This window comes from Caenimonas soli (genome assembly GCF_013155545.1).
GTDB lineage: Bacteria > Pseudomonadota > Gammaproteobacteria > Burkholderiales > Burkholderiaceae_C > Ramlibacter > Ramlibacter soli.
Map to the genome: position 1 here is coordinate 447,416 of NZ_JABJVV010000001.1, position 56,238 is coordinate 503,653.

Here is a 56,238-nt window from a genome sequence, read left to right on the forward strand (position 1 = left end):
AGCGTGCGCAACGCATCGGACGTTTCCACCACGGTCTTGCCGTCGCCTTGAGCCAAGGCATCGATCAGGCGCAACACATGGCCGCGATCGACGCTGCCCAGCATCTGCCGCACGGCGGCCTCTTCCAGCTTGCCACCACCAAAGGCGATTGCCTGATCGGTGAGCGACAGCGCGTCGCGCATGGAGCCGCGAGCGGCGCGCGACAGCAGGCGCAACGCCTGGGTGTTGGCTTCGACGCCCTCCGCCTGCAAGACGTGCGCCAGGTGCTCCTGCACGGTTTCCGGCGCCATCGGCCGCAGGTTGAACTGCAGGCAGCGCGACAACACGGTCACCGGCACCTTCTGCGGATCGGTGGTGGCCAAAACGAACTTGAGGTATTCGGGCGGCTCCTCCAGCGTCTTGAGCATGGTGTTGAAGGCATGCCCCGTCAGCATGTGCACTTCGTCGATCATGAAGACCTTGAAGCGGCCCTGCACCGGCTTGTACACCGCCTGTTCCAGCAGCGACTGCATGTCGTCGACGCCGCGGTTGGACGCCGCGTCGAGCTCGGTGTAGTCCACGAAGCGGCCGCTGTCGATGTCGGTGCACGCCTGGCACACGCCGCATGGCGCGGCCGTGATACCGCCGTTGCCGTCCGGCCCCTGGCAGTTCAGAGACTTGGCCAGGATGCGCGATACGGTGGTCTTGCCGACGCCCCGCGTCCCGGTAAAAAGATAGGCATGGTGCAGGCGCTGCTGAGTCAGCGCATTGCCCAGCGCCTGCACCACGTGCTCCTGGCCGACCATTTCCGTGAAGGTCTTGGGCCGGTATTTGCGGGCGAGCACGAGATAGGACATGCGGGAATTCTACGGGCTGGCTCGCGGCCACCTTCCGAACCACCCAAAGTGCCGAAGGGGCTCTTGCCTGCGAATACAATACAGCCTGACGGGCCTCCCCGCATGGTGAAGCGGCCAACCGGGTCAGGTGGGGAACCAAGCAGCCCTAACTGTGGAGCCAGTGCCGGGGGTAAGGCTCGTCAACTTTCCCCTTCTTTCCCACTACCGTTCAGCCACGAACGGCGACCTCCTGGCGGCTGACTGTAACGCTGGGTTGCGTCCGACAAACTTCCAGGTGCTGCAGACCTAGAGTCGAGCCATAAACCGCTGGGAGGTGCCATGAACGCCGTCGTCGTGTGCCCGATGCGCCAGTCAAACGCTGTCGCCAGGTATTGGCTTTTCATGGCTGCGGCGATCGCGCTTTGCCTTTCCGGCACCGGCGCCTGGGCGCAGGATGACGAAGCTGCTGCCACCGTCGTGGCGCAACTCGCGGTGCCGGAAGTGTCAGCCACATCACTTCCCCGGTTCGAACCAGACGGCGCATCGCGCGCATCGCGCATCGACATGACCTGGCTGCCGCGGCGGCGTTCGGCCCTGGGCCTGTCCCTGGGCATGACCAGCATCGATGGCCTGGGGCTCGGGCAAAGCATGGACGTCGGCCTCCACTGGCGCTATACGATGGACACCAACTACCGGATCGACGTGACGGCATGGCGGCGGATGACGCCCATCGATGCCGCGTCGCTGGTGCAGCTGCGCGAGCCCAGCTATGGCGCCCGCGTGGAGATGAGAATCGGCCGGGCTCCGACGCAACCGGGCTTCGTGGCCGAACGCGGCTTCATCGGCTTCCAGCTGGAAAGCGGCGCCCGCATCACGGTGCGCCGCAGCGGCGGCAAGCCGATGATTTACTACCGCACAAAGTTCTAGGCGGCCGCGCGCACGCCGAGAAAGCTCAGCAGCCCCAGCGCGGCCGCGCGACCGGTGGCAAAGCTGGCCGTCAACAGGTAGCCACCGGTCGGCGCTTCCCAATCCAGCATTTCACCCGCGCAGAAAACGCCCGGCACTTCGCGCAACATGAGCCCTTTATCCAAGGCCTCGAAGCGAACGCCGCCCGCGGTGCTGATCGCTTCGTCGATGGGCCTGGCGGCAACCACTGTCAGCGGCAATGCCTTGATCGCACTTGCCAGGCGGCCCGCATCGTGCAGATCGGGCTTGGGCACCAGTTCGTGCAGCACCGCCATCTTGATGCCCTCCAGGCCCAGACGGCTCTTGAGATGGCTGGACAGCGAACGCGAGCCACGCGGATGAGCCACCTCGGCGAGGACCTGCGCCGCGCTCCGGGCAGGCAGCAAATCCAACTCGAACGTGGCGCTCCCGCGTGCCGCTATCTCGTCGCGCAGTTGCGCCGACGCCGCATAGATGAGGCTTCCTTCGACACCCGTGGCCGTGGCGACGAACTCGCCCTGGCGGTGGAACTGCTGGAAGCGGATGGCGACCGACTTGAACGGTTGTCCGGCGAAGCGGGTGGCGAAATATTCGGTCCAACCACCGCGCACGTCGAACCCGCAATTGGAGGGCAGCAAGGGCGCGATGCTCACGCCGCGCTCCTCCAGCAGCGGCACCCACGCGCCGTCGGAGCCCAGGCGAGCCCAGCTCGCGCCGCCGAGAGCCAACATCGTGGCTTCGGGCCGCACGATGCGCTCTCCCTGCGGCGCTTCGAACTGCAAGGCTCCGTCTTCGGTCCAGCCCGTGAATCGATGCCGCATGTGGAACTGCACGCCCGCACCGCGCAGCCGCTGCAACCAGGCGCGCAGCAGCGGCGCCGCTTTCATTTCAGACGGAAATACCCGGCCGGATGTGCCCACGAAGGTGGCGATGCCCAGGCCTTGCGCCCAGTCGCGCAACGCCTGCGCACCGAATTGCTCGAGCAAGGGCTCGATCTGGGCACGGCGGGCGCCGTAACGCGAGGCGAAGGGTTCGAATGGTTCCGAATGCGTGAGATTGAGGCCGCCCTTGCCTGCCAACAGGAACTTGCGCCCCACCGATGGCATGGCATCGAAGACCTCCACCTGCAAGCCGGCTTGGGACAGCACTTCCGCAGCCATCAATCCCGCAGGACCTGCGCCCACCACCGCGAGCGTCATGCCACCACCACCAGTTTGCCGCGGCCGGTCAGGAACGCGGCTTGTACCGCGGCCCCCGGGTAAGCCGCCTGAACCGCAAGGCGATAGCGGTGCATCTGCCCCAGCAGGGCCGGATCGCGCTCGGGGCGGGACGCCGATTTGAAGTCGAGCACCCACCATTCGCGGGTGTCGCTGCGGCGCACCAGCCGGTCAAGGCGCAGCAGCTCACCCTGATACACCAGTTCTACCTCGTTGGCCTGCCAGTCCACCGCCGTTTCGCTCCAGGCCCAGGCGCCCTCGCCGGCCAGGATGCGCTGCGCCATCGTCGCGGCCTCATGCACAGTGGGACCTGCCAAGCCGAACTCGCGCCCAACACGCAGCAACTGCGCCTGCGGCCAGGTGGCGGAACCCGGGATCCGAATTTCAAGCAGGCGGTGGACAGCCTCTCCGAAGAGCGAGTCCGGTGTGGACGCCGCCTTGGCGACGACCGGCTTGGCCGCCGGCAACCGTTGTGGCGCGACGGGCACCACAGGCAAGCACAGCGGCGGGGCCGGCGGCGCCGCCCCGGCTTCGATCGCCGCGCCCGCCGGCGGCGGGACTGGAATGGGTTCACACAGCGCCTGCAGCCGTTGCCACCAGCTCGCCGGAGACGGCGCATGTTCGTCCTGCGGCTCCTGCTGGGTGCCTTCGCTCGGTGCTCCGTACGGCTGCACCGACGAGATCACCAACCGATTCCGTGCCCGCGTCATCGCCACATACAGCGCGTTGAGTTCCTCGCGCTTGCGCGCCGCCAGCTCCACCGCCAGCGCATCCACGCTGCACGCGGGCGGCCGGCTTTCGCTGGCGAGGAAAGCGAAGCGCCACGGCGCCGGCGCCTCGCCCGGCCATTCGACGATCACGCCCATGGTTTCCGGCTTGGGCGCGGCCCCGTCGGTGTCCAGCATCAGCACGATGGGCGCCTCCAGGCCTTTGGCCCCGTGCACCGTGAGCAGGCGCACGGCGTCCGCCTGCGTGACTGCGGGCGCGCGCACGCCGCCGGCCTTCAAGGCACGGACCAGGGCATACGGCGTCACATAGCGGGCACCATCCACCTGCAAGGCCGCGCCCAGCAGCGCGCGCAGGTTCGCGAGCACGCCTTCGCGCAGCGGGACGGGCGCTGCCGCACCGAAGCGCGCCAGCACGTCGCCCTCGTGGTAGATGGCCTCGAGCGCATCATGCGGCGGCAGGCTGTCCACCAGGACCTTCCATTTCGCGAGTGCCTGCGCCGGTTCGCGCAGGTCCGGCGCCGGCGGCGGCGTTGCCTGCAGCAGCTCGAACCAAGTCGAGGGCGGGCCTTCAGCCTGGGCGCGGCGCGCCGCCAGCGCGATCTGGACCAGGCTCTCGTCGGACACGGCAAACAGGGGCGATTTCAGTACGCGCGCCATCGACAGGTCGTGCGTGGTCGAGACCAGCAGATCGAGCAAGGCCACGATGTCCTGGACTTCCGGGGCTTCACCCAGCTCGGTTTTCTCGGGCTGCTGCGCCGGGATGCGCAGGGCCCGCAGCTCGTCCTCCATCACGGCCAGGCGGTCGCGCTTGCGCGCCAGCACCATGATGTCGGCAGGCCGGGCGCCCTGGGCCAGTTGCGCGCCGACCCAGGCAGCCGCCTGGCGGCATTCCAGGGTCACCAGCTTTTCCTCGGGCAATTCACGGGGGGTGGTCAGGCTATCGCGCCAGGTCAGCGCGAGTTCGGCGCCCTCCTCGATCGCCGGCTTGGCCGCCCGCTCGATCACCGGGAGCCGGCCTATCGTTCCGCGCTGGCTCGACTCTGTGGTGTGCGGGCGGAATCCCTCGTACTGGCCCGCTTGCTGCGCCGTTTCCATCACCCGATTGACGACTGCGATCAGCTCGGGGGCGTTGCGGTGCGTGTGGTCGCAACTCAGCACGTCGCCACTCAAGCCCTCGACGACGAAGGCCTTGGCGGCGTGGAATACCTGCGGCTCGGCCCGGCGGAAACGATAGATGCTTTGCTTGGGATCACCCACGATGAAGACGCTGGGGCCGGAGCCTCCGGCACCAGCGTAGCTGCCCAGCCAGCCGCGCAAGGCCTGCCACTGCAGCGGATTGGTGTCCTGGAACTCGTCGATCAGCAGATGCCGGATCCGCGCGTCGAGCCGCTCCTGTACCCAGCCGGACAACACGTCGTTGGACAGCATCACCAGCGCCGCACTCTCGACGTCGTTCATGTCGATCCAGCCGCGTTCACGCTTGAGGGCACTGAATTCGGCGATGAGCACGCGCGCCAGCCGCGTGATGCGCTGGTGATGCAGCCAGGCCTGGTGCTGCGCCTGGGCCGCGCACAAAGCCTGCAGTTCCGCCTCGGCTTCCTGCGCGGCCTGGAACTTCGCCAGGTTGGCGGTCAGCCGGTCTTCGTCGGCGACAAAGAAGGCCTTGCGCAGCAGGCTGAAGCGCAGCTGCAGGTCGAACGTCTCGAACGCATCCACGACGACATGGGCGGCCTTTTGCGGCGTCTTGTTCTTTTCGATTCCCAGCGCGCGGGCGCGCGCGAGCCAGCGTATGCGAGCTGCGTCGGTCTCCAGCGCCGCCTCGGGTTCGACGTGGCCCGCGAATGCGGGATACACGGTGGCGAATGGTTCGACCGAGGCTTCCACCACGTCGTGCGCGTCCGCCAGGGTGAATTCCACACGCTTGGCCAGCGCGGCATGCAGTGCCTTCTGGGTCTGGAAGCGCCCATGCGCTTCGACCGATGCCTCGTAGTCGCGGCGCGCATTCGGTTCGGCCGCCACGGCCGTGTGGAAGCGGCGCCAGACCAGGGCGATGGCTTCGCTGTCGTCCTCCAGCAGTTCGTAGCGTGCCGGCAAGCCCAGGTTCTCGAGTACGGAGAGCGGCGCACTGCGCAGCAAGGCGGCGAACCAGCTGTGGAAGGTCCGCACTTGCACCGGCCGGCCGCCACCGAGCAGGCTCTCGTACAGGCCCTTGAGCGCGGTACGCAGCGCAGGGTCCGACTGCGGGGCGATGCCGCGTTCGAGCAGCGCCTTGTCCAGCACTTCAGGCGGTGCCGAGGCGAACTCCTCCAGCCACTCCTCCAGGCGCTGGCGCATTTCGCCGGCGGCCTTCTTCGTGAATGTGATGGCCAGTATTTCCTGCGGCTTCGCGCCGTCCAGCAAAGCGCGCAGGATCCGCGACACCAGCATCCATGTCTTGCCCGCGCCCGCGCAGGCTTCCACCGCCACGCTGCGGCGCGGGTCGCAAGCGATGGCGTAGAAGCGCTCGCGGCTGACGCGCTGGCCGTTGTGTTCATAGGCGAGGCCCGAATCCTTGTTCATACCCACCAGTCCCTGCGGCACAGGCCGCGCGCTGCACAAAACTCGCAGACCTTGCCTTCTCCGAGCGCGGGCATCGACGCCCCGCCGGCGACCTGATCCAGATCGTGCAGGATGCCCTGCACCAACAGGTCGCGCGCCTCGACGACTGACTTTTGCTCCAGCGTCTCGGCCTTGCCGCGCTCGCCGATGTTGACGTAGGCGGCGCGCAGCGTGTCGTCTTCCAGCAGCGCCGCATAAAAAGCGAGCTGGGTGTCTTCCTCCGGCTGCCGGATGCGGGCGGACGTGGTCGCGCGCGCCTCGGTCTTGTAGTCCATGACCATCACGGTGCCGTCCGGCAACCGGTCGATGCGATCGATGCGGCCGATCAGTTTGACCGGCCCCAGCGTGATCTTGTGTTCGCTCTCGGCCTGCTCGAACACCGCACCCTTGCCCTCATGCCGGGCCAACCAGGCCAGATAGCCGTCGCGCACTTGCGGCCAGGCTGCGGCAAACGGCAAGAATTCGCCCTCGTCCAATCCCTCGATGCGGGTGACTTCCTGCGCCGTGATATCGAGCAGCTGGGCGCGAGCCGGGCCGGGCGGTTCCGGGCTGGCGCGTAGTGCCTCATGGAAAGTGCTCAGCACCTTGTGCAGCCAATTGCCGAAGTCACGCTTGCCCAGTTCGGTGTCGATTTCCGCGGCTTCCTGCAATCCCAGCTGGCGCAGCGCGAAGAAGCGATAGGGACAGTGACGCAGATCGTCGTAGGCGCTGGCCGAGAGCTGCTCGATCGCCAGATGCGCGCTGGCGGGCAACGGCTTGGCCACCGGATGGGCGGCAAGCTCGCGCAGCTCACGCGGATCGGGCTCGGGCGCCAACCCGCCCAGTCGCAGCGCCTGCACCAGGCTGCTGGCGAGCACGGGCTCGCCGCTATCGTCGCTGCGGCGCCAAAGCACATCGCAGTGCGGGGTCTGCAGCGCGTTGCCCCAGCCGGCGCGCAGCTGCGCCTCCAGCGTTTCACGCGAAGGCAAGCCCAGCGCGTTGCGCTGCGCAGCCGTCCACGAACCGGGCGGCTCCGGCGACGCCGGGAGCCGCAACTCGTCGCATCCCGCCAGCACCAAGGCGCCGGCCACCCGGCCGAGCAACTGGTGGAACGGCAGGATCACGACTTCCTCTTGCGGGGGATGGATGGGTTTGAACGTCGCCGCCTCCAGGACGTCATCGGCCCAGGCGGTAAATTCCGCGAGCGAGAGGCGCCGGCCGGCATGCGGGAACTGCTCCCAATGCACCTGCATCTCCTCGCCCAGCCCCAGTTCGTCCAGCAGCTGCGCCCCGGCGGCGTCGGCTTGCAGGCGTGGCCAATGGCCACAGTGCTGGAGCAGCTCGCGCAGCGCTTGCAGCCACATGGGCAGCGCACGGGTGCGCTGCATGGCTTCACGCCAGGTGTTCGCGTGTTCGATCACCTCCGGCCAGCGTGCGCCCTCCTTGCCCTGCAACGAGGCCACCGAACGCCATTCGCGCAGGCCTTCGCGCCGCACGCGGCGCTCCAGCGCCAGCGCGGAGCGCGGGGCCACGGCGGGCGCATTCTTCAGGAAATCGAGCACGGCGTCGCTGCCGGCATCCCAGGCGCAGGCGCGCAATGCGCCCATCACATGCGCCGCGGCCCGCGTGGTGGACAGCTTCCAGCCGGTCTCATCGCGAATGGCGACCTTGCGCGCGGTGAGCATGGCGCTGACGCGCCGCGTCAACACGCGATCGATGGCGGCGAGTGCGACCGGCACCCTGCCCGCTTCGATGTGGCGCACCACGCATGCCGCCGCCATCTCGGCCTCGTGCGACGGATCGCCCGCTTCGTGAAGGTGCACTTCGCCCCGTGGCACTTCCTGGTCCAGGCGCAGCGTCACGGCTTTGTCGCCCAGGATTTGCCTGAGCGCCTGGGCGAGGGGCTCGGTCTGGAAGCCTTCCAGCACCATCAGCAGGTCCATCGTGGCGGCCACTTCGGTGCGCAGCAGCGTGTCGGTGGCGTAGGCCGATGCGGCAGCCCACTCGACGGCGATCCGGCCGATGGCCGCTTCCAGCGCCAGTGCGGGTGCCTCGGCGCCGATGGCTACGGCTGCACGCGCGCGCACCGCCCACGCCTGCCGCTCCGAGGGCGGGACCGCGCCCGCAAGCGCGCCCAGTTGCCAGGCCGCCTCGACCAGCCGCCCCGCGAGCAGTTCGCCGCGGGCGCCCAACCCTGCGCGATCGAGCCACGTCCGCGACGTGAGGAGGTCGCGGCCCATGTCGAAGCTGAGGTCGTCGTTCCCCGGCGAGAAGTCGGCTCGCCCAGCCCACTCCATGGTCGTTTCGAAGCGCGGGGCAAAGCCGTCTTTCACTTCCTGGGCCCACAGGCGCTTGGCCACCGGCATCAGCTGGGCGTACGGAAGCAGCACCACGGTGCGAGCCGGATGGGCCCCGTGTTGCTGGATCAGCACCCGGATAGAGCTCATCAGCCCTTGCCAGAGCCGGAGTGCGTGATGGGTTTGTGCTATTGCATCCATAGCATGGGAGGCGTCGTCCATACCCGACGCGGGGACTTGGTTTCTGTCACAATTCCCTCACTGTACTTGCACCGGCCCCTGCGCCCGCAGCGGCACCGCCAATTGCCCAAAGGAAAATCACATGGCCAGCGACCTGATCAAGCACATTTCCGACGCCACTTTCGAGGCCGACGTCCTCAAGTCCGACAAACCCGTCCTGGTGGACTACTGGGCCGAATGGTGCGGCCCCTGCAAGATGATCGCCCCTATCCTGGATGAGGTTTCGGCCACCTACAAGGACAAGCTGCAGATCGCCAAGATGAACGTGGACGAGAACCGCGACATCCCCGCCAAGTTCGGCATCCGCGGCATCCCCACCCTGATGCTGTTCAAGGACGGCCAGCTCGCCGCCACCAAGGTCGGCGCCATGAGCAAGGCGCAGCTGACGGCCTTCATTGACCAGCAGCTCGCCTGACGCCGCCGCAGGCACACAAGCACAAGGGGCCCAACGGCCCCTTGTTTTCGTCTATACTTTGTCCAGTTCACTGATCCGCCACTTGCAGGCGGGCCAGTTCGAGTTCCCGGTTCGTGAGGCATTTTTCTCGCCTCGCTCACAACCTCCCCCAGATCACCAACAACAGCTCCGCAAGGGGTGCACTTACGCAGGATCTTTTCCATGCACCTAAACGAACTCAAGGCACTTCATGTGTCCGAAGTCCTGAAGCAAGCCGAAGAGCTTGAGATCGAAAACACCGGCCGCATGCGCAAGCAGGAGCTGATGTTCGCCATCATCAAGAAGCGCGCCCGCGCCGGCGAGCAGGTTTTTGCCGACGGCGTGCTGGAAATCCTGCCCGACGGGTTCGGTTTCCTGCGCAGCCCCGACACCAGCTTCACCGCCAGCACCGACGACATCTACATCTCGCCCAGCCAGGTGCGGCGCTTCAACCTGCACACCGGCGACATGATCGAAGGTGAAGTGCGCACGCCCAAAGACGGCGAGCGTTACTTTGCCCTCACCAAGCTGGACAAGGTCAACGACGGCCCGCCCGAGCAGAACAAGCACAAGGTGATGTTCGAGAACCTGACGCCGCTGTTCCCCAAGGAGCAGATGAAGCTCGAGCGCGAGAACTTCAAGGGCGAAGAGAACGTCACCGGCCGCATCATCGACATCATCGCGCCCATCGGCAAGGGCCAGCGCGCGCTACTGGTGGCCCCGCCCAAGAGCGGCAAGACCGTGATGATGCAGCACATGGCGCACGCCATCGCCGCCAACTATCCCGACAGCCACATGATGGTGCTGCTGGTGGACGAGCGCCCGGAAGAAGTGACCGAAATGCAGCGCTCGGTGAAAGCCGAAGTGATCGCATCGACCTTCGACGAGCCGGCCGCCCGCCACGTGCACGTGGCCGAAATGGTGATCGAGCGCGCCAAGCGCCTGGTCGAATTGAAGAAGGACGTGGTGATCCTGCTGGACTCGATCACCCGACTGGCCCGCGCCTACAACAACGTCGTGCCCTCTTCCGGCAAGGTGCTGACCGGCGGTGTCGATGCGAATGCCTTGCAGCGCCCGAAGCGCTTCCTGGGTGCAGCGCGTAACGTCGAAGAAGGCGGCTCGCTGACCATCATCGCCACGGCGCTGATCGACACCGGCAGCCGCATGGACGAAGTGATCTTCGAAGAGTTCAAGGGCACGGGCAACAGCGAAATCCACCTGGACCGCCGCCTGTACGAAAAGCGCGTGTTCCCCTCCATCCAGCTCAACCGTAGCGGCACCCGCCGCGAAGAGCTGCTGCTGGCCCCCGAGATCCTGCAAAAGACCCGCATCCTGCGCCAGTTCATGTACAACATGGACGAGATCGAAGCGATGGAAATGGTCTTGAAGAGCATGAAGGCCACCAAGTCCAACGTCGAGTTCTTCGACATGATGCGCCGCGGCGGCTGATCAAGCCAAAAAGGCTATAATCAAAGGCTTTTCTGCGGAAAGTACCCCGGAATAGTCCGGCGCGGCTCCCGCAACGATACAGAAGGAAGATCATGAAAGAAGGCATTCACCCCGGCTACCGCGACGTCCTCTTTGTGGACCTGTCGAACGGTTTCAAATTCGTTACCCGTTCCTGCGTAAGTACCAAGGAAATGGGCAAGACCGACGACGGCCGCGAGCTGCCGCTGTTCAAGCTGGACACGTCCAGCGAGTCGCATCCCTTCTACACCGGCACCCAGAAGTCCGTGAACGACATGGGCGGCCGCGTCGACAAGTTCTTCAAGAAGTTCGGCAAGCCCGCCGGCGCCAAGGCCGACAAGGCCGAAGAAGCCGAGAAGACCGACGCCAAGTAAGCAGCGTTTTTCGCCAAGCAAAGGCAGCCCGGGTGACCGCGCTGCCTTTGTTCTTTTTTAAGGCACACTCGCCCGCGTGAATCAGCCGACCCCCGCCATCGTCAGCCAGGAAGCCGTACGGCGTCTTCCTCGCCTCGCCCTCCTGCTGTTCTGCCTGGCCTATGTCGTGCCCGGCTTCGTGGGGCGCGAGCCGTGGAAGAATGCCGACATCGCCGGCTTCGGCCATATGTTCGAGTTGGCCCGCGGCACGGCGTCGTGGTTTGCGCCAACGCTGCTGGGCCAGCCGCCCGAATTCGACGCGCTGCTGCCCTACTGGCTGGGCGCCTGGGCCATGCAGGCGGCGCCGGCCTGCATGCCCGCGGACTTGGCTGCGCGCCTCCCCTTCGTCATGCTGTTGGTGCTGACCTTGGTGGCCACCTGGTATGGCGTGTACTACCTGGCGCGCAGTCCCCAGGCCCAGCCCGTCCCGTTTGCCTTTGGCGGCGAGGCCAACCCCACCGACTACGCGCGGGCGATAGCCGATGGCGGCCTGCTGGCGCTGATCGCCTGCCTGGGGCTGGCCCAGCTGTCCCACGAGACCACACCGTCTCTCGCTCAGGTGGCCTTCACGTCCCTGAGCTTCTATGCGATCGCCGCGCTGGCTTATCGCCCCCTCCTGGCGGCATTGGGTCTTGTTGCGGGCCTGGCCGGGCTGGCGCTCAGCGGAGCCCCGGCGATGGCGCTGCTGTTCGGCGGCGGCGGCCTGCTGATCAGCCTGTTGGACCGGGGTGGGAACGGGCACACCGACGCGGACCGCACCGCTGCCTGGAGGTCGGCTGCGATCCTGGCGGCAGCGCTACTCGTGGCGGCGGCGCTGGCCTGGCGGCTTGACCTCTGGCGCTGGCGCATCGGTGAAAGCGGCCTGGCGCGCGACTGGCGTTCGCTCGGCCGGCTCATGCTGTGGTTCACCTGGCCGGCCTGGCCGCTGGCGATGTGGACCTTGTGGCGCTGGCGGCGCCAGCTCATCAGCCGCCATGTCGCGCTGCCGCTCTGGTTCGCCCTGGTTGCCATCGTGACCACCTGGATGACGCCCTCCTCCGACCGGTCCTTGCTGCTGGCCCTGCCGGCCTTGGCGGCACTGGCGGCGTTCGCGCTGCCGACGTTGGAGCGCAGTGTCGGCGCTCTCATCGACTGGTTCACCCTGCTGTTTTTCAGCGGCTGCGCCTTGGTCATCTGGGTCGTTTGGATTTCCATGCAGACGGGCGTGCCCGCCAAGCCCGCCGCCAACGTGGCCAAGCTCGCGCCCGGGTTCGAGCCCAGCTTCTCCCTGCTGGCCTTCGCCCTCGCGTTGATTGCAACAGCGGCATGGGGCTGGCTGGTGCGGTGGCGCACGGGCAAGCATCGCGTCGTCATCTGGAAGAGCCTGGTCCTGCCCGCGAGCGGGGCGGCCTTGTGCTGGCTGCTGTTGATGACGCTGTGGCTGCCGGTCCTGGACTTCGCCCGCAGCTATACGCCGGTGGTGCGCGGTGTCATGCGGCACATCGACCAGCCCGGTTGCGTCGAAAGCTTCGGCCTGAACCGCGGCCAGATCACCGCCTTCCGCTATCACGGCCAGCTGGACCTGCGTCCGGCAAGCCGCGAGGGAAGCTGCCCCTGGCTGCTTGCGGCCGCCCAGCTCCAGCCTTCCATGGCAATGGCCCTGGACATGCGCCGCTGGCAGCTGGTCTCCAGCGTCCGCCGCCCGGCCGACGCCAACGACAACGTGCTCCTCTACCGAAAAGTCAGCCAGTGACCGAACTGCGCACCATTGCGCGGCATGCGGGGACGGTGCTGGTCGGCCAGCTCGCCGTCATGGCTTTCGGCGTCACGGACACCATCGTGGCCGGGCGCTATTCCGAAGCGGCGCTGGCCGCGCTTTCGGTGGGCTCGGCTGTCTACATCAGCGTCTTCGTGGCCTTGATGGGGATGCTGCAGGCCTTGCTGCCCACCTGGGCCCAATTGCACGGCGGAAAGCGCAATGAAGAATTGGGCCGCTCGGTTCGCCAAGCCTTGTACCTGGGCGCCATGGGCGTGTCGGCAGGCGGCTTGGCCCTGCTATTTCCGGGCGCGCTGCTGCGATGGACCGAAGTACCCGCGGCACTTCAAGGCGAGGTCACCCGCTATCTGGCGGTGCTGGCCCTGGCGCTGCCACCCGCCCTGCTGTTCCGGATGTACAGCACGCTCAATCAAAGCCTGGGCAAGCCGCAGCTGGTGACCTGGCTGCAGGCCCTGTCGCTGCTGGTGAAAATCCCGCTGACGATCTGGTTCGCGTTTGGCGGGCTGGGCCTGCCCGCGCTTGGCGCTGTCGGCTGCGCCTGGGCCACGGTGGTAGTGAACTACCTGTTCCTGGCCTGGGCGATCTGGCTGCTGCGCACCCAGCCCCTGTACCAGCCCTACGCCATCTGGCGTGCGCTCGAGCGTCCGGATTGGCGCGCCATCGGCGAATTTGCGCGCCTGGGCGTACCGGGCGGCTTGGCGGTGATGGTCGAAGTGACCTCGTTCACCTTGATGGCGCTGTTCATCGCACGCCAGGGCACCCTCGCATCGGCCGCGCACCAGGTTGCCGCCAACCTGGCCGCAGTGCTCTACATGGTGCCGCTGTCACTGGCAATCGCCACCAGTGCCCGCGTCAGCTACTGGCTGGGCGCGGCCGATGCGCGCCGGGCCCGCCTGGCCATTCGCACCGGCTTCAAGCTGGGGCTGGTGATGGCGCTGGTGCTGGCAGCCACCGTCGCACTCGGCCGTTGGCGCATTGCCGCCATCTACTCCAGCAACCCCGAGGTCGTGGCCGTCGCCGCCGGGCTGCTGGCCTGGCTCGCGGTCTACCATATCGGCGACGCGGCGCAGGCCCTGTGCGTGTTCGTGTTGCGTTGCTATCGCGTCGCCATCACGCCGCTGGTCGCTTATTGCCTGCTGTTGTGGGGCGTGGGACTGGCCGGCGGCTACGCACTGGCCTACAAGGACCTGGGTCCGTGGACGGCGCAGAACTCGCCCGCCGCCTTCTGGGCCGGCGGGACGATCGCACTCGCGCTGCTGGGCCTTATCCTGCCAGCGATTCTGTTGCGGGCGGTACGGTCGTACCGCGGCTGACGGCACGCAGGCGGCTGGCGGGGAACTGGATCGCGAAGGTCGAGCCCACGCCGGGCGTACTCTGGATCTTCAGCTCACCGCCGTGCCTCTGCACCACGTGCTTCACGATGGCAAGGCCCAGGCCCGTGCCCCCGGTTTCCCGCGAGCGGCTGCGGTCCACCCGGTAGAAGCGTTCCGTCAACCTGGAGATGTGCTCGGGCGCGATGCCCGGGCCGGTGTCGCGCACCGAGAACTCGCCCCGGCCGTCGGTCAGCTCGCGCCACCGCACGTGGATGGTTCCACCCGGCGGCGTGTAGCGCACCGCATTGCTCACCAGGTTGGACAACGCGCTTTGCAATTCGCTGGGTGAACCGGCGATCTCTGCTGCCGGCGCCGGCTCGAAGCGCAGCGCATGCGCCTTCCCCAGGACGGCCGACAGCGCCTGACCCTCTTGCTCGCAGTGCGCCATCAGCACACTCACGGGGGTCCATTCGCCCGCGCCCGGCAAGGGGCTGCCTTCCAGCCGCGACAGCGTCAGCAGGTCGCTGACCAGGGTTTGCATGCGATGCGCCTGCTGCGCCATCAGGCCCAGGTAGCGCTTGCGGTCGTCTTCATCCAAGGGCAGGTTCTGCAAAGTCTCGACGAAGCCCATCAGCACCGTGAGCGGCGTGCGGATTTCGTGGGACACGTTGGCCACGAAGTCGCGCCGCATGATCTCGGCCTGCTCCACGGCCGTGACGTCGCGAGAGAGGAGCAGCTTGCGCCCTTCCCCGTAAGGGTGCAGGTGGACGGACAGCTTGACCGGCCGGGAAGGCGAGCTGCGCGGACCCTGAATGACGATCTCGTGCCCGCGCCCGCCGCTGTTGTAGTAAGCCGTGAAGGCCGGGTCGCGCACCAGGTTGGCGATCTGCTGCATCATGTCGCGCTGCAGGTCGAAGCCGAACTGCTCGGCCGCGGTCTGGTTCGACCATTCGATCCGCCCCTGGGGATCGAGCAGCACCACGCCGTTGGGCGATGCCTGGATCGCCGAGAGAAATTCCTGCAGCCTGCGCCGCGAATCGACAGCCTCTTGCTCGCGCAGGCGCAGCGCGCGCCGCGCCCTATCCATCACTTCACCCCAGAGGCCGCCGATCTTGGGAGTGCCGGTGACATCGGCGCGCCGCAGCCAGGCCAGGACCCGGGCACCCCGCGCGCTGTCCACCGCGAGCCAGCCCAAAGCGCCGCCCACCAGCCCCACTTGCACGCCCCGCTGGTCACCCAACCACCACCCGAGCAGCCCGCCGGCAAGCTGCCAGCAGACAAGGGTGATCGGGCGCTTGACCATGGGGCCCGCTTAAGCGGCGGCACCGCTGGCCGCAGCGGAGTGCGCAGCCAGACGGTATCCGGCGCCGCGCACCGTTTCGATCAGGAGGCCGGCGCCCCCCAACGATTCGCGCAGGCGCTTCACGTGCACGTCCACCGTGCGTTCCTCGATAAAGACATGGTCGCCCCAGACCTTGTCGAGAAGCTGCGAACGGCTGTGCACCCGCTCCGGATGCTTCATGAGGTAGTGCAGCAGTTTGAACTCGGTCGGGCCCACCTTCAGCGGCTGGCCCTGCCAGGTCACGCGGTGCGTCGCGGCATCCAGCACCAGCGCGCCGATGGTGACGCTGTCGCTCACCTGCTCGGGCGCCCGCCGCCGCAGCACGGCGCGAATTCGGGCCAGCAGTTCCTGGGTCGAGAAGGGCTTGGTGATGTAGTCGTCGGCTCCGGCATCCAGGCCCGCCACCTTGTCGGGCTCGTCGCCGCGGGCCGTGAGCATGAGGATGGGGATGCCCTTGGTGCGGGCTTCGGCGCGCCATTTTCGCGCCAGCTGCAGACCGCTTTGCCCGGGGAGCATCCAATCCAGCAGGATCACGTCGGGCAGCACGGCATCCAGCTCGCGCTGGGCGGCGGCACCGTCCTCGGCCCAAACCGGCTGCAGGCCGTTATGGCGCAGGTTGACGGAGATCAGCTCGGCGATGGAGGGCTCGTCTTCGACAATCAGGACGCGGGGCAGATTCTTCATTTCGCGAAATAGTCAGCGAACGATCGACTCGATCTCTTCCATGGAGGCATGCCGGATGTCGGCTCCCTTGACCACGTAGATGATGAATTCGGCAATATTCTTGGCATGGTCGCCTATACGCTCGATCGCCTTGGCCAGGAACAGCAGGTCGAGGCTGGGGGAGATGGTGCGCGGGTCTTCCATCATGTAGGTGATGAGCTTGCGCACGAAGCCATCGAACTCCTTGTCGATGGCGTCGTCCTCTTTCAGGATGGCTAGCGCGACATTGACATCCAGCCGGGCGAAGCCGTCGAGGGCCTTGCGCAGCAAGCCGGAAGCCAGGTCGGACGCGATGTTCAACTCGGATGCCGGCAGGTTGCGTGCCCCGCCGCTGCTGATGATGCGCCTGACCATGCGGGCGATCTTGTTGGCCTCGTCACCGGCACGCTCGAGGTTGGCGGTGGTCTTGGATATCGCTATCAAGAGGCGCAGGTCGCGTGCCGTCGGCTGGCGCCGGGCGATGATCGAGGACAGCTCACGGTCGATCTCGACCTCCATGAGATTGACACGAGCCTCGATCTCCATCACCTGGTTAGCCGCTTCCTCGTTGAACTGCGCCAGCGCATACACCGCGGTGCGGATCTGCGACTCGACCACGCCGCCCATCTCCATGACGCGGGTGGAAACGCCGCTGAGCTCGCTGTCGAACTGGCTGGACAAATGCTTATCGGTCATAGATTAGCCAAACCTTCCCGTGATGTAGTCTTCCGTTTCCTGACGCTTGGGCTTCATGAAGATGTCGTTGGTCACACCATACTCGATGAGCTCCCCCAGGTACATGTAGGAGACGTAGTCCGACACCCGGGCGGCCTGCTGCATGTTGTGCGTGACGATCAGCACCGTGACCCGGTTCTTGATCTCGGTGATGAGCTCCTCGATGGCGCCGGTCGCGATCGGGTCCAGTGCCGAAGTGGGCTCGTCGAACAGCACGATCTCCGGGTCGGTCGCCAGGGCGCGAGCAATGCACACACGCTGCTGCTGGCCGCCCGAGAGGTTGACCGCCAACTCGTCCAGCCGGTTCTTCACCTCGTTCCAGATCGCCGCGCCCTTGAGCGCCGCCTCGACCTTGTCCTCGAGGTAGCTGGCCGATTTTTCGCCGCGCACGCGCAGGCCATAGGCCACGTTCTCGAAGATCGACTTGGGGAACGGGTTCGGCTTCTGGAACACCATGGAGATGCGCATGCGCACCTCGATCGGATCCACCGAAGGATCGAGCAGGTCCACATTGTCGGGATGCAGCTCGATCTTGCCGTCGTAGCGATGGCCGGGATACAGGTCGTGCATGCGGTTGAAGCAACGCAGGTAGGTCGACTTGCCGCAGCCGCTGGGGCCGATCAGCGCGGTCACCTTGTTCTCGTATACCGGCATGCTGATGGACTTCAGCGCCTTGAAGTCGCCGTAGTAGAAGTCCAGGTCTTTCGACTGGGCCTTGAGCACGGGCGCGTTTTCCGGCAGGGTCAGGGTGGAGGGCATGGCTTGTGGTTCTCTTTAATTACCAATTGATGTTCTTGCGCAGGCGGTAACGCAGCCAGATCGCCACGGCGTTCATGCTCAGTGTCAGCAGCACCAGCACCAGGCTGGCGGCAGCGGCGTTGGCATGGAAGGCCGGGTCGGGGCGTGAGGTCCAGTTGAAGATCTGGATCGGCATCACCGTGAACGGCGAGAACAGCCATTCGAAGGGGCCAGAAGTCTCGCCGGCGAACGGCAGCGGCGGCAGGAAGGCGATGAACGTCAGCGCGCCGATGGTGATGATGGGCGCGGTTTCGCCGATGGCGCGCGACAGGCCGATGATCACGCCGGTAAGAATGCCGGGCATGCCGTAGGGGATGAGGTGGTCGCTGCAGACCTGCCACTTGGTGGCGCCGCAGGCGTAGGCACCCTCGCGCACGGTCTGGGGTATCGCACGCAGCGCCTCGCGGGTCGCGACGATGACGATGGGCAGGATCAGCAGCGCCAGCGTCAGGCCGGCCGACAGAATGCTCTGCCCGAACCCGAAGGTGTAGACGAACAGGCCCAGGGCCAGCAGGCCATAAACGATGGACGGCACGCCGGCGAGATTGGTGATGTTGATCTCGATGATGTCGGTGAACCAGTTCTTGCGCGCGTATTCTTCCAGGTAGATCGCGCTGGCAATTCCCACGGGGATCGCGAATAGCGCTGTCACCAGCATCACGAGCAGCGAGCCCACCCAGGCCGAGAGAATGCCCGCCTGCCCTGCCCTGCGCGACGGGAAGCTGGTGAAGAACTCCGACGTGAGGCGCGGGAAACCGTCGATGGCCATCTCGACGAAGAGCGCCACCAGCGTGAGGATGCCCACGGCCATGGCAGCCAGGCCCACGATGCCGAAGATCACGTCCCAGCGTTTGTGGGACCGGATGATGGCGCGCAGCTTGGCCGTTTTCTGGGCGGGGGACAGGGATGCGTGATCCGTCATCAGTAAGCCTCGCGGAATTTGCGGCGCAGCCAGTAGCCCAGCAGGTTGAACATCAGGGTCAACAGCATCAGGGTCAGGCCGGCGGCGAAGATGGTTTGATAGCCCACGCTGCCATGCGGCAGGTCACCCAGCGCCACCTGCACGATATAGGACGTGATGGTGGCGGCGGGCTCCAGCGGGTTGAGCGTGAGATTGGGTTGCATGCCGGCGGCAACCGCCAGGATCATGGTCTCGCCCACGGCACGCGAGATCCCCAGGATATAGGCCGAGGCGATTCCCGAAAAGGCGGCGGGCACCACGACGCGGGTCGCCGTCTGGAACCGGGTGGACCCCATGGCATAGGCGCCTTCGCGCAGGCTCATGGGCACGGCCCGCATCGCGTCCTCGGACAGCGAGGAAACGTAGGGGATGATCATGATCCCCATTACGATGCCGGCGGAAAGGATGTTGAAGGTCGGCAGGTCGGGGTAGATCTTCTGGATCAGCGGCGTGACCACCAGCAGGGCGAAAAAGCCATAGATGATGGTCGGGATGCCGGAGAGCAGTTCCAGCACCGGCTTGAGCACTTCACGAGTGCGATACCCCGCGAATTCGGAGAGATAGATCGCGATGATGGTCCCAAGCGGAATGGCGATAGCCAGCGCTACGAGGGAACTGCTGAGCGTGCCCGACAGCAGCACGGCAATCCCGAAATGCGCGTCGTCGAAGAGGGGTGTCCATTGGGTGTCGCTCAGGAAGGTCCACAGCGGAACGTGGCTGAAAAAGACGACCGATTCCTTGACCAGGATATAGACGATGGCTAGCGTCGTGAAGACCGAAACGCAGGCCGCCAGCAGCAGCACGGCTTCGATTACCTTGTCTTTGCGCTTGCGGGCCGCCTTCATCTGAGCGAGCTCGGCCAGCCGGGCGTCGCCAGTCATGGGAACAGAGGACACGATGCGATCCGGAGTGGTGATGGCGCTCATTGTAGTTTTTGAAGAGAGTCCGGCCGAAAAACAGGAGGCCAGCCTGCTGGTGGTGTCCGCGCAGGCTGGCCTTCTGGGGTGCGATTACTGGGAGGCTTCGCGCTTGAGCAGTTCGGCAATCGTGATGCCGACCTCGTTCTTGCCACCGAACACGGTGCCCTTCTTGCCCTTGGCGATGTGGTCGGATGCGGTCTTGTAAGCATCGGCCGGCAGCGGCACGTACTTCACTTCCTTGGCCATCTTGGCAGCGTTGGCCATGTAGAAGTCCACGAATTTCTTGACTTCGGGCTTGGCGATCGCCTTGGCGTTCACGTAGATGAAGATCGGGCGGGCGAGCGGCTGGTAGGTGCCGTTCAGGACCGTCGCTTCGCTGGGAGCGACGGCGGGCTTGCCGTCCTTCTCGACGATCGGCAGGGCCTTGAGCTTGTTCTGGTTCTCGGCGTAGTACGCATAGCCGAAGTAGCCGATGGCGTTCACGTCGCCGGCCACACCCTGCACCAGGACGTTATCGTCTTCCGACGCGGTGAAATCGCCGCGGCTGGACTTGGCCTTGCCGACGATGGCTTCGGTGAAGTAGTCGAACGTGCCCGAATCGGAGCCGGCGCCGAACAGCTTGATCGGCTGGTCGGGCCAGGCCGGGTTGACCTGGTTCCAGCGGGTGATCTTGCCCTGGGCAGCGGGTTCCCACATCTTCTTGAGCTCGGCCACGGTGGCTTGCTTCAGCCAGGTGTTGCGCGGGTTGATGACCACGGTGAGCGCGTCGAACGCCACCGGCAGCTCGAAGTACTCGATGCCGGCCGCCTTGCAGGCGTCCATTTCCGACTTGGTGATCGGGCGCGAGGCATTGGAAATGTCGGTCTCGTTGCGGCAGAACTTCTTGAAGCCGCCGCCCGTGCCGGACACGCCAACGGTGACTTTCAGGCCCTTGTTGGCCTTCTGGAATTCCTCGGCGACCGCTTCGGTGACCGGGTAAACGGTGCTGGAACCGTCGATCTTGACGACCTGGGCCGCGGCCGGCAGCGCGGCAGCGCCGAGCAGCGCGAAGGCCGAGGTGGCCAACATCGTCTTGAGGGTGAAAGTTTGCATGGCGAAATCCTTGTAGTAAGGGTTACTGCTGATGGGGAGGACTTTATGTCCGTCTTGTGACGGTTTCGTGACAGTACTTTAGGCCGCTACCTTGCAGTTCTTGCCCTGCGGCTTGCCCTCATGCGTCAGGGAGACGCCCTCGGCGCCCTGCGTGACGAGCTTGTAGCCGTCGCCCTCGTACACGCCGTCGCCCTTACGGTCGAGTTCGGCCGAGCCTTGGTGGGCGCGCACGCGCACCGAATCACCGCCTTCGGCAGCGCGGGCGCTGAAGGTCTTGCCGTCGGCGCAGGCGAAGCTCACGAACTTGCCCGGGGCCATGCCCGTGGGAGCCGATTGGGTGGCACAGCCGGCCAGTGCGGCCACGGCGAGGGAAGCGAGGGAAGCGAGAACCAGTTTCATATCCATTCATCTCCATAGGTAACAGACAGTAGGAGTCTGGCCGGGCCCGATGACAGAATCGTGAAGGCTTTGTGACGGTTGCGTGACGCGCCGCTCAGGCTTTGAAGTGCATCCGCACCACCAGATGGGCCTCGTAGCGCTCCCAAGCCATCGGGATGACGAACGGGACGGCCGCGCCAGCCCTTCCCGTCGGTTCAGCACGCCCGGTCAGAACCTTAGGCGGCGATATCTCCATGCTCTCGCCGAAATGCCGCCGCGCGTAGCCGGACATCTGGTTGGCGATCTCGCCGACGATGTCGCGGTGGCTGGCGTCGGAATAGTCGCTCTCTCCCATCAGCAGCAGCACATGGGAGAGCAATCCGCGCGGGGCGGAGAACGCGACGCTGCCCTGGTATTTGCCGTCGAGCTCGATCAACCCCTGGTAGTCGTCCCAGACCACGACGTCTTGGGAATCTAATAAATAGGCGGTGCGAACCGAGGCCCGCTTCCTGGTCGTCTGTTCAAAGAACGAACCGGCGGCATCGGAGAAGATCTTGATGTCTTCGGCCTTGAGTCGTGCCGCGCTCATTCCATCAGCTCCCGCAAGGACTCGACCAGCTGCTCATCCGAAAAGGGCTTGAGCAGGAAGCCATGGGCGCCGCGCGTCAGCGCCTTGAGTGCCGTGGCCCGGTCGCTCAGGGCTGAGACCACCAGCACCCGCGAATCGGGGACTACCTTGCGCAGGGCCTGCAGGCAGGCAGGCCCATCCATCCTGGGCATGGTCAGGTCCATGGTGACGAAGTCGGGTTTGTGTATTTGCGCCTGCTGCACGGCCTGGAAGCCGTCGGCCGCCAGGGCCACCACGTTGACGCCTTGCAGACGCTCGTCGGTCGCCAGGCGGGCAATCCGGTTGCGGAAGATCATCGAATCGTCCACGATCATCAATCTGCGCCCCGTCATGCGGCCGTCCCGAATTGCAGGATGAACCGGGTATAGCTGCGCGGCTGGGTCATCACGCGCAGCTTGGCGCCCGCTTTCTCCACGATTTGCCGCACCAAGGCCAGGCCTACACCACGGCCGGCGTGCTCGGTGACCTCGGTGGCGGTAGAGAAATTCTGGTCGAAGATGAAGCCCAGCAGCTGCGAATCAGTCAGGCTGGCGGCGTCGGGCCTTAGTTGCGCTACCCGTTGGCGCACCGCCGGCACCTCGATGCCACGGCCGTCGTCGCTGAGCGTGACCTGCAGCCGGCCGTCGTGGCCCCGGCCGATTTCCAGCCGCAGCTCGCCCATGGCCGGCTTGCCGAAGCCCACCCGCTCAGCCGGCATCTCGATCCCGTGCACCACCGCATTGCGGATCAACTGGGGCAGCGCTTCGCGCAGCACGTGGGTGATCTCCTGCGGGATCGACGCATCGGCGATATGGGTGGTCAGGCGGACCTCCTTGCTGAGCGACTCGGCGACCCGCTGCGCCAGCGAGCGCAGGTTCTCGATCATGGCCTCGACGACACGCGGGCCCTCGATGGCCTCAGTACCGGCCAGCTTGCCCATGCGCTCGAACACGCGGTACAGGCGCTCCACCTGTTCCTGCACCCGCGAGAGCTCCAGCACCACGGGGATCAGGTCTTCGCCCGACAGGTCGGGACGGCGCAGCAGCGGTGCCAGCGTGTTTTCCATCAGGTGCGCCTGGCGCGAAACGGCCATCAGGCTGAGGGCCGCCCCTTCTCCCTTGATGCTGTGGACCAGCCTGGCCGCTTCCTGTACCAGTTCCAGGTAAGCCTGGGGCCTGCGGCCCACTTCACGCATGGCCTGGTTCAGGTCCGCGAGCCGCGCCCGCGCGCCCACCAGGAAATCCTGCAGCAGCACCGGCTCGTGCTCCAGCACGCGGATCAGGTCTTCCACGTCGCTGCGGGCCGCCTCCTGTGTAGCCACCAGTTCGCGCTCCAGCAGCACCTTCTGCGTGACGTCGAACACCGTCACCAGCAGTTCCTTCACCACGCCCTCTTCCCGCACCTGCGTCATCTGGAAGCTGAGAAACTTCCGGCTTCCCCGGCTGCCCGCCGGCGCTGTGACTTCCACGTCACGCAGCGGATCGAGCTGGCTGAGCAACGCAGGCTTGACCTTGGGGTCGAACATCAGGTCGAGGTAGCTGCGCGCCTCGCTCGCCCGATCGGGGCTAAGCATGCCATCCAGCAAGGACCGGAAATCGTCGCCGGGGCGCACCGGGCGCATGAACAGCTTGGGCACCGATGCCGAGAACTGGCCGCCCAGCTTGCCATCGGCACGCACCAGCAGCAAGCCCTCGGTCACGGTGTTGAGGATGTCCTCGGTCTCGCGGCGCGCGGATTCGGCCACCTGGTCGCTGGCGTTCAGGCGGCGCAGGAACTTGAAGACGATATAGACGAAGTTGATCAGGGCCAGCACGATCGCCAGCACCTGGATCTGGCGCATGCGATAGGTCTTGGTATTGGCGGCGGACTCGATGCCGCGGGCCAGGTCGTCGCACAGGGCCATCAGCCGGATGTTGCGCGCCACGGCTTTGTTGACCGCGATTTCGACTTCTTCCGTGCCGGGCTCGAGGGCCACGATCACCGGCCGCAGCGCCTCGTCCAGCGGACCCCACTCCTTCTCCAGCTTGCGCGTGGCTTCGCGCAGGTCATCCGGGTTCAGGCCGAAGGCGGTGAATTCGATGTCCTGGCCCATCGAACCTTTGATGGCTGCCAGTGACTTCACGAAACCGGCATGGCCTTGGCCGAGCTGTGCCATGCTGGACTGGATCGGCATCTGCGAGCCTTTCTCCATCTGCAGCGTCAGCAAAGATTTGGTGATCTGCTGGGTGAGCATTCGCAGCTCGCCCGCGGAGTTGATGCGGCTGGCATCGCGTTCGAGCTGCGTCGATGCAAAGAAATTAAAGAGCAGGATTCCGATGTCCAGGATGATGAAAAGCAGGATCGCGAACAGCAGATCCCGGTACTTTCCCATCCCCAAGGTTTTTTTCATAGCGCGGTCACATAGTTAGATCAGGCGATCGTGCCGCGGCATGATGACTTCCGTATGACACGCGCCCACTGGGACACGCGCTGGCGCAGCCGCTACATGGCCTCGAGGGCCTCATCCCAGGTCTGGACGTAGGGCGGCTTCGTCGCGAAATGGGTGTCGATAAATTCACGGGGCGGGCAAGTGACCGGCCCCTTCTTGAACTTCATCTTGACCAGCACCTCGCCATGCTGCCGGCTCCCCACGAACATCGCGTGGGAAAAATACGCGCACTTGTCGTCCGCGTAGATGATCGCCGTTTCCACGCGGACCCGCTGGAACACACCGATGGGCCGGGCGAACTTGACGAGTTGCGATGCGTTGACGAAGTGCACGCCACCGCGAAGCAGCTTCCCGAACAATCTGGTCTTGAGCAGGAAGTCCAGTTGCGCCGCCTCGGCGAGTTGAAAGTACTTGTCGCTCTTGAGGACCCTGGTGCCGCAGTCCATGGGCGTCACCCGAAAATGCGATGTGACGCGCGAATGCGGGTCGGCCTTGGCCGCGAAAAGGGCCTGAATGAGCGTGAGCAGATTTCTGATGATCCCCGACATTGCTGCAGTACCCCTGTGTTCACCGACCATGGTACTGGTGCCGGCCATGGCGTCACGGCTTGTGCGCCCGATTTCGTCGCCAGCGGGACACTATCTTCCGCGGGTCACTGGGCCGCGCGCCGCGCCTCGAGTTGTACCAAGCCCAGGGGACTGACTGCTACGAGCGCAGCTTGCCCTGGCTCGTGAATATGGTCGATGAAGCCGCGTTCATTGGCTTCTTCCCAAACCGGCAGACGCGGACAGGAAGTACGCCAGGCCTCCAAGACTTCGGCGTATGGGCGCGGATGCGGGCCGATCCATTCGAGCAGATCCAGAATCAGCGGCTCTACAGTGTCAGGCATCGAGGACCTCCGTCACTAGCGGGCGTCCTTGTCCGGCTGGACATAGGGCACCACCTGGTCTTGCTCTGCTGGATGGTTGCTCTGTTTCTTATCCATGGCTTTCCTCGCGGCGAATCTCAAGCTGCTTCTTGTTGCCTCTGAGAATTGCCATCGGAAGCACGACCGCATACGGAATCCACAACAACCAGTTGTACGGCCGGGGAAGGATCAGCAGCCCCAGGATGAACAATGAAACGGCAAGCCAGCTGATGACCGAGAAGCGGACCATGAAGGCTCGCTCCCTGGGGCCATTTGTGTTCTTGATGGAGAAATACGTGCCAACAACCCCGCCGAGGACGCCAAGCGAGGATCCAAGGATGATGCCGAGAAGAGCTTCGGAAGTCATAGGGTTCGCGCCTTCTGTTTGACACTCGACGCGTTGCGGGTGGTGGCTACATGTGCCGCGACGATCACGAATGGCAACAGCAGTTCTGGGATGAGGTAGCCGAGCCATACGGCCGCCGGCTCGGGGAGCCCGACTTGGCTGATGGACACGAGCCTGCCGATTCCTGCGAAGAGGACCCCGAGCGCAAGGAGATACACCAACGTTCCTTGTTGGCGAATGGTAATGGCCGCCCAGCAGCTTATGAGACCAGTGGAAAGGTAGACACCAGCCATGAATCGGTGGACATTATCGAGTCGCGGCGAGGTCTCCGGCTGTCCCAGGTACATCTGCAGCATGCCGCCGAATACTGCGATTGCAGCGACAAGGAACAAGCAGACTTGCACAACACGCTGACTTGTCGGCATCGATGGGTTGGAGGACATCACACGTTCCCCTTGAAGTGGCCATCACTCCTGCGACCAAGGATAGCTCAGACCCACTTAACGTTCCAGCCCGTTTGCATTGCCGAGCAGTTCTTCGGCCTCGCGCACCATGCGGCGAAGAATCTCGCCCGCAGGCGCAACATCGCGGATCAGTCCCACTGCCTCACCGGCGAACACGCACGTGTTGTCAACGTCGCCCGCCCGGTAGGCTTTCCAGAAGCGGGCCTCTTCACGCTCGTTCGTGGCAGGTTCCGCAAGTTCCTTCTCCCGCCCATGCCATTCCATGGCGAAGCGTGTCTTCAGTACGCGCGCGGTGAATGGCTGCGGCCAATCGAACCGGCGAGCGATATCGACGACCGTGGTGCGGATCGTCGCATCACCCTCGGCCGTGATGGCAGCCGCATGAAAGGCCGGCGGGACGAGCGCTTCGGCGCTGGCCCAGAAACGCGATCCCACCAGCACGCCGTCGGCGCCAAGCATCATGGCTGCCGCAAGACCGCGCCCGTCCGCGATGCCGCCGGCCGCCACAAGCACCGTACTTGGGGCCGCGCCCGCGAGATAGTCGGCGATCTCCGGGACCAGTGTGAATGTTGAGCGTTCAAGCCCGTGACCACCCGCCTCCGCGCCTTGGGCCACGATCACATCGGCGCCATTCGACACCGCCTCGCGTGCCAAGGCGAGCGTCTGCACCTGGCATATCAGGGCCGCGCCGGCTGCCTTTATCCGCTGGGCGAATGGTGCGATTTCGCCGAAAGAGAGCATCACTCCCACGGGGGCATTTGCAAGTACCAGTTCGAGCAGGTGCGGCTTCCTCGCCAGTGACCACGTGATGAATCCGCAGCCCACGCGGGCACCTGCGGCTGCCGAGAACTCGCGCGTGAGCCACTCGGCGTCCCCATAGCCGCCGCCGATGAGGCCGAGCCCACCCGCCTCCGACACGGCGGCTGCCAGCTTGCCCCCCGCCACCAGGCCCATGGGCGCGGAAATGATCGGACACTGGATGCCGAGCGTCTTTGTCAATCGCGTCTGCATACTGCCTTCCGAGTTAAGGGTGGAGTCTTGATGCCTGATGGGTCATAGAGCCCCTCCATTTCATGCACGAATGCCGAGGCAGTCAAGACCCTGCGTAGGGTCCGATGCAATCCCGGATCGAAGCCGGTGCTATGCTGATCCGCGCATGAATACCGGAACACTTCTCGCCGCCGTCGACCTCGGCTCCAACAGTTTTCGCCTGGAGATCGGCCGGCTCGACCATGGCCAGATCCGCCGCACCGAGTACATCAAGGAAACCGTCCGGCAGGGCAACGGACTGGACGAAGCGCGCAATCTCACCCCCGAAGCGATGGCGCGCGGCTGGGACTGCCTTGCCCGCTTCGCCGAACGGCTGGCCGGCTTCAAAAAGGCCCAGGTGCGGGCGGTGGCTACGCAGACGCTGCGCGAAGCGCGCAACCGCGATGAGTTCCTGCGGCGCGCTCATCAGGTGCTGGGGTTCCCCATCGACGTGATCTCCGGCCGCGAGGAAGCGCGCCTGATCTACCAGGGCGTGGCCCACCTGCTGCCGCAGTCCGACGAGCGCCGGTTGGTGGTGGACATCGGAGGCCGGTCGACCGAGCTGATCCTGGGTCAGCAGTTCAACGCCAAGGTGGTGGAAAGCTACCGGGTCGGCAGTGTCGCCTGGTCCATGAAATACTTTCCCCAGGGCCAGTTCACCGCAGCCGCGTTCGAAGCGGCCGAGGTCGCTGCGCAAGCCTTCCTTGAGGAGGCGCTCAGCGCCTATCACCGCGACGCCTGGGACGTGGCCTATGGCTCATCAGGAACCATAGGCGCGGTGGGCGACATACTGGGCGCCGCCGGCTGGACCCCCGGCACCATCACCCGCGAAGGCCTCGATTGGCTGCGCGACCAACTCCTGGCAGCCCGCAGCGCGGACAAGGTGCGCATGGACGGCCTGAAGGAAGATCGGCGCCCTGTCATCGGCGGTGGGGTCAGCGTGCTGCGCGCCGTGTTCGACCTGCTGGAGATCGACCAGATGCAGGCGGCCCAGGGTGCGCTGCGTCATGGCGTGTTGTACGACCTGCTGGATCGCGAGCATGGCGAAACCGACATCCGCTCTACCACCGTGCAGCGGCTCGCCGCCAAGTTCGAGGCCGATCCCGTGCAAGCCCAGCGCGTCGGCCGTGTCGCCTGTTCGCTGCTGCGACAGCTGCGTGCCGGCGATAGTGCCGCGGACTTGGCGCGTCACGAGCGCAAGCTGGGCTGGGCCGCACAGTTGCACGAGATCGGCAGCCTGATCTCGCACGCCGACTACCACAAGCACGGCGCCTACATCCTGGACCAGACGGATGCGCTCGGCTTTGCCGTGCCCGAGCTGCATCGCCTCGGCCTCTTGGTGCTGGGACACCGTGGCAAGTTGCGCAAGCTCGAGGCGGACCTGGAAGACGAACTGCTCGTGCATCAGCTGTTGTGCCTGCGACTGGGCGTGATCCTGTGTCATGCGCGCCGCGATCCCGACCTGAAGGGCCTGCAGTTGCGCGTGGCGGGCCGCAAGATCGCGCTGTCACTGCGTCCGGAGTGGGCCAGGGCTTATCCGCAATCGGCCCACTTGCTGCGCGAAGAGGTTGCAGCCTGGCAGAAAACCTCCTGGGCCTTGGCATTGGCATTGGACTGAAACGGTATAAACTATATATACCGTTTACTCAGAGAATCTAAAAATGGCAACTGCAAAAAAGAAAGTCGCGAAGCCCGCGGCGCCGGCCCGCAAGGCTGCGCCCGCCAAGAAGGCCGCGCCCACCGTGAAGGCCAAGCCGGCCGCAGCGGCGCCCAAGGCCGAAAAGCCGAAGAAGCCCAAGCTGGTGCGCGACAGCTTCACCATTCCCAAGCTCGAATACAAGGTGCTGCAAGACTCCAAGGACCGCGCCGCCGCGCTGGGCCGGCCGGTCAAGAAGAGCGAGGTGCTGCGCGCCGGGCTGAAGGCGCTCGCCGGCATGAATGACACGGCTTTCGTCGCCGCGCTGGGCGCCGTGCCCGCACTCAAGACCGGCCGTCCGGCCAAGACCTGAGGACTTCCGACGGGCTGCCTTTTCAGTTCCAGAACGGGCGCGTCCTGGCGAAGGCGCGCATGGTTTTCTGGCAAGACGCGGCGTTCGGTTCCGTACGGGCGCTGAGCCAGCCCACGCCGAACCAGGCGTTCGGATCGTTCGCCGTCATGCCACGGTATAGCTCAAGGGCCATCAGCTCGTCGTTGTAGCGCCCCAAGGCGTCCTGCACCGGCTTGAGCCTGGCAACAAACACTTCAGTGTCGTGCCTGCCGAACAGCGGCGCCAGGAACTCGACCAGGTAACGCAGCCGCTTGAGGCGCTTGCGCACGCGGTGCTGCCGAGCGGTGTCGAGCTTCGCGAACTTGCGGCCGTCGCGCACGCATTGCGAATACAGCTTGTCGAGGCCCCGGCGCAGCAGCTTCCTGGCCTTTCGCCCGCCTTTGTCGGCGCCCGGCAAGGGATCGCCGTGCGCCAGCCCTAACAACCCTAACAGCGCGTCCTGGAATGCGGGGGACCGAACCACGGCGCCCGGATCGGGAACATCGTCCCCCAGCTGCCGGAGATCGACGATGGGACCGCCGGCCTGTTCAATCAGGGGCTCGAGGCTGCCGGCGACGTAGTGGTGATCCCGATGACGGCCGAGCTCCCTGAAAACGTGAACCAGCGAATCCTCCCATTGCGCGCCCAGGTCCACCTTGAGGGCACTACCAAGCTCGCGCGATGCCGTGCGCCACCGCCGGATGCCTACCCGCAGCTGGTGGATATGCTCTTCATCTTTGCTGCCTGCGGCAATCTCGCTGGCATTGCCCAACACCTGCTCCAGGCAGCTATCGAACACCTTCCCAGCGACATCGCGGGTGTCCGCCTGCTTTGGAATATCGACAGCGCGTGCGTTGACGGCGGGCCCGAAGGCGCTGCCACTGGCCAGCCGCATCCCCTTCTCCGCCTTGCTCACCGTTCCCAGCCACAGGCCGTGCCGGGCGCACCACGCGCGCGCCACTTCAACGGCAGCGGCTGCCTCGCCTTCCTTCAGTTCGAACTCGACCTCGCAGAGTTCGCGCGAACGCCCGCCCGCTGTGATCCGGCCCTGGTCGAACGCGATCTCCACCTGCGACGCGCCCACCTCCTGCACGCGTATCAGCCGTTGCACGGTCGTTTCGAAACGCGGCAACAAATCCTGCGCGCGCGACCCCTTCAGCGCCCGCATGAGGAGGCGCCCAACAGGAGTCCCCTCGTGCCGCCCCAGGTCGACGGACGGCGCAGCCTCTTCATCTGCGGGCCACGGCACGGGAACCTCGTGCTCCAGGCGCTCCAGCAGCTTGTCGCCCACTCCCTTGAGGGCCTGCACCCACTGGTCGTCTTCCTTTCGCAGCCGCAAAACGAGTTGATGGCGCCGCAGAACCTCGTCGTCCGTGTCGAGATAGATCGCGCGGAGTTGCTGCGTCCGCACCGGCCCCTCCTTCAATGCGGCGCGGACCGCCGGAGCCCTCTTGCGGGGCACCTCCAGCTTGATCTCGAACTCCGCCATTGCTGCTCCTTTTGCCGTCATCATTGTCGGCGACAATCCGGGCATGTCTACGCCTCCCGAAGCGCTACCCGAAGCCAATCCCCAGAAGCTGCGCACCGGCTTCAGCCGTATCTGGCATGCGACCGGCTATTCGCTGGCCGGGCTGCGGGCCGGCTGGAGTGAAACTGCATTCAGGCAGGAGGCCATCGTCGCGATGGTTTTGCTGCCGCTGGCCTTCTGGCTGGGGCGAAGCTGGGTGGAAACGGCCCTCCTGGCCGGCTCGGTGCTGCTGGTCATGATCGTCGAGCTGCTCAACACCTGCATCGAAACGGCCATCGACCGCATCGGGCCCGAATGGCACGACCTTTCGAAGCGCGCCAAGGACATGGGCAGCGCAGCGGTGCTGCTGAGCCTGTTACTGGCGGGTGGCATCTGGGTCGCTGCCGTCGCGCACCGGCTGGCTGCCTGAGTATTACAGGATGAAGCCGCTGATGGCGACGTAGTGGCTCACCGTCCCGCCCAGCACGAAAAGGTGCCAGGTGCCATGAGCATGGCGAATGCCGCGAGGGTTGCGATAGAAGATGGTCCCCGCGGTGTAGAACATGGCCCCAGCCAGCAACCATGCAAGGCCGCCTGCGTCGATGCGCGTCGCCAGCGGAACAACCGCGAGCAACCCCAGCCAACCCATGCCCACGTACACGGCAACTGAGGGCGGCGCGCCCTGCCCCGCACGCAGTTCCCGCACGATACCGGCGATGGCGGCCAGCCACACGCCGCCGAGCAAACTCCAGCCCACCGCACCTTCCAGGGTGACGAGCGCCAGCGGCGTATAGGTGCCGGCAATCAACAGGTAGATGGCGCAGTGGTCGGCGCGCTGCCAGAACCGCTTGGCGACCCCCCGCGTGCTGTGGAACAGGGTGGACGCCCCGTACAGCGCCAGCATCGAGAGCGAGAACACCACGGCCGCTGCAGCCTTGGCGATGTCGTGGCTGCCCAGCGTCTTGTCGAGCAGGAGCACTGTGCCCAGCACGGCCAACAGCAGGCCCAGCAAATGGCTGTAGCCGTTGAAACGCTCGCCGGCATACATCGGTAACGGGCCCTAGAGTGCGTCGGGGGACTGAACGGCGACCACCACCGTCTGCTGGTGGCCGTCGCGCTCGCGCGTGCGCAGCCACCACACTGCACCCTTGCGTACCGGGCAGCTGTCGTGCTTCAAGCCGAGCAGGCGAGCGACGGCTTGGCCGAGTCCGGGCTGATGGCCGACGACCAAGGTGGGCTGACGGGCGTCCGGCCATCCGGCCGCTTCCAGCAGCAGCGAACAGTCCTGATCGGGCGCCAGTTCTTCGCGCAGTTTGTACTTGCGGCCCAGCGGCAGGACGGTTTGCTCACAGCGCAAGGCGGGGCTGCACAGGATGCGCGTGCCTTCCGGAAGATGCCGGTCCAGCCAGGCCGCCACGCGGGCCGCCTGCTTCTCGCCGCGCGAACTCAGGGCGCGCTTCAGGTCATCGCCGCTCTCATCCTCGTCTAGGGCGTCCGCGTGACGCCACAGGATCAGATCCATGTTCACTCCTGTCCTTGACCGTCGGGCGCGGCATAGCGCGCCATCAGGGCCGCCTGCGCTCCGTGGCCCTTGGGCTCGCCTGCGCCCTTGACGCGCTTGTAGTGCCCGTCGGGCATCAGGTCCCAGGCGTCGCGGTCGTCTTCCAGGTAGGCCACCAGGCATTCGTCCACGATCCGCTGGCGCAGACGGGCATCCGTTACGGGCCAGGCCAGTTCGACCCGCCGCAGCATGTTGCGGTTCATCCAGTCCGCGCTGGACAGGTAAAGCTGCTCCTCGCCGTCCAGCCGGAAGTAGAACACCCGTGAATGCTCCAGGAAGCGCCCGATCACCGACCGCACCTTGATGTTGTCCGTCACCCCGGGCAACCGGGCCGGCAGCATGCAGGCCCCGCGGACAAGGAGGTCGATCTTGACGCCCCGCTGACCGGCGCGAACCAGCGCCTGCATCAAGGGCCTGTCGGTCAGCGCGTTCATTTTCACGACGATGCGGGCCTCGCGCTTCTGCGCGGCCGCTTCACCCAGCGCATCGATGCGATCGATCAACTTGCGGTGCAGATGGAACGGTGCCAGCCAGAGGTGGTGCAATCGCGGCAGCCTGCTGTGGCTCGCCAGATGGAAAAAGACGTTCTCGATGTCCGCCGTCATCGTCGGGTCGGCGGTGAGCAGGCTCAAGTCGGTGTAGAGCTTGGCCGTGCGCGGGTTGTAGTTGCCGGTGGACAGGTGGGCATAGCGGGTGAGTTGCTTGCCTTCGCGGCGCGTCACCAGCAGCATCTTGGCGTGGGTCTTCAGACCCACCACGCCGTACACCACCTGGGCCCCTATCGCTTCCAGGCTTTCTGCCCAGTTGATATTGGCCTCCTCGTCGAAGCGGGCCTTGAGCTCGACCACGGCGGATACTTCCTTGCCGCGCCGCACCGCTTCGCGCAGCAGATCCATCAGCTCCGACTCGGCGCCGGTGCGGTAGATGGTCTGCTTGATCGCCAGCACCTTGGGGTCTTGCACCGCCTCACGCAAGAACCCCAGCACCCCTCCTTCGAAGCTCTCGAAGGGCTGGTGGATCAGGATATCCCTGCGCTTCATCTGGTCGAAGAAGGAACGCCCCGGCGCCAGTTGCGCCGGGAAGGACGGCTTGTACGGAGGGAACAGCAAACGCGGCGGATCCACGAGATCGATCAGCTGCACCAGGCGAACCAGGTTCACCGGGCCGTGTACGCGGTAGAGCGCCTGCTCGGGCAGCCGGAACTGCTGCAGCAGGAAGCTCGCCAGGTAGTCCGAGCAGCCGGCCGCAACTTCCAGCCGCACGGCCTGGCCGTAGTGCCGGTGTTGCAGGCCCAGGCGCAGCGCCGTGCGCAGGTCACGCACGTCGTCTTCGTCCACGGCCAGGTCGGAGTGACGCGTGACGCGGAACTGCGAGAACTGCCCCACCTCGCGCCCGGGGAAAAGATGCTCGAGGTGGGCGCGGATCACGCTGGACAGCGAAACGAACAGCGCCTTCTTGCTCGCGACCTTCGACGGCATGCGGATCAGCCGCGGCAGCACGCGCGGCACCTTGACGATGGCAATCTCGTTCTCGCGGCCGAAGGCGTCCTTGCCGCCCAGGCGAACGATGAAGTTCAGCGATTTATTTGCGACCTGCGGGAACGGATGGGCAGGATCCAGCCCCACGGGAATGAGCAGCGGCCGGACCTCGCGCTCGAAGTACTCGTGCACCCATTGCTTCTGCGCCGCGTTGCGGTCGCCGTGCGAGACGACTTCTATGCCTTCACGGGCGAAGGCAGGCATCAGCTCGTCGTTGTAAAGCGCGTACTGCGCGTCCACCAACTTGTGCGCGGCCGCCGCCAACGCCTCGAACGATTGGATCGTGTATTCGCCCTTGTGGTCGCCGTTCTGCAGCGCCGTGAGGTGCGGGTTCGCGCGCACCTCGAAGAACTCATCCAGATTGGAGGAAACGATACACAGGTAGCGCAAGCGCTCCAGCAGCGGCACGTCGGCGCGGTGCGCCCAGTCGAGCACCCGTTCGTTGAAAGCCAGGATGCTGTGGTCCCGATCCAGGAACGGAACGTCCGGGGCCGCCAAGGCAGCCTCGGCAACGCCGTTGGAGAACGGAATGACAACTGCGTTCATGAAGTCGATGAGGCAGAGGATACCGCCGCAGCTTGCGTCGCGTCCAGGAGCGAATGCTGGCGCGCGGGAACCAGGAAGCTGGTGAACAGCGCGGTGGCATGCGGCCAGCTGAAATCGAGCGCGCGCGCCCTGGCTTCGTGCCGGGACACGGAGATCGCGGAAAAGCAAGCCTGCTGCAGGTCCTCGTGCATGGCGCCACCGAGGCTGCGGCCTTGCGCATCGCGCCGGCCCAGCACCTCCAGCGGTCCGTCCACCGGATAGGCTGCCACAGGTGTTCCGGTGGCCATGGCTTCCACCATGACCAGGCCGAAGGTGTCGGCATGGCTGGGGAATACGAAGAGGTCGGCCGCTGCGTAGACCTTGGCCAATTCGGTGCGCGGCAACAGGCCGAGCCAGCGTACCTGGGGATGGCGCCGCTTGAGCTGCGCCTCGACCGGGCCGACGCCGCAGACCACCTTGCTTCCGGGGAAGTCCATGTTCAGGAAGGCCTCGATGTTCTTCTCGTACGAGACCCGCCCGACAAAGAGCGCGATCGGCCGCGCCAGCGATTCCATCCCCGCGCACGCCTGTGGCTGAGGCTGGAACTCGAACAGGCTGGTATCCACCCCGTGGGTCCAGGCCCGAAGATTGCGAAATCCCCGGGCTTCCAGCATCCGCAGCACGCTGTGGGTGGGGACCATGACCCCCGAAGAGGGCCGGTGGAAATGCCTGAACAGTGCATAGCCCCAGGACACCGGCACCTTCACCGCCGCATTGACGATCTCCGGGAACTTGGTGTGAAAGGCCGTGGTGAAAGCCAGCTTGCGCTTGAGGCAGTAGGCACGCCCGGCCCAGCCGAGCGGGCCTTCGGTGGCCAGATGGATGGCGTCCGGCTCGAACGCATCGAGCTTCTCGGTCAGCAGCCGCTTGGGCGAAATCGCGAGGTCGATTCCCGCATAGCCGGGGCAAGGCCGCGTCGGGAATTGCCCGGGCTCGATCACCCGCACGCTGTGCCCGGCCAGCGTCAATTCCTTGACCAGTTCCACCAGCGTCGTGACGACGCCATTGACCTGGGGTTGCCAGGCGTCCGTCACCAATGCGATCTTCATGTGTGCTCCTGCATGGCTGGCATGCTGTGACCCAGGCCGCCGGTCTCATGGGATGGCGTCCAATGCACCAGCTGCAAGCTGCCGTCGTAGTGCTCCACCAGCGCAGTGCGGCTTTCCACCCAGTCGCCGTCGTTGCAGTACAGGATGCCGTCGATGTCGCGCATCTCGGCGCGGTGGATATGGCCGCACACTACGCCTTGATAGCCGCGGCGCCGTGCTTCGCGGGCCACCGCTACCTCGAACTGCGAAACGTAGTTGAGAGCCTTCTTGACCTTCTGCTTCAGGTACGCCGAGAGCGACCAATACGGCAGGCCCAGGCGCCCACGCAAGCGGTTGAGGTGCCGATTGAGCTTGAGCGTGAACTCGTACAGGTTGTCGCCCAGATAGGCCAGCCACTTCGCGCATTGCACGACAGCGTCGAAATAATCGCCGTGGATGACCCAGAGCTGCCTGCCGTCGGCGGTCACGTGCACCGCCTCTTCCAGCACCTCGATGCCGCCGAACTGGTGGTTCACGAACTGGCGCGCGAATTCGTCGTGGTTGCCCGGCACGTAGATCACGCGGCAGCCCTTGCGCGCGCCGCGCAGGAGCTTTTGCACCACGTCGTTGTGCGCCTGCGGCCAATACCAGCGACGGCGCAGCTGCCAGCCGTCGACGATATCGCCGACCAGGTACAGGTAGTCGCTGGGATGGGACTTGAGGAAGTCGAGCAGCGCGGTGGCCTGGCATCCAGGCGTGCCCAGATGCAGGTCGGAGATGAAGATGGCACGGTAGCGGCGGGGTAATACGTCCTCTTCGAGATCGCTCGACGCCGGCCCAGCCACTCCGGAAAGAAAGGGTCCCAGGGCGTCGAAGGTGGTGCGCATCTCAGAGAATCCCATTCGTGCCACCCGGCCTCATGCGCCAAGGAAGTGCTTGCGATACCGGGGCGGCAGGTCCTGGATTCGCATCAGCATCGGCAGGTCCGCGCTGTTGAAGTCTGGGTCCCAGGCCGGGGGGCCGAGGACCTTCGCGCCCAGGCGCAGGTAGCCTTTGATCAATGCCGGCGGCTCCACTTCGAGCGTGCCGTCGAGCTCTTCGACCGGCAGCGGCAGGCGCGGGCGCACCTGGTATTCGATGGGCGCCAGGTGTGTCTGCTTCACCTGGTTCCAGATGCTGGCTGCCGCATGGCCGCTGGCGATGCCGTTGTGCAGCATCGGGATGCTCGCGCAGCCGATCATGGTGTCGAGCTGGTTGCGGGTCATGAACTCGGCCAGCGCGCCCCACAAGGCGAGGATGACGCCGCCATGGCGGTGCGCCGGGTGCACGCAGCTGCGGCCCAGTTCGACCATGCGCTCGCGCAGGCTGCGCAGGCGGGTCAGGTCGAACTCGGTGTCGCTATAGGTGCTGCCGACCCGCAGGGCCTGGGCCGGGGTCAGTACGCGGTAAGTGCCGATCACCTCCTGGCTCGCCTCGTCGCGGACCAGCAGGTGCTCGCAGTAGTCGTCGAACAAGTCGATGTCGTGGCCGGGCAGCCAGGTGTCGAGCCGGGCCCCCATTTCCCCGGCGAAGACCTGGTGCCTCAGGCGCTGCGCTTGACGGACTTCGTCCTGATGCTGGGCCCACGAAACCAAAATGCCGCGCCCCGGCGCAGCGACGACTTGATCAGGTCGGTGAAGTGACCCCCGTGGCAAAGACACCGGCGACAGCGGCATCGTGGGGTTGGGCAGTTCGTTCATGTCTGGCTCCTCAGGTCAGTCGATGGGAGTCAGTGTGGAGGGCCGCGGTGACGCGTTTGTGGCAGTTTCAAGGCAGTTTGGTGACACGGCCGCGGGCGCGCGGCTGCAGTCCGAGCCTTGGAGCTACAAAACTGATAGCAGTGGTGGTTCTTGATTCGATTCAATAATTCAACTATCATTGAATTATGAAATCGACAACCGAGCTCATCGACGAAGGCGCAGCAGTCAAGGCACTGGCCGCCCTGGCGCAGGCCCAGCGGTTGCGTGCCTTTCGCGCCCTGGTGATTGCCGGGCCGCAAGGCCTGACGCCGGGCGCGATGGCGGAGCAACTCGGCATAGCGCCCAGCGCGCTGTCGTTCCACTTGAAAGAACTGTCGAACGCGGGCTTGGCTGGCAGCGAGCCGCGCGGGCGCAACCTCATTTATCGCGCCAGCTTCGTCCACATGAATGCCCTGCTGGCTTATCTCACCGAGCATTGCTGCGGGGGCGGGGCCTGCGAGGTCAAAGCTCCTTGCACCAACTGCTGACGGAGCGCTTCCATGAACATGGCCGACTCGCTGAACCTGGGATGTCTGTGCAGCACCCTGCAGCCGCAACTGCTGCAAGGCCTGGCCGGGACACTGGAGGCCAGCCACCCGCACCTGTTCTCGGCCTCACCGGTGTTTATGTCGTCGCGCGATTTGCAGGCGATGGAACGCAGCGTATCCGCCTTGCACCGCGTCAGTGAACTAGCCGGCTACCAAGCCCTGGCGCTGGACCGGGCGCCGGCCATCGCTTCGCATGCGTTCGGGCCGCAAGGCGTTTTCATGGGCTACGACTTCCACCTTGGCGAAGACGGGCCGCGCCTCATCGAAATCAATACCAACGCGGGCGGCGCCCTGTTGCATGCAGCTGCCGCCCGGGCCCATCGCGCGTGCTGCGAACCACTGGACCCCATGTTCGGCGGTGCCACCGATCTGGGCCAACTGGATCAGGTGTTCCTCGACATGTTCCGTGCCGAGTGGCGTGCCCAGCGGGGCGACGCCGTTCTGCGCACGGTCGTCATTACCGATGACGCGCCCGGCCTGCAATACCTGGCGCCCGAGTTCGAAATGGCTCGCCAGCTGTTTCTCGCCCATGGCATCCACGCCCTCATCGCCGACCCCCTGGAACTTCAGTGGCGCAATGGCGCCCTCTGGCACCCCACCCTGCCGCCCGGCACGCCCGTGGATCTTGTCTATAACCGGCTCACCGACTTCGATCTGTCGCAACCCGGCCACGCCCTGCTGCGCCTGGCCTATACCGCCGGCGCCACGGTCGTCACGCCCCATCCGCGCGCTCACGCCCTGCATGCAGACAAACGCAACCTCGTAGCGCTCAGCGACGACGCGCTGATGGCGTCCTGCGGCGCCTCGATTGAAGATAGGGAGCTGCTGCGCCAAGTGGTCCCGCACACCCAGCCCGTGACAGCCGAAAACGCCGACGCCTTGTGGGCACAACGCCGGCAGCTTTTCTTCAAGCCTGACGGCGGTTACGGCTCCAAAGCGGCGTATCGCGGCGAGAAGCTGACGCGCCGGGTCTGGGGCGAGATCACCGCAGGCGGCTTCGTGGCCCAGGCCCTCGTCGCGCCGAGCGAGCGGATGGTGCGGGTCGGCAGCGAGGCGGCACGGCTGAAGCTCGACGTGCGGGCCTACGCCTATCGTGGCCGCATCCAGCTGCTGGCCGCACGCACCTACTCGGGCCAGACGACCAATTTCCGCACCGCCGGTGGAGGTTTCGCGCCGGTGGTAGTACTGCCCTCATCCACCGACCAGATCATTTACTGCTGAAACCATGCACGACCGTCCCATCAACGTCCTCTTCCTTTGCACGCACAACTCGGCGCGCAGCATCCTGGCCGAAGCCGCGCTCAACCATCTTGGCAAGGGGCGCTTCAAAGCATGGTCCGCGGGCAGCAGCCCGCGCGAGAACCAGCAGCCCAATCCGCTGGCGCTCAAGGCCCTGCAACTGGCGGGCATTTCCACCGAAGGGCTGCGCAGCAAGAGTTGGGACGACTTCGCCGGCCCGGACGCGCCCAAGATGGACCTGATTATCACGGTCTGCGACAACGCGGCCGGTGAAACCTGCCCTTACTGGCCGGGCCATCCCGCCACCGCCCATTGGGGCTACGCCGATCCCTCGTGGGTCGAGGGCACGGAAGAGCAGCGGCTGGCGGCCTTCCAGCACACGCTGCACGCCCTCCGGCACCGCCTCGACCTTCTGATCGCCTTGCCGACCGGCGGGGTGGATACCACCTCGGCGCTTCAGACATCGGCGCGCGACCTGTCCTCGTCATGACGTTGGCGCGCAAGACACTGGCCGAGTTCCTGGGCACGGCCGGCCTGCTGTGCGCCGTCATCGGCTCGGGCATCATGGCCGAACGGCTGGCGGGCGGCAACGTGGCCATCGCGTTGCTGGCCAACACCCTGGCGACAGTATTCGCCCTGTTCGTATTGATCGAGGTGTTCGGGCCGGTCAGCGGTGCGCATTTCAATCCCGTCGTCACACTGGTGCTCGCCGTGCGCGCCGCGCCGGTCAATCGCGACCTGGCCAAGCATGCTCCCCTGCTGATCGCCGCACAGTTGCTCGGTGCCGTGGCGGGCGCCTGGCTGGCGCACGCGATGTTCGAGATGAACCTGCTGCAAACCAGCACCAAGCTGCGTGACGGCCCGGCTCAGTGGCTGGCCGAAGCGGTCGCCACGGCCGGTCTGATCCTGGTCATCCTCCGTGCGCCGGCCGGCAAGGGCTCGGCGATGGTGGCCTGCTACATAGGCGCGGCGTACTGGTTCACGGCCAGCACTTCGTTCGCCAATCCGGCCGCGGTCCTGGGGCGCATGCTCAGTGAGAGTTTCGCCGGCATCGCGCCCTCCAGCGCACCCGGCTTTGTGCTGGCCCAGTTCGCGGGCGGCGCCGTGGGCATGGCGCTGGCGGCCTGCCTGCGCGATCCTCAACCGGGCGGCACCGCATGAGGCCGGCGCCAGCCGACGATCTGCTGCACCACCCACTCCGGGTCGTCCAGAGGCAGGTCATGGCCTGCGCTCGGATGCATGCGCAGCGGCACCTCCCACTGCGCGGCGAGCCGTGCGGAACACTGCGGCGACACCAGCCGATCTCCCGCGGACGCGAGCAGCAATAGAGGAACTGCGGGCGGCCCGGCGGGCGGAGCGTAGCGCGCCGCAGCAGCGAGCTGCCGCAGAGCGTTGGAGCGGCTCACGGGCCGCTGCGTCGCCATCGTCTCCCATTGCCTCGCGACCTCGGGATGGCGTTGCGGATCCGCGCTGGTCATGAGCAGTACCTGGTGTTCGCGCTCGTACGGCGACAGGAAAGGCAACAGGAAGCGGCAAAGGCGCGCGTAGTTGAGCGGGCGAAGCCGTTGCCAGAAGGCGCCGTGACCGCGCAGGCTGGAGTTGATCAGCACGCAGCCCGACACCTCATCGGCGTATGCATACGCGCCATGCAGCGCGACCATGCCCCCCAGCGACATGCCCACGAACGCGAAGGGCGCTTGCATGCCGCGGTCTGCCAGGTCCTGGCGGCAGGCGGCGGCCATCGCAGGGACACTGGCGGGGCTGTTGGAGGCATTGCGGGTGCCGTTGCCGGGCAAGTCCAGCGCCACCACCTTGTCCTTGGGGTCCAGCCGACCGGCGAGCCGATGGGCAAAGTCGCCCCAGTGGCCGGCTTCACGTGTCAGCCCTCGCAGCAAGACCCAGGTCGTCATGTGTACCACCGTACCAGAGCCTGCCGATGATGCCTCTCACAGGCGGCGTCGGCAGGCAGCCAGTGGCTGGCCGCAGCAGCCGCCCGCGTGACAAAGTCCAACAGGGGAAAATGCCGTCTCAGCACCCGCTGCTGGCGATGGGCAATCAGCGGATTGAAGATGCCATGGCGCGAAAAGAGCTGGCGTGGATTCTTCTTCACCCACAGCCACGACCCCATCTCCAGCGTCAGCGGCAGGAAAACCGTGTTCGGCCGCTCGCAAGCCCGCAGGTAGAGGTAGTCCCACAGGTCGCCGTGCGCCAGGTACTGGCGGCTCTGTGGCTCGAAAACATAGGGATGGTGGCTGTTGCTCTGCTGGAATATCTCGTGCAGCGCATCCAGCTGCGCCAGATGGCGGATCGGGCTGCGGCGGTGGGCGAAGGGAAACCAGATCCGGTCGCGCAGGCCGAAACCCGAATGGCAATCCAACGCCAGGCTGAACGGGCGGCCCAGCAGTTCACGCTCCACCAGCTCGCACAAGGCCGCGCTCTCGCTTTGCATGGCCTCACCGTGGGCGCCGCGATACCAGGGCAGCCCCGCGCTGATGCGTTGGCCGCCCACCAGGAAGGGCACGGGGTCTTGCGCATCCACTGGCGCGTTGCGCATCAGGTCCACACCGTGCAGGTTGGCCCGTGTGCCGCGCAGCATGCCGCCGGGATTGACGATGGGCATGAACACCAGGCGCACCCGCTCCAGCAGCGCGTGCAGCGACGCATCCCAGGGCAGGCGCATGACCAGGCTGTGCAGCCAGGTGATGACCACATCGGAGCCTATGCGTTCGAGCCCGTGCACGCCGCCGAAAAGCCCCAACGCCGCCGGTGCGTCGGGATTGCCGAGCGCCACGGTATAGACGGGCAATGTCGCCCCCTGCGCCGTGAGCCGGGCGGCCACCCGCACGTCGACCTCCTTGCCTAGCAGCCCGATGACGCGTTCCAGTTCACCGAGCTCCGGGACTGCATGCGTCAGCGCGCCCTCCGTTCGCGCAGCCGCCAGCGCTGCAGGGAGACGAATTCGGCCAGCCCGCGCAGCACGACGGCGCCAAGCGCAAGCAAGTGGATCGGGTGGGTGCGGGTATTCATCCCCGTCATCCTCGCGCATTCATATTTCAAAACGATGAAAGACCCCCAGTCCGCGGTTTAACCACCGTGTCACGAAGGATTCTTACGCTCGGCGGCTGCATTGCACAACAACCACCGAAAGGCGTAGAAAGAAATGACCGCACCCCACGACGACGAGAACTTCAACAACAGTTCCAACCCCTCTTTCAACGACGTCCTCGATGCGCGGCTGACCCGTCGCCATGCCTTGCGCGTGAGCGTGGGCACAGCCGGTGCCGCTGTGCTGGGCTCCTTCCCCCTGGCCAGCTGTGGCGGCGGCAGCGATCCCGCCGCGGCGCCGGCGCCGGCTCCGGCCCCCGCAGCTGCGACCGCCATCAGCCTGAGCTTTCCCGCCGTCGCCAAGAGCATGGCCGACGCGGTGGCTGTGCCCACCGGCTATACCGCCACGGTGCTTTACGCAATGGGCGATCCGCTCACGGCCGCCACAGCCGAATTTATGAACGACGGTACCGACACGGGCTTCGACAACCGTGCGGGCGATCATCACGATGGCATGGAGTACTTCGGTCTGAACGCGGCCGGAACGGCTCGGGACGTGGCGGGCTCGGAGCGCGGCCTGCTGGCCATGAATCACGAAGCACTGACCGACCAGTTCCTTCACGCCGCGGGAACCACGGCGAATCCGCGCCCGGCCGCCGAGGCCGATAAGGAGATTCCCGCGCATGGCGTTTCCGTCGTGGAAGTGCGCAAGGTCAACGGCAAGTTCGCCTACCAGAAAGGTTCGGCCTTCAACCGCCGCGTCACGCCCGCGACGCCGCTGCAGATCAACGGCCCGGCCCGCGGTAATGCCTTGATGAAGACGAAATTCTCGACGGCCGGTACCGATGGCCGCGGCACCATCAATAACTGCGGCACCGGCTACACGCCCTGGGGCACGTTCGTCACCGGCGAGGAAAACTGGTCAGGCTATTTCCGCCGCGGCGACGACGAACTGGTTCGGGGTGGCGTCACGTCGCGCAGCAACGTTTCGCTGGCCCGCTACGGCCGGGCCAAGAACAGCGCCAGCCGCCACGGCTGGGAAACCGCGGGCGCGGACGACAAGTACGCCCGCTGGGACATCACCCAGACCGGCGTGTCGACGGATGGCACGGACGACTACCGCAACGAACTCAACACCTTCGGCTACATCGTGGAGATCGATCCCTACGACAAGAACGTCGCGGTCCGCAAGCGCACGGCGCTGGGCCGGTTCGCGCACGAAAGCGCCGCCTTCAGCAAGCTCGTGGCGGGCAAGCCGCTGGCCGTGTACATGGGCGACGACTCGCGCGGCGAGTACATCTACAAGTTCGTGTCCACCGCCAACTGGGTTGCCGCGGACGCCAGCCCGGCCAACCGCATCACCACCGGCGACAAGTACCTGGACAGCGGCAAGCTCTATGTCGCCAAGTACAGCGCCGATGGCACGGGCCAGTGGATCGAGCTGAACATCGCCGATATCTCCATTGCCAACTACGCGACCTACGACTTCGCCGACCAGGCCGACGTGCTGGTCAACGCCCGCCTGGCTGCCGACGCGGTGGGTGCGACCAAGATGGATCGTCCCGAGTGGTGCGCCGTGCATCCGGTGACCGGCGAGGTGTACTACACGCTGACCAACAACAGCAACCGCAAGGTCGAGCCGGCCAGCTCCTCGCAGATGGCGGTGGACGCAGCCAACCCCCGCTCCTACACCGACGCACCGACCGCCGCCGCGTCCCCGGGCAACGTCAACGGCCACATCATCCGCATGAAAGAAGGTTCCGGCGACGCCGCTGCGCTGTCGTTCACGTGGGACGTGTACCTGTTCGGCGCGCAGGCCGATGCCGACCTGGCGAAGGTGAACCTGTCGGCGCTCACGGCCGACCAGGACTTCTCCAGCCCGGACGGCCTGTGGTTCAGCCCGAAGACCGGCCTGTGCTTCATCCAGACGGACGACGGCGCCTACACCGATGTCACCAACTGCATGATGCTGATCGGCAAGCCCGGCGCGGTGGGCGACGGCACCACGCCGACGCTGTCTTACACCAAGGGCGACGGCAGCACCGTGACCGTGCAGACGCGCATGGGCGCCAAGCCCACGACGGATACGCTGCGCCGCTTCCTGGTCGGCCCGAAGGATTGCGAAATCACGGGCATCTCCGAAACCCCGGACGGCAGGACGCTCTTCGTGAACGTGCAGCATCCGGGCGAAACCATCAGCAAGGCGAACGTCACCGACCCGACGAAGTACTTGAGCCATTGGCCCGGCAATGCGGGCTACGGCGCGGGTGGCGCGAATGCGCGTCCCCGTTCGGCCACGATCGTCATCACCCGCAACGATGGCGGGCTCATTGGCGGTGACGGTACCGTGGTACTCAACAGCTACTGAGTCGGCAGGGCCGGGCTAATCACCCGGCCCTGACCGCCTCGGCCAGGCGCTGCGCCGTGTCTTTTGCCTGCGTCTCGTCGCGGGCTTCCACCATGACGCGCAGCAACGGTTCGGTGCCGCTGGGGCGGATCAGGACCCGGCCGTGGCCCGCGAGCTCGGCTTCCGCGCGGAGGGTTTCCGTGGCCAGCGCCTGGTTCTTTTTCCAGTCCTGTCCCGCCTGCAGCCGCACATTGATCAGCGTCTGGGGGAACAGGCTCACGCCCTCGAGCAGCTGCGAGAGGCTGCGGCCGCTGCGAACGACGGCCGTGAGCACCTGCAAGGCGCTGATGAGGCCATCGCCCGTGGTGTGCTTGTCCAGTGCCAGCAAGTGGCCCGAGCCTTCTCCACCCAGGATCCAGCGCCGTTTTTCGAGTTCTTCCAGCACATAGCGGTCGCCCACCTTGGCGCGCACGAACTCGACGCCTCGCGCTTTCAGCGCCACCTCGACGGCCATGTTCGTCATCAGCGTCCCTACCACGCCCGGCAGCGACTCGCCCCGCTCCAGGCGATCGATGGCCATCAGATAGAGCAGTTCGTCGCCGTTGTAGAGGCGCCCGTCACCGTCCACCAGTTGCAAGCGGTCGGCATCACCGTCCAGGGCGATACCGAAGTGGGCCCCGTGGGTCTTGACCGCCTGGACCAACGCTTCCGGATGGGTGGCACCCACCTTGTTGTTGATGTTCAGGCCGTCGGGCGAACAACCGATGCTCACGACCTCGGCGCCGAGTTCATGGAAGACTTTGGGAGCGATCTGATAGGCCGCGCCATGCGCCGCATCGACCACGATGGTCATGTTGCGCAAGGTCAGGTCGTTGGCGAACGTGCTCTTGCAGAACTCGATGTAGCGGCCCGCGGCGTCGTCCAGGCGCCTGGCCTTGCCCAGCGTGGCCGAATCTGCCCACACAGGCGGTTCCTGCAGCGCGGCTTCGACCGCGATCTCCCATTCGTCGGGCAGTTTGGTGCCCTGCGCACTGAAGAACTTGATGCCGTTGTCGGGATAGGGGTTGTGGCTGGCGCTGATGACCACGCCGAGGCTGGCGCGCTGGGCCCGCGTGAGGTAGGCGACGCCCGGCGTGGGCAGCGGCCCCAGCAACACCACGTCGACGCCGGCGGAGTTGAAGCCCGACTCCAGGGCGCTTTCCAGCATGTAGCCGGAAATGCGGGTGTCCTTGCCGATCAGGACCGTCGGACGGTTTTCGGTTTTCTTCAGCACCCGGCCGACGGCGTGCGCCAGGCGCAGCACGAAGTCCGGCGTGATGGGCGGTTGGCCGACCGTGCCTCGAATGCCGTCGGTGCCGAAATAGGTTCTGCTCATGGATTGGATTCCCTGCTTTGGTTATGCGCCATCGAATGCATGGCGTGGCGCACTTTCAGTGCGGCTATTGTTTCCTTGACGTCGTGCACGCGCACGATGTGCGCTCCGCGCTCCACCGCCAGCAAGGCTGCTGCTACGCTGGGGGCCTGCCTCTCGTTGACTGGCAGCCCGGTGACGTTGCCTAGCGAAGACTTGCGCGACCAGCCGGCCAGCAAGGCGTAACCGCCCGCTAGCAGCTCATGCTGGCGCGCCAGCAGCGCGAAGTTCTGTTCCACCGTTTTGCCGAAGCCGATGCCCGGGTCCCAGGCGATGCGCGCCGGGTCGACCCCCATCTCGCGCAGGCCCTTGGAGGCCTCTTGCAGGAACGCGAAGACCTGGGGCACGGCGTCGCCCTCCATGGGCGAGCGCTGCATGGTCTGGGGTTCGCCGTGCATGTGCATCAGGCAGATGCCGCATTGGGGATGCGACACGACCGTTTCGCGCGCGCCCGGTTGCCGCAGCGCCCAGATGTCGTTGATGATGTCGGCCCCGATGTCGAGTGCCTGGCGCATGACCTCGGGCTTGTAGGTATCGATCGAGACCGGAATCCCCAGCGTCACGGCGTCGCGCAGCACGGGCAGTACCCGCGCCAGTTCCTCATCCAAGGGCACGGGCGGCGTTCCCGGCCGGCTGGACTCGCCGCCTATGTCCAGGATGTGCGCGCCCTCGACCAGCAGCTTCTCGCAGTGCGCCAGGGCCGAGCGGGTGCTGGCATAGCGCCCGCCATCCGAAAAGGAATCGGGCGTGACGTTCACGATCCCCATGACCCGGGGACGCGACAGATCGATCACGTAGCGGGAGGTTTGCCAGTGCAATTGCATGGGTCCGATTTTCGCTCAACGCAAGTACAAGGGGGCCGCGAGGCCCCCTTGTTTGCTCCTTGGCTCCGCAGCGTTACGCTGCGGTCGGCGCCGGATCGGCCCCCACCGGGGAACCGCCCGAGCCGCCGCCGCTGCCCGAGGGAGGCGTGCGTGGCGTCCAGTCCTTGGGCGGACGCGGCTCCTTGCCGGCCATGATGTCGTCCAGCTGCTCGGAATCGATGGTTTCCCATTCCAGCAAGGCCTTGGCCATGGCGTGCATCTTGTCCTTGTTGTCCTCGATCAGCTTGCGAGCCAACGCGTATTGCTCGTCGATGATGCGGCGCACCTCGCCGTCGACCTTCTGCATGGTCGATTCGCTGATGTTGGTGGTCTTGGTCACCGAGCGGCCCAGGAAAACCTCGCCCTCGTTCTCGGCATAGACCATCGGCCCCAGGGCGTCGCTCATGCCGTAGCGCATCACCATGTCGCGCGCCAGATGGGTCGCGCGCTCGAAGTCATTCGACGCGCCGGTGGTCATCTGGTTCATGAACACCTCTTCCGCGATCCGCCCGCCGAACAGCATGGCGATCTGGTTGAGCATGTATTCGCTGTCGTAGCTGTAGCGGTCCTGCGCCGGCAGGCTCATGGTCACGCCCAGTGCGCGGCCGCGCGGGATGATGGTGACCTTGTGAACCGGGTCGCACTTGGGCAGCAGCTTGCCAATCAGGGCATGGCCGGACTCGTGGTAAGCCGTGTTGCGGCGCTCTTCCTCGGGCATCACCATGCTCTTGCGCTCGGGACCCATGAAGATCTTGTCCTTGGCCTTCTCGAAGTCCTGCATTTCGACCACGCGGGCGTTGCGGCGCGCGGCCATCAGGGCGGCTTCGTTGCACAGGTTCGCCAGGTCGGCGCCGGACATTCCGGGTGTGCCGCGGGCGATGATGCTCGGGGCGACGTCCTGGCCGATCGGGATCTTGCGCATGTGCACGTTCAGGATCTGCTCGCGCCCGCGGATGTCGGGCAGCTGCACGTAGACCTGGCGGTCGAAACGGCCGGGGCGCAGCAAGGCGGCGTCCAGGATGTCCGGCCGGTTGGTGGCCGCGACCACGATCACGCCCAGGTTGGTTTCGAAGCCGTCCATCTCGACCAGCATCTGGTTCAAGGTCTGCTCGCGCTCGTCGTTGCCGCCGCCCAGGCCGGCACCGCGCTGGCGGCCGACCGCGTCGATTTCATCGATGAAGATGATGCAAGGCGCATTCTTTTTTGCGTTTTCGAACATGTCCCGGACGCGGGCCGCGCCCACGCCGACGAACATTTCGACGAAATCGGAGCCGGAAATCGAGAAGAACGGCACTTTGGCTTCGCCGGCGATGCCCTTGGCCAGCAGCGTCTTGCCGGTGCCGGGGGGGCCGACGAGCAGCAAACCGCGCGGGATTCGCCCGCCCAGCTTCTGGAATTTCTGCGGATCCTTCAGGAAATCGACGACTTCCTTGACTTCCTCTTTCGCTTCGTCACAGCCTGCAACATCGGCGAAGGTCACCTGGTTGTTGTTTTCGTCGAGCATGCGCGCCTTGCTCTTGCCGAAGCTGAAGGCGCCGCCCTTGCCGCCGCCCTGCATCTGGCGCATGAAGTAGATCCAGACCCCGATCAGTAGCAACATGGGTCCCCAGCTGACCAGCAAGGTCATGAGGAGCGAGCCTTCTTCGCGCGGCTTGACGTCGAACTTGACGTTGTTGGCGATCAGGTCGCCCACCAGCCCACGGTCGAGGTAGGTCGCCGTCGTGCGGATCTTGCGATCCTCGGTGGTGATGGCAATGATCTCGGTGCCGCCCTGGCCTTCCTGGATGATGGCGTTCTTGATGCGCTTGCCCCGCACTTCCTCCAGGAAGTCGGAATAGCCCATCACCGCCGCGCCGGCCGCGCCACGTGTATCGAACTGCTTGAAAACGGTAAACAGCACGAGCGCTATGACGAGCCACACGGCAATTTTGGAAAACCACTGATTGTTCAACTGCGTCTCCGGAAAGAGTACTTGTCTAGTTGCTGCCCATTCTAGGCGTTTCAAGGCATGGAATGATGTATTTTCGCTACGGGGCCTATAGGGCTTGCACGCCCTATTCGCCCTTCAATCCCAGGCCTATCAGGAAGGTTTCGGATGACTTATCGCGCGAGGCCTTTGGCTTCAGAGGCTTCACGACCCGGAAAGTTTCTTTGAACAGCTTGACAAGCTCGATGTAGCCGCCTCCGTGAAACACCTTGGTTACGAGTGCGCCCTCGGGCTTCATGTGGTTGAGGGAAAAATCGACGGCCAGTTCGACCAGGTGGGCGATGCGGGCGGTGTCGGCCGATTCGATGCCCGACAGGTTGGGCGCCATGTCGGACACCACGACATCGGCCTTGCGCCCGGCCATCGCTGCCTCCAGCTTCGCCAGCACCTCGGGCTCGCGGAAGTCGCCCTGGATGAACAGCACGCCCTCGATCGGATCCATCGGGAGAATGTCCAGGGCGATGATGGTCCCATTCAGCGCACCCGCGGCAGCGCCGCCGGGCGAGAGTTTGCGGCGCACGTACTGGCTCCAGGCGCCAGGCGTCGAGCCCAGGTCCACCACCAGATGCCCCGGCTTGATCAGGCCCAGGGTTTCGTCGATTTCCTTGAGCTTGTAGGCGGCACGGGCGCGGTAGCCCTCCCGCGCGGCGAGCTTGACGTACGGGTCGTTGACGTGGTCGTTCAACCACGCACGGTTGACCTTCTTGCTTTTCTGTTTCAATTTTTCGGCCTTTCGCGGCTCACACCGATAATACGTTCATGCCTGCAATTCAACTGACAGTGGCCCAGCGTAAGGAACACCGCGCCGAAGCCCACCACCTCGACCCGGTCGTCATGATCGGCAACGACGGCCTGACACCCGCCATCAAGAAGGAAACCGATGCCGCGCTCAGCGCCCACGGCCTGATCAAGATCCGCGTGCTGGGTGACGATCGCGCCAAGCGCGAGGAAATCTACCTCGCCCTGGCCGACGAACTGGGCGCCGCGCCGATCCAGCACATCGGCAAGCTGCTGGTCCTGTGGCGTCCCAAGCCCGCCAAGGCCAAGGCCGCCGCCGACGAGGACCGCAAGCCCGGCCCGCGCGAGTTCAAGGTGCTCAAATACAGCAAGCAAGGCGGCCAGCGGCCCGAGGTGAAAACCCTGCGCGTGCTGGGTAATCAGCGGCTGACGCCCGGCGGCCAGGTCAGGCGGGCCAAGGCACCCAAGCAGAAATCGGTCAAGAAGGGCCGTCAGGCCTGAGCTGGCTGGTCTTCCACAAGGCCACGCCCGCGCACAGCCACTGCAGCAGGTACATGGCGCTGCCTACGCCGTGCCACAGCTTGATGTTCTCCCGCGCCAGGATCCGGGGCGCAATCGCGAACTCCGCCAACAGCGCGAGCAGCACACCCGCCAAAATGAAGCCCAGGGCGCCCTGCGCCCAATCCATCCGGGCGTCTTGAGGCCCTGAGCGCGAAGCGAGCATCAGGATTGCCGCGCAGGCCAGCGCCACCCAGGTTTGCGCCGTGAACAGCCGGGCGGCCATCTGGCCGGCCAGCGCGGGCGTCGGCAGGTGCGCGAACAGCAGCGGCACGACCAGGAAGCCCGTGGTGGTGAGGCTGCCCCACCACAGCGCGGCGGCCAGCACCGGAACCCGGGCTTTCCAGGCGCCGCTCATGTCAAAGGTAATTGATGCCGACGATCTCGTAGCGCTTCACGCCGCCGGGGGCCAGCACTTCGGCCGTGTCGCCCTCTTCCTTGCCGATCAGGGCACGGGCGATGGGGCTGGAAATGTTGATCAAGCCCTGCTTCAGGTCGGCCTCGTCCTCGCCCACGATCTGGTACTTCACGGTCTCGCCGGAGTCTTCTTCCTCGAGCTCCACGGTCGCACCGAATACGACCCTGCCGCCGGCCTCGACCACGGCGGGATCGATGATCTGCGCCGCAGCCAGCTTGCCTTCGATTTCCTGGATGCGGCCTTCGATGAAGCCTTGGCGATCCTTGGCGGCTTCGTACTCGGCGTTTTCGGACAGGTCACCCTGCGCGCGGGCTTCGGCGATCGCGTTGATCACCCAGGGGCGCTGGACGGTCTTGAGCTGGTGCAGCTCGGCCTTCAGCTTCTCGGCGCCGCGTTTGGTGATGGGAATGGTGGCCATGACAATTTCTCTCCGGGTCAAATGAAAACCGCCGGGCGTTGCCGACCGGCGGTTGTTCCTAGTACCCCAATTATGCCAGTTGAGCGTGCAGCTCTTGCAGCGAGTAAACGTCCAGGTTGTCCATGTATTTCATGCCCTCGACGGCCGCTTCAGCCCCGGCGATGGTGGTGAAAGTGGTAACCCGCGCCAGCAGCGACGAGGTGCGGATGGCGCGCGAGTCGGCGATGGCGTTGCGGCGCTCTTCCACCGTATTGATCACCATCACGATCTCGTTGTTCTTGATCATATCCACCACATGGGGCCGGCCTTCCGTGACCTTGTTCACGGTCGCGCAGGAAATGCCCTCGGCTGAAATGGCGGCGGCCGTGCCCTTGGTGGCCACGATCTCGAAACCTTGGGCGGCCAGCTGGCGCGCCACCTCGACGGCACGCGGCTTGTCGCTGTTCTTTACCGTGAGAAACACCTTGCGCACCGCGTCCGTGGGCCGCGGCAGCTTGGTGCCGGCGCCGAGCTGGCTCTTGACGAAGGCTTCGCCGAAGGTCTTGCCCACGCCCATGACCTCACCGGTGGACTTCATCTCCGGGCCGAGGATGGTGTCCACGCCCGGGAACTTGACGAACGGGAACACGGCCTCCTTCACGCTGAAGTAAGGCGGCGTCACTTCCTGGGTGATGCCCTGCGACTCCAGCGTCTGGCCCACCATGCAGCGGGCCGCCACCTTGGCCAGCTGGATGCCGGTCGCCTTGCTGACGAAGGGCACGGTGCGCGAGGCGCGCGGGTTGACCTCCAGCACGTAGATCACGTCCTTGCCGTTGACTTCCTGGATCGCGAACTGCACGTTCATCAGGCCGACCACGTTGAGCCCGCGGGCCATGGCCGCGGTCTGGTTCTTCATCTCGTCGACGGTTTCCTTGGACAGCGAGTACGGCGGCAGCGAGCAGGCGGAATCGCCCGAATGCACGCCGGCCTGTTCGATGTGTTCCATCACGCCGCCGATGAAGGTGCGCTGGCCGTCGGAGAGGCAGTCGACATCGCACTCGATCGCGTCGTTCAGGAACCGGTCCAGCAGCACCGGCGAATCGTGGGAAACCTTCACGGCTTCGCGCATGTAGCGCTCCAGGTCGCGCTGCTCGTGCACGATCTCCATGGCCCGGCCGCCCAGCACGTAGCTGGGGCGCACGACCAGGGGATAGCCGAGCGCGGCGGCTTTCTCCAGCGCCTCGGCTTCGGTACGCGCCGTCGCATTCGGCGGCTGCAGCAGCTTGAGCTCGTGCAGCAGCTTCTGGAAGCGTTCGCGGTCTTCGGCAGCGTCGATCATGTCCGGGCTGGTGCCGATGATGGGCACGCCCTCGGCCTCCAAGCCCAGCGCCAGCTTCAGCGGCGTCTGGCCACCGTACTGCACGATCACGCCCAGCGGCTTTTCCTTGTCCACGATCTCCAGCACGTCTTCCAGCGTCAGCGGCTCGAAGTAAAGGCGATCCGAGGTGTCGTAGTCTGTGGACACGGTTTCCGGATTGCAGTTGACCATGATGGTCTCGTAGCCGTCCTCGCGCATCGCCAGCGCGGCATGCACGCAGCAATAGTCGAACTCGATGCCCTGGCCGATGCGGTTGGGCCCGCCGCCCAGGACCATGATCTTCTTGTTGTTGGTGGGCTCGGCCTCGCACTCGTCCTCGTAGGTCGAGTACATGTAGGCGGTGTTGGTGGCGAACTCGGCGGCGCAGGTGTCCACGCGCTTGTAGACCGGGCGGATCCCCAGCGCGCGGCGCTTCTCGCGGATCACCTTGTCCGTGGTCTTGAGCTGCCGGGCCAGGCGGCGGTCGGAGAAGCCTTTCTTCTTGAGCATGAGCAGCGTGGCCGCATCGATGTCTTCCAGGCGCGTCTTCTCCAGCTCGAGCTCGATCTTCACGATCTCCTCGATCTGCACCAGGAACCACTTGTCGATCTTGGTGAGGTCGTACACCTCGTCCACGGAGAGACCCAGGGCGAAGGCATCGCCCACGTACCAGATGCGTTCGGGTCCGGGCGCGCCGAGTTCCTTCTCCAGCACTTCGCGGTCCTGCGTCATCTCGTTCAGGCCATCGACACCGACTTCCAGCCCGCGCAGGGCCTTCTGGAACGACTCCTGGAAGGTGCGGCCCATGGCCATCACCTCGCCCACCGACTTCATCTGAGTCGTCAGGCGGCTGTCGGCCTGGGGAAACTTCTCGAAGGCAAAGCGCGGGATCTTGGTGACCACGTAATCGATGCTCGGCTCGAAGCTGGCGGGCGTGGCGCCGCCGGTGATCTCGTTGCGCAATTCATCGAGCGTGTAACCCACAGCCAGCTTGGCTGCGACCTTGGCAATCGGGAAGCCCGTGGCCTTGGAGGCCAGCGCCGAAGAGCGCGAAACGCGGGGGTTCATCTCGATCACGACCATGCGGCCGTCCTGGGGGTTGATCGAGAACTGCACGTTGGAGCCGCCCGTGTCCACGCCGATCTCGCGCAGCACCGCAATGGATGCGTTGCGCATGATCTGGTATTCCTTGTCGGTCAGCGTCTGCGCGGGCGCGACCGTGATCGAGTCGCCGGTGTGCACGCCCATCGGGTCGAGGTTCTCGATAGAGCAGATGATGATGCAGTTGTCGGCCTTGTCGCGCACGACCTCCATCTCGAACTCTTTCCAGCCGAGCAGCGATTCCTCGATCAGCAGTTCGCTGGTGGGCGAGGCTTCCAGGCCGCGCTTGCAGATCACCTCGAACTCTTCGGAGTTGTAGGCGATGCCGCCGCCGGTGCCGCCCAGCGTGAAGCTGGGGCGAATGACAGTGGGGAAGCCCACGGTTTTTTGCACCGCCCAGGCCTCTTCCATCGAATGGGCGATGCCCGAGCGCGCCGAGCCCAGGCCGATCTTGGTCATTGCCTCCTTGAACTTCAGGCGGTCTTCGGCCTTGTCGATGGCCTCGGGCGTGGCGCCGATCAGTTCGACCTTGTACTTCTCCAGCACGCCGTTGTGCCACAGGTCCAGCGCGCAGTTGAGCGCGGTCTGGCCGCCCATGGTCGGCAGGATCGCGTCGGGCTTTTCCTTGGCGATGATCTTCTCGACCGTCTGCCAGGTGATGGGCTCGATGTAGGTGACGTCGGCCGTGGCCGGGTCGGTCATGATCGTGGCCGGGTTGCTGTTGATCAGGATGACCTTGTAGCCCTCCTCGCGCAGCGCCTTGCAGGCCTGCACCCCGGAGTAGTCGAATTCGCAGGCCTGGCCGATGATGATGGGGCCCGCGCCGATGATGAGGACGCTCTTGATGTCTGTACGTTTGGGCATGTTTACTTCTTCTGATCCATGAGGCCCGTGAAACGGTCGAACAGGTAGCCGATGTCGTGCGGCCCCGGCGAGGCTTCAGGGTGGCCCTGGAAGCAGAACGCCGGCCTGTCGGTGCGGGCCAGTCCCTGCAGCGTGCCGTCGAACAGGCTCACGTGGGTGGCGCGAAGGTTGGAGGGCAGTGTCTTCTCGTCCACGGCGAAACCGTGGTTCTGGCTGGTGATGCTCACGCGGCCGTTGTCCAGGTCCTTGACCGGGTGGTTGGCGCCGTGGTGGCCGAACTTCATCTTGAAGGTCTTGGCGCCCGAAGCCAGGGCCATGATCTGGTGGCCCAGGCAGATGCCGAAGGTCGGGTAGCCGGCTTCGATCAGGTCGCGCGTCGCTTCGATCGCGTAGTCACAGGGCTCCGGGTCGCCGGGGCCGTTGGACAGGAACACGCCGTCGGGCTTGAGCTTCTTGACTTCGGATGCGGGCGTCTTCGCCGGCACCACCGTCACCTTGCAGCCGCGCTCGGCCAGCATGCGCAGGATGTTCTTCTTGACGCCGTAGTCGAAAGCGACCACGTGGTACTTGCTGTCCTTCTGTTCGCCGTAGCCCGATCCCAGGCGCCACTCGCTCTGGGTCCAGTGATAGGGCTCGGACACCGAGACCACCTTGGCGAGGTCCAGTCCGCTCATGCTGGGCGCGCCCTTGGCGGCCGCGATGGCCTTGTCCGTTAGCGCCGGCGTGACTTCCTCACCGGCTGCGAGGCCGATGATGCAGCCGTTTTGCGCGCCCTTGGTGCGCAGCATGCGGGTGAGCTTGCGGGTGTCGATGTTCGCGATCGCCACCGTGTTCTGGGCCTTCAGGTACTGTGACAGCGTCTGGCTGGTGCGGAAGTTCGACGCGATCAGCGGCAGGTCGCGGATGATGAGGCCCGCGGCATGGACCTTGCTGGCTTCGACGTCCTCTTCGTTGACGCCGTAATTGCCGATGTGCGGATACGTGAGCGTCACGATCTGCTGGCAGTAGCTCGGGTCGGTGAGGATTTCCTGGTAACCGGTAATGGCCGTGTTGAACACGACTTCGCCGGTGGTGGAGCCGGGGGCTCCGATCGAATTACCAATAAAGACCGTGCCGTCTGCGAGCGCCAGGATGGCGGGAGGGCTGGTTCCCTGTTGAGACAAAAGCACTGGGTTCTCCGGATGGTTACGGTACGCCCAAACGCGCTTCAAGAGTGGACTCTCGATGGCTGCTTGTGTTTAGGGAGATGGCTTGATGCGCTAGGCGTACGGGGGGTTTGCGGGAAAGCCCCTAATTATAGCCGAAGCACTCTCAGATGGACCGTGCGATGGCACTCGCGTGCAGGCAGATTGCCGCGGCGGACGCGACGTTCAGCGATTCCTCGCCGCCTGGCTGGGCAATGCGCACCGAAAGCTGGGCGCGGCGCGCGATTTCCGGGCTCACGCCCTGCCCTTCGTGGCCCAACGCCCATGCGCAAGGCCAGGGCAATTGCTGCTTGTGCAGCAACTCGCCCTGATGCGAACTGGTGACGATCACCGGCACCTCGAGTGGCTCCAGTTGCGCCGGCTCGAGCCCTTCCACCAGCCGCAGTCCGAAGTGCGCACCCATCCCGGCACGCAGCACCTTGGGGCTCCACAACCCCGCCGTTCCCGTGAGGGCGGCGATCTGGCGAAACCCGAATGCCGCCGCGCTGCGCAGGATCGCACCCACGTTGCCCGCGTCCTGCACGCGATCGAGGATCACCGTGGCCTGGCCGGGCTGCAAGGCGGGCGCCTGCGGCAACTCCAGCACGAAGCCCATGCGCCCGGGAGACCCCAGCGCGCTCAAGCCGGCGAAAAGCGCGTCGGCAACCACCACATTCTTCACGGCCTGGCCCGACCATTCGGTCACGGCCATGGGCCAGAAGGACTCTGCAAACACCGCCACTTCCGGCTTCACACCGCGCTCGACGGCGGCGCGGCAAAGGTGGTCGCCTTCCAGCCAGATACGGCCCTGCTTGCGATAGGTGGTGCCATCCTGCGCGAGCCGGCGCAGATCCTTGAGCCAGGGATTGGCCGCCGAGGTGACGAACTGGGGGTCGGCGGAGGTCACGAGACGGTGATGGAAACGGCAACACCGTTCTCATCCTCGACCGTGAACGTGGCCGCGACCGGGCTGAAGAACTTCCGGTGGTGGCGGCAGGCTCCGTGGGTTCGCAAGGCCTCCAGGTGCTCGGGCGTGCCGTAACCCTTGTGGGAGGCAAAGCCGTATTGCGGGAATTCCTGGTGCAGCGTTTCGCACAGCCGGTCGCGGTGCACCTTGGCCAGGATGGATGCGGCGGAGATGGACTTGATCTTGGCGTCGCCGCCGATCACTGCTTCAGCCAGCACGTCGATCATGGGAAGGCGGTTCCCGTCCACCATCACCTTGGCGGGTTTCAGGCGCAGGCCCT

General features: G+C 65.6%; 54 protein-coding genes and 1 other RNA gene (2 of these 55 only partly in view). 16 read left to right on the forward strand and 39 right to left on the reverse strand.

Going from position 1 to position 56,238, the window contains the following annotated elements:
• Positions 1-836, reverse strand: partial view of a DNA polymerase III subunit gamma/tau gene (gene dnaX / locus HNE04_RS02175; RefSeq protein WP_172216317.1) — the start only. It extends 946 nt beyond the left edge of the window; 836 of the gene's 1,782 nt are visible here — the first part of the coding sequence; it begins with the start codon at positions 834-836; its stop codon lies off the left edge, out of view.
• Between the two features lie 87 nt (positions 837-923).
• Between dnaX and ffs the strand changes: the two genes are divergently transcribed.
• An RNA gene (ffs, locus tag HNE04_RS02180) (signal recognition particle sRNA small type) lies at positions 924-1,020 on the forward strand.
• A 134-nt stretch (positions 1,021-1,154) separates the two neighbouring features.
• A complete protein-coding gene (locus HNE04_RS02185; RefSeq protein ID WP_172216319.1) occupies positions 1,155-1,742 on the forward strand; it encodes a hypothetical protein in 588 nt (195 codons plus the stop codon).
• Here the strand turns inward: HNE04_RS02185 and HNE04_RS02190 are convergent.
• Genes HNE04_RS02190 through HNE04_RS02200 form a run of 3 tightly spaced genes read right to left on the reverse strand, consistent with a single transcriptional unit; the run spans position 1,739 to position 8,729 of the window.
• Positions 1,739-2,959, reverse strand: coding sequence for a TIGR03862 family flavoprotein (locus HNE04_RS02190; protein WP_172216320.1), 1,221 nt, complete (start codon positions 2,957-2,959; stop codon positions 1,739-1,741). The two genes, HNE04_RS02185 and HNE04_RS02190, sit on opposite strands and share 4 nt — an antisense overlap.
• Positions 2,956-6,264, reverse strand: a complete 3,309-nt coding sequence (locus tag HNE04_RS02195) for a UvrD-helicase domain-containing protein (RefSeq protein WP_172216322.1) — start codon at positions 6,262-6,264, stop codon at positions 2,956-2,958. Before HNE04_RS02195 ends, HNE04_RS02190 begins: the two co-directional genes overlap by 4 nt.
• Entirely contained in the window at positions 6,261-8,729 is a 2,469-nt protein-coding gene (locus HNE04_RS02200) for a PD-(D/E)XK nuclease family protein (RefSeq protein ID WP_235964711.1), read from the reverse strand. Before HNE04_RS02200 ends, HNE04_RS02195 begins: the two co-directional genes overlap by 4 nt.
• Before the next feature lie 172 nt (positions 8,730-8,901).
• On the opposite strand from HNE04_RS02200, the gene trxA reads away from it, so the two are divergent.
• The 5 genes from trxA (at position 8,902) to HNE04_RS02225 (ending at position 14,201) form a co-directional block, all read left to right on the forward strand.
• Positions 8,902-9,234: a thioredoxin TrxA gene (gene trxA, locus HNE04_RS02205; protein WP_172216326.1), complete on the forward strand. Its 333-nt coding sequence runs from the start codon at positions 8,902-8,904 to the stop codon at positions 9,232-9,234.
• Between the two features lie 201 nt (positions 9,235-9,435).
• Complete coding sequence (rho, locus tag HNE04_RS02210; RefSeq protein WP_172216328.1) at positions 9,436-10,701, forward strand: transcription termination factor Rho; 1,266 nt, start codon at positions 9,436-9,438, stop codon at positions 10,699-10,701.
• Between the two features lie 92 nt (positions 10,702-10,793).
• Positions 10,794-11,093, forward strand: coding sequence for a type B 50S ribosomal protein L31 (locus HNE04_RS02215; protein ID WP_172216330.1), 300 nt, complete (start codon positions 10,794-10,796; stop codon positions 11,091-11,093).
• 76 nt (positions 11,094-11,169) lie between these two features.
• Positions 11,170-12,864 carry a hypothetical protein gene (locus tag HNE04_RS02220; RefSeq protein ID WP_172216332.1) on the forward strand — a complete coding sequence of 565 codons (1,695 nt, stop codon included), beginning with the start codon at positions 11,170-11,172 and terminating at the stop codon, positions 12,862-12,864.
• A complete protein-coding gene (locus HNE04_RS02225; protein WP_172216334.1) occupies positions 12,861-14,201 on the forward strand; it encodes an MATE family efflux transporter in 1,341 nt (446 codons plus the stop codon). The genes HNE04_RS02220 and HNE04_RS02225 overlap by 4 nt, the downstream gene beginning before the upstream one ends.
• Here the strand turns inward: HNE04_RS02225 and phoR are convergent.
• The 16 genes from phoR to HNE04_RS02305 all read right to left on the reverse strand — a co-directional run bounded on the left by phoR (position 14,152) and on the right by HNE04_RS02305 (position 26,892).
• Complete coding sequence (phoR, locus tag HNE04_RS02230; RefSeq protein WP_172216336.1) at positions 14,152-15,504, reverse strand: phosphate regulon sensor histidine kinase PhoR; 1,353 nt, start codon at positions 15,502-15,504, stop codon at positions 14,152-14,154. The two genes, HNE04_RS02225 and phoR, sit on opposite strands and share 50 nt — an antisense overlap.
• 9 nt (positions 15,505-15,513) lie before the next feature.
• Positions 15,514-16,227 (reverse strand): phosphate regulon transcriptional regulator PhoB, encoded by a 714-nt coding sequence (gene phoB, locus HNE04_RS02235; RefSeq protein ID WP_172216338.1) that lies wholly within the window; start codon positions 16,225-16,227, stop codon positions 15,514-15,516.
• Between the two features lie 12 nt (positions 16,228-16,239).
• On the reverse strand, positions 16,240-16,941 hold the full coding sequence (gene phoU / locus HNE04_RS02240; protein ID WP_172216339.1) for a phosphate signaling complex protein PhoU: 702 nt from the start codon (positions 16,939-16,941) through the stop codon (positions 16,240-16,242).
• A gap of 3 nt (positions 16,942-16,944) precedes the next feature.
• Positions 16,945-17,739, reverse strand: coding sequence for a phosphate ABC transporter ATP-binding protein PstB (pstB, locus tag HNE04_RS02245; protein WP_172216340.1), 795 nt, complete (start codon positions 17,737-17,739; stop codon positions 16,945-16,947).
• A gap of 19 nt (positions 17,740-17,758) precedes the next feature.
• Positions 17,759-18,700 (reverse strand): phosphate ABC transporter permease PstA, encoded by a 942-nt coding sequence (gene pstA, locus HNE04_RS02250; protein ID WP_172216341.1) that lies wholly within the window; start codon positions 18,698-18,700, stop codon positions 17,759-17,761.
• Positions 18,700-19,665 carry a phosphate ABC transporter permease subunit PstC gene (pstC, locus tag HNE04_RS02255; RefSeq protein WP_172216342.1) on the reverse strand — a complete coding sequence of 322 codons (966 nt, stop codon included), beginning with the start codon at positions 19,663-19,665 and terminating at the stop codon, positions 18,700-18,702. The genes pstA and pstC overlap by 1 nt, the downstream gene beginning before the upstream one ends.
• 84 nt (positions 19,666-19,749) lie before the next feature.
• Positions 19,750-20,751, reverse strand: coding sequence for a PstS family phosphate ABC transporter substrate-binding protein (locus HNE04_RS02260; protein WP_172216343.1), 1,002 nt, complete (start codon positions 20,749-20,751; stop codon positions 19,750-19,752).
• 78 nt (positions 20,752-20,829) lie between these two features.
• Complete coding sequence (locus HNE04_RS02265; RefSeq protein WP_172216344.1) at positions 20,830-21,150, reverse strand: hypothetical protein; 321 nt, start codon at positions 21,148-21,150, stop codon at positions 20,830-20,832.
• Positions 21,151-21,244: 94 nt separating this feature from the next.
• Positions 21,245-21,718, reverse strand: a complete 474-nt coding sequence (locus HNE04_RS02270; RefSeq protein ID WP_172216345.1) for a chemotaxis protein CheX — start codon at positions 21,716-21,718, stop codon at positions 21,245-21,247.
• Entirely contained in the window at positions 21,715-22,089 is a 375-nt protein-coding gene (locus tag HNE04_RS02275; protein WP_172216346.1) for a response regulator, read from the reverse strand. Before HNE04_RS02275 ends, HNE04_RS02270 begins: the two co-directional genes overlap by 4 nt.
• Complete coding sequence (locus HNE04_RS02280) at positions 22,086-24,125, reverse strand: ATP-binding protein (protein WP_172216348.1); 2,040 nt, start codon at positions 24,123-24,125, stop codon at positions 22,086-22,088. The genes HNE04_RS02275 and HNE04_RS02280 overlap by 4 nt, the downstream gene beginning before the upstream one ends.
• Positions 24,126-24,217: 92 nt before the next feature.
• Positions 24,218-24,712: a thioesterase family protein gene (locus tag HNE04_RS02285; RefSeq protein ID WP_172216350.1), complete on the reverse strand. Its 495-nt coding sequence runs from the start codon at positions 24,710-24,712 to the stop codon at positions 24,218-24,220.
• Between the two features lie 104 nt (positions 24,713-24,816).
• Positions 24,817-25,053, reverse strand: coding sequence for a hypothetical protein (locus tag HNE04_RS02290; RefSeq protein WP_172216351.1), 237 nt, complete (start codon positions 25,051-25,053; stop codon positions 24,817-24,819).
• Between the two features lie 88 nt (positions 25,054-25,141).
• Positions 25,142-25,438, reverse strand: a complete 297-nt coding sequence (locus HNE04_RS02295; RefSeq protein ID WP_172216353.1) for a hypothetical protein — start codon at positions 25,436-25,438, stop codon at positions 25,142-25,144.
• Entirely contained in the window at positions 25,435-25,860 is a 426-nt protein-coding gene (locus tag HNE04_RS02300; RefSeq protein ID WP_172216355.1) for a DUF4345 domain-containing protein, read from the reverse strand. Before HNE04_RS02300 ends, HNE04_RS02295 begins: the two co-directional genes overlap by 4 nt.
• A 57-nt stretch (positions 25,861-25,917) precedes the next feature.
• A complete protein-coding gene (locus HNE04_RS02305; RefSeq protein WP_172216357.1) occupies positions 25,918-26,892 on the reverse strand; it encodes a nitronate monooxygenase in 975 nt (324 codons plus the stop codon).
• 145 nt (positions 26,893-27,037) lie between these two features.
• On the opposite strand from HNE04_RS02305, the gene ppx reads away from it, so the two are divergent.
• Positions 27,038-28,528, forward strand: a complete 1,491-nt coding sequence (gene ppx, locus HNE04_RS02310) for an exopolyphosphatase (protein ID WP_172216359.1) — start codon at positions 27,038-27,040, stop codon at positions 28,526-28,528.
• A 43-nt stretch (positions 28,529-28,571) separates the two neighbouring features.
• On the forward strand, positions 28,572-28,919 hold the full coding sequence (locus tag HNE04_RS02315) for a hypothetical protein (protein WP_172216361.1): 348 nt from the start codon (positions 28,572-28,574) through the stop codon (positions 28,917-28,919).
• 22 nt (positions 28,920-28,941) lie between these two features.
• On the opposite strand, the gene HNE04_RS02320 is transcribed toward HNE04_RS02315, so the two are convergent.
• On the reverse strand, positions 28,942-30,426 hold the full coding sequence (locus HNE04_RS02320) for a CYTH and CHAD domain-containing protein (protein ID WP_172216363.1): 1,485 nt from the start codon (positions 30,424-30,426) through the stop codon (positions 28,942-28,944).
• Positions 30,427-30,469: 43 nt separating this feature from the next.
• Between HNE04_RS02320 and HNE04_RS02325 the strand changes: the two genes are divergently transcribed.
• Positions 30,470-30,874: a diacylglycerol kinase gene (locus HNE04_RS02325; RefSeq protein ID WP_172216365.1), complete on the forward strand. Its 405-nt coding sequence runs from the start codon at positions 30,470-30,472 to the stop codon at positions 30,872-30,874.
• A gap of 3 nt (positions 30,875-30,877) precedes the next feature.
• On the opposite strand, the gene trhA is transcribed toward HNE04_RS02325, so the two are convergent.
• Genes trhA through HNE04_RS02355 form a run of 6 tightly spaced genes read right to left on the reverse strand, consistent with a single transcriptional unit; the run spans position 30,878 to position 36,895 of the window.
• Positions 30,878-31,492, reverse strand: a complete 615-nt coding sequence (trhA, locus tag HNE04_RS02330; RefSeq protein WP_172216367.1) for a PAQR family membrane homeostasis protein TrhA — start codon at positions 31,490-31,492, stop codon at positions 30,878-30,880.
• Between the two features lie 12 nt (positions 31,493-31,504).
• Positions 31,505-31,966: a SixA phosphatase family protein gene (locus HNE04_RS02335; protein ID WP_172216369.1), complete on the reverse strand. Its 462-nt coding sequence runs from the start codon at positions 31,964-31,966 to the stop codon at positions 31,505-31,507.
• Between the two features lie 2 nt (positions 31,967-31,968).
• The gene (gene ppk1 / locus HNE04_RS02340) at positions 31,969-34,089 is read right to left on the reverse strand and encodes a polyphosphate kinase 1 (RefSeq protein WP_172216371.1); all 2,121 of its coding nucleotides are present in this window, start codon (positions 34,087-34,089) and stop codon (positions 31,969-31,971) included.
• Positions 34,086-35,177, reverse strand: coding sequence for a glycosyltransferase family 4 protein (locus HNE04_RS02345; protein ID WP_172216373.1), 1,092 nt, complete (start codon positions 35,175-35,177; stop codon positions 34,086-34,088). Before HNE04_RS02345 ends, ppk1 begins: the two co-directional genes overlap by 4 nt.
• A complete protein-coding gene (locus HNE04_RS02350) occupies positions 35,174-36,058 on the reverse strand; it encodes a UDP-2,3-diacylglucosamine diphosphatase (protein WP_407926580.1) in 885 nt (294 codons plus the stop codon). Before HNE04_RS02350 ends, HNE04_RS02345 begins: the two co-directional genes overlap by 4 nt.
• A gap of 15 nt (positions 36,059-36,073) precedes the next feature.
• Positions 36,074-36,895, reverse strand: coding sequence for a GNAT family N-acetyltransferase (locus HNE04_RS02355; RefSeq protein WP_172216375.1), 822 nt, complete (start codon positions 36,893-36,895; stop codon positions 36,074-36,076).
• Positions 36,896-37,080: 185 nt separating this feature from the next.
• On the opposite strand from HNE04_RS02355, the gene HNE04_RS02360 reads away from it, so the two are divergent.
• The 4 genes from HNE04_RS02360 to HNE04_RS02375 are packed head-to-tail and all read left to right on the forward strand — an operon-like array spanning position 37,081 to position 39,882.
• Positions 37,081-37,422 (forward strand): ArsR/SmtB family transcription factor, encoded by a 342-nt coding sequence (locus HNE04_RS02360; RefSeq protein ID WP_172216377.1) that lies wholly within the window; start codon positions 37,081-37,083, stop codon positions 37,420-37,422.
• 12 nt (positions 37,423-37,434) lie between these two features.
• Complete coding sequence (locus HNE04_RS02365) at positions 37,435-38,703, forward strand: hypothetical protein (RefSeq protein ID WP_172216379.1); 1,269 nt, start codon at positions 37,435-37,437, stop codon at positions 38,701-38,703.
• 4 nt (positions 38,704-38,707) lie between these two features.
• On the forward strand, positions 38,708-39,211 hold the full coding sequence (locus HNE04_RS02370) for an arsenate reductase ArsC (RefSeq protein WP_172216381.1): 504 nt from the start codon (positions 38,708-38,710) through the stop codon (positions 39,209-39,211).
• The gene (locus HNE04_RS02375) at positions 39,208-39,882 is read left to right on the forward strand and encodes an aquaporin (protein WP_172216383.1); all 675 of its coding nucleotides are present in this window, start codon (positions 39,208-39,210) and stop codon (positions 39,880-39,882) included. The genes HNE04_RS02370 and HNE04_RS02375 overlap by 4 nt, the downstream gene beginning before the upstream one ends.
• Here the strand turns inward: HNE04_RS02375 and HNE04_RS02380 are convergent.
• The gene (locus tag HNE04_RS02380; RefSeq protein ID WP_172216385.1) at positions 39,861-40,631 is read right to left on the reverse strand and encodes an alpha/beta fold hydrolase; all 771 of its coding nucleotides are present in this window, start codon (positions 40,629-40,631) and stop codon (positions 39,861-39,863) included. The genes HNE04_RS02375 and HNE04_RS02380 overlap by 22 nt on opposite strands.
• Positions 40,628-41,566, reverse strand: coding sequence for a DUF2817 domain-containing protein (locus tag HNE04_RS02385; RefSeq protein ID WP_328700246.1), 939 nt, complete (start codon positions 41,564-41,566; stop codon positions 40,628-40,630). The genes HNE04_RS02380 and HNE04_RS02385 overlap by 4 nt, the downstream gene beginning before the upstream one ends.
• A 315-nt stretch (positions 41,567-41,881) precedes the next feature.
• Here HNE04_RS02385 and HNE04_RS02390 point away from each other — a divergent pair, with 315 nt between their 5' ends.
• A complete protein-coding gene (locus HNE04_RS02390) occupies positions 41,882-44,134 on the forward strand; it encodes a PhoX family protein (protein WP_172216389.1) in 2,253 nt (750 codons plus the stop codon).
• Between the two features lie 19 nt (positions 44,135-44,153).
• Here the strand turns inward: HNE04_RS02390 and glmM are convergent, their stop codons facing one another.
• From glmM to HNE04_RS02410, 4 genes are all read right to left on the reverse strand, one after another.
• A complete protein-coding gene (glmM, locus tag HNE04_RS02395) occupies positions 44,154-45,488 on the reverse strand; it encodes a phosphoglucosamine mutase (RefSeq protein ID WP_172216390.1) in 1,335 nt (444 codons plus the stop codon).
• Positions 45,485-46,348, reverse strand: coding sequence for a dihydropteroate synthase (gene folP / locus HNE04_RS02400; protein WP_456237037.1), 864 nt, complete (start codon positions 46,346-46,348; stop codon positions 45,485-45,487). Before folP ends, glmM begins: the two co-directional genes overlap by 4 nt.
• A 73-nt stretch (positions 46,349-46,421) precedes the next feature.
• Entirely contained in the window at positions 46,422-48,338 is a 1,917-nt protein-coding gene (gene ftsH / locus HNE04_RS02405) for an ATP-dependent zinc metalloprotease FtsH (protein WP_172216391.1), read from the reverse strand.
• Positions 48,339-48,441: 103 nt separating this feature from the next.
• Positions 48,442-49,095, reverse strand: a complete 654-nt coding sequence (locus HNE04_RS02410) for an RlmE family RNA methyltransferase (protein ID WP_172216392.1) — start codon at positions 49,093-49,095, stop codon at positions 48,442-48,444.
• A gap of 38 nt (positions 49,096-49,133) precedes the next feature.
• Between HNE04_RS02410 and HNE04_RS02415 the strand changes: the two genes are divergently transcribed.
• Complete coding sequence (locus HNE04_RS02415) at positions 49,134-49,613, forward strand: YhbY family RNA-binding protein (RefSeq protein ID WP_172216393.1); 480 nt, start codon at positions 49,134-49,136, stop codon at positions 49,611-49,613.
• Here HNE04_RS02415 and HNE04_RS02420 read toward each other — a convergent pair.
• The 6 genes from HNE04_RS02420 to rnhB form a co-directional block, all read right to left on the reverse strand.
• Positions 49,591-50,028: a DUF4149 domain-containing protein gene (locus HNE04_RS02420; RefSeq protein ID WP_172216394.1), complete on the reverse strand. Its 438-nt coding sequence runs from the start codon at positions 50,026-50,028 to the stop codon at positions 49,591-49,593. The genes HNE04_RS02415 and HNE04_RS02420 overlap by 23 nt on opposite strands.
• A gap of 1 nt (position 50,029) precedes the next feature.
• Positions 50,030-50,506: a transcription elongation factor GreA gene (gene greA / locus HNE04_RS02425; RefSeq protein ID WP_172216395.1), complete on the reverse strand. Its 477-nt coding sequence runs from the start codon at positions 50,504-50,506 to the stop codon at positions 50,030-50,032.
• Positions 50,507-50,576: 70 nt separating this feature from the next.
• Positions 50,577-53,807: a carbamoyl-phosphate synthase large subunit gene (carB, locus tag HNE04_RS02430; protein WP_172216396.1), complete on the reverse strand. Its 3,231-nt coding sequence runs from the start codon at positions 53,805-53,807 to the stop codon at positions 50,577-50,579.
• Between the two features lie 2 nt (positions 53,808-53,809).
• Positions 53,810-54,976: a glutamine-hydrolyzing carbamoyl-phosphate synthase small subunit gene (carA, locus tag HNE04_RS02435; protein ID WP_172216397.1), complete on the reverse strand. Its 1,167-nt coding sequence runs from the start codon at positions 54,974-54,976 to the stop codon at positions 53,810-53,812.
• A gap of 142 nt (positions 54,977-55,118) precedes the next feature.
• The gene (locus HNE04_RS02440; protein ID WP_172216398.1) at positions 55,119-55,898 is read right to left on the reverse strand and encodes a TrmH family RNA methyltransferase; all 780 of its coding nucleotides are present in this window, start codon (positions 55,896-55,898) and stop codon (positions 55,119-55,121) included.
• A protein-coding gene (gene rnhB, locus HNE04_RS02445; RefSeq protein ID WP_172216400.1) for a ribonuclease HII crosses the window boundary here: on the reverse strand, positions 55,895-56,238 show its 3' portion. It continues 316 nt past the right edge of the window; only the last 344 of its 660 coding nucleotides appear in the window; the start codon falls outside the window, past its right edge; the stop codon is at positions 55,895-55,897. Before rnhB ends, HNE04_RS02440 begins: the two co-directional genes overlap by 4 nt.

Bases quoted from the DNA above. Each gene is read 5' to 3' on its own strand.
- HNE04_RS02185 (WP_172216319.1), top strand. From the start codon at position 1,155: ATGAACGCCGTCGTCGTGTGCCCGATGCGCCAGTCAAACGCTGTCGCC.
- HNE04_RS02190 (WP_172216320.1), bottom strand. From the start codon at position 2,959: ATGACGCTCGCGGTGGTGGGCGCAGGTCCTGCGGGATTGATGGCTGCG.
- HNE04_RS02195 (WP_172216322.1), bottom strand. From the start codon at position 6,264: ATGAACAAGGATTCGGGCCTCGCCTATGAACACAACGGCCAGCGCGTC.
- HNE04_RS02200 (WP_235964711.1), bottom strand. From the start codon at position 8,729: ATGAGCTCTATCCGGGTGCTGATCCAGCAACACGGGGCCCATCCGGCT.
- trxA (WP_172216326.1), top strand. From the start codon at position 8,902: ATGGCCAGCGACCTGATCAAGCACATTTCCGACGCCACTTTCGAGGCC.
- rho (WP_172216328.1), top strand. From the start codon at position 9,436: ATGCACCTAAACGAACTCAAGGCACTTCATGTGTCCGAAGTCCTGAAG.
- HNE04_RS02215 (WP_172216330.1), top strand. From the start codon at position 10,794: ATGAAAGAAGGCATTCACCCCGGCTACCGCGACGTCCTCTTTGTGGAC.
- phoR (WP_172216336.1), bottom strand. From the start codon at position 15,504: ATGGTCAAGCGCCCGATCACCCTTGTCTGCTGGCAGCTTGCCGGCGGG.
- phoB (WP_172216338.1), bottom strand. From the start codon at position 16,227: ATGAAGAATCTGCCCCGCGTCCTGATTGTCGAAGACGAGCCCTCCATC.
- phoU (WP_172216339.1), bottom strand. From the start codon at position 16,941: ATGACCGATAAGCATTTGTCCAGCCAGTTCGACAGCGAGCTCAGCGGC.
- pstB (WP_172216340.1), bottom strand. From the start codon at position 17,739: ATGCCCTCCACCCTGACCCTGCCGGAAAACGCGCCCGTGCTCAAGGCC.
- pstA (WP_172216341.1), bottom strand. From the start codon at position 18,700: ATGACGGATCACGCATCCCTGTCCCCCGCCCAGAAAACGGCCAAGCTG.
- pstC (WP_172216342.1), bottom strand. From the start codon at position 19,665: ATGAGCGCCATCACCACTCCGGATCGCATCGTGTCCTCTGTTCCCATG.
- HNE04_RS02260 (WP_172216343.1), bottom strand. From the start codon at position 20,751: ATGCAAACTTTCACCCTCAAGACGATGTTGGCCACCTCGGCCTTCGCG.
- HNE04_RS02265 (WP_172216344.1), bottom strand. From the start codon at position 21,150: ATGAAACTGGTTCTCGCTTCCCTCGCTTCCCTCGCCGTGGCCGCACTG.
- HNE04_RS02270 (WP_172216345.1), bottom strand. From the start codon at position 21,718: ATGAGCGCGGCACGACTCAAGGCCGAAGACATCAAGATCTTCTCCGAT.
- HNE04_RS02275 (WP_172216346.1), bottom strand. From the start codon at position 22,089: ATGACGGGGCGCAGATTGATGATCGTGGACGATTCGATGATCTTCCGC.
- HNE04_RS02280 (WP_172216348.1), bottom strand. From the start codon at position 24,125: ATGAAAAAAACCTTGGGGATGGGAAAGTACCGGGATCTGCTGTTCGCG.
- HNE04_RS02285 (WP_172216350.1), bottom strand. From the start codon at position 24,712: ATGTCGGGGATCATCAGAAATCTGCTCACGCTCATTCAGGCCCTTTTC.
- HNE04_RS02290 (WP_172216351.1), bottom strand. From the start codon at position 25,053: ATGCCTGACACTGTAGAGCCGCTGATTCTGGATCTGCTCGAATGGATC.
- HNE04_RS02295 (WP_172216353.1), bottom strand. From the start codon at position 25,438: ATGACTTCCGAAGCTCTTCTCGGCATCATCCTTGGATCCTCGCTTGGC.
- HNE04_RS02300 (WP_172216355.1), bottom strand. From the start codon at position 25,860: ATGTCCTCCAACCCATCGATGCCGACAAGTCAGCGTGTTGTGCAAGTC.
- HNE04_RS02305 (WP_172216357.1), bottom strand. From the start codon at position 26,892: ATGCAGACGCGATTGACAAAGACGCTCGGCATCCAGTGTCCGATCATT.
- ppx (WP_172216359.1), top strand. From the start codon at position 27,038: ATGAATACCGGAACACTTCTCGCCGCCGTCGACCTCGGCTCCAACAGT.
- HNE04_RS02315 (WP_172216361.1), top strand. From the start codon at position 28,572: ATGGCAACTGCAAAAAAGAAAGTCGCGAAGCCCGCGGCGCCGGCCCGC.
- HNE04_RS02320 (WP_172216363.1), bottom strand. From the start codon at position 30,426: ATGGCGGAGTTCGAGATCAAGCTGGAGGTGCCCCGCAAGAGGGCTCCG.
- HNE04_RS02325 (WP_172216365.1), top strand. From the start codon at position 30,470: ATGTCTACGCCTCCCGAAGCGCTACCCGAAGCCAATCCCCAGAAGCTG.
- trhA (WP_172216367.1), bottom strand. From the start codon at position 31,492: ATGTATGCCGGCGAGCGTTTCAACGGCTACAGCCATTTGCTGGGCCTG.
- HNE04_RS02335 (WP_172216369.1), bottom strand. From the start codon at position 31,966: ATGGATCTGATCCTGTGGCGTCACGCGGACGCCCTAGACGAGGATGAG.
- ppk1 (WP_172216371.1), bottom strand. From the start codon at position 34,089: ATGAACGCAGTTGTCATTCCGTTCTCCAACGGCGTTGCCGAGGCTGCC.
- HNE04_RS02345 (WP_172216373.1), bottom strand. From the start codon at position 35,177: ATGAAGATCGCATTGGTGACGGACGCCTGGCAACCCCAGGTCAATGGC.
- HNE04_RS02350 (WP_407926580.1), bottom strand. From the start codon at position 36,058: ATGGGATTCTCTGAGATGCGCACCACCTTCGACGCCCTGGGACCCTTT.
- HNE04_RS02355 (WP_172216375.1), bottom strand. From the start codon at position 36,895: ATGAACGAACTGCCCAACCCCACGATGCCGCTGTCGCCGGTGTCTTTG.
- HNE04_RS02360 (WP_172216377.1), top strand. From the start codon at position 37,081: ATGAAATCGACAACCGAGCTCATCGACGAAGGCGCAGCAGTCAAGGCA.
- HNE04_RS02365 (WP_172216379.1), top strand. From the start codon at position 37,435: ATGAACATGGCCGACTCGCTGAACCTGGGATGTCTGTGCAGCACCCTG.
- HNE04_RS02370 (WP_172216381.1), top strand. From the start codon at position 38,708: ATGCACGACCGTCCCATCAACGTCCTCTTCCTTTGCACGCACAACTCG.
- HNE04_RS02375 (WP_172216383.1), top strand. From the start codon at position 39,208: ATGACGTTGGCGCGCAAGACACTGGCCGAGTTCCTGGGCACGGCCGGC.
- HNE04_RS02380 (WP_172216385.1), bottom strand. From the start codon at position 40,631: ATGACGACCTGGGTCTTGCTGCGAGGGCTGACACGTGAAGCCGGCCAC.
- HNE04_RS02390 (WP_172216389.1), top strand. From the start codon at position 41,882: ATGACCGCACCCCACGACGACGAGAACTTCAACAACAGTTCCAACCCC.
- glmM (WP_172216390.1), bottom strand. From the start codon at position 45,488: ATGAGCAGAACCTATTTCGGCACCGACGGCATTCGAGGCACGGTCGGC.
- folP (WP_456237037.1), bottom strand. From the start codon at position 46,348: ATGCAATTGCACTGGCAAACCTCCCGCTACGTGATCGATCTGTCGCGT.
- HNE04_RS02415 (WP_172216393.1), top strand. From the start codon at position 49,134: ATGCCTGCAATTCAACTGACAGTGGCCCAGCGTAAGGAACACCGCGCC.
- HNE04_RS02420 (WP_172216394.1), bottom strand. From the start codon at position 50,028: ATGAGCGGCGCCTGGAAAGCCCGGGTTCCGGTGCTGGCCGCCGCGCTG.
- greA (WP_172216395.1), bottom strand. From the start codon at position 50,506: ATGGCCACCATTCCCATCACCAAACGCGGCGCCGAGAAGCTGAAGGCC.
- carB (WP_172216396.1), bottom strand. From the start codon at position 53,807: ATGCCCAAACGTACAGACATCAAGAGCGTCCTCATCATCGGCGCGGGC.